Source organism: Massilia jejuensis, from assembly GCF_042656795.1.
In the GTDB taxonomy this organism is placed as follows: domain Bacteria; phylum Pseudomonadota; class Gammaproteobacteria; order Burkholderiales; family Burkholderiaceae_D; genus Telluria; species Telluria jejuensis.
Genome location: NZ_JBHSMS010000039.1, coordinates 150,393 through 206,654 on the forward strand (window position 1 = coordinate 150,393; position 56,262 = coordinate 206,654).

The window sequence follows — 56,262 nt, forward strand, 5'->3', positions numbered from 1 at the left end:
ATCCGGAAGCGGTCTCGCCCGACACGCCGACCTCGCGCGTGGGCGCCGCGCCCATCCCCGAGTTCAAACAGGTCACCCATGCGGTGCCGATGCTGTCGCTGAACAACGGCTTTGCCGACGAGGATGTCGAGAACTTCGATCGCCGCGTGCGCGAAGGCCTCGACGACGGCGAGGTCGCCTATGCGGCCGAGCTGAAGTTCGACGGCCTGGCGATGAGCCTGCGCTACGAGCACGGCGTGCTGGTGCAGGCCGCCACCCGCGGCGACGGCTATACCGGCGAAGACGTCACCGCCAACATCCGCACCGTGCGCGTGATTCCCTTGCGCCTGCACGGCGACGCGATTGGCCAGCCGATCCCGGCGGTGCTGGAGGTGCGCGGCGAAGTCCTGATGTTCAAGGAGGACTTCGCGCGCCTGAACCGGCGCCAGCGCGAGGCCGGGCTGAAGGAATTCGCCAACCCGAGGAATGCCGCCGCCGGCAGCCTGCGCCAGCTCGACGCCCGCGTCACGGCCCAGCGCAAGCTGCGCTTCTTCGCCTACGGGGTCGGCCTGCTCGAAGGCGCCGGGATGCCGGAATCGCATTCGCAGTTGCTCGACTGGCTCGACCACTTCGGCCTGCCGGTGTCGAAGGAACGCGCCGTCGTCCGGGGCCGCGAAGGCCTGCTTGGCTACTACCGCGAGATCGGCGCGCGCCGCGCCGTGCTGCCCTACGAGATCGACGGCGTCGTCTACAAGGTCGACCGCCTGGCCGACCAGCGCGCCCTGGGCTTCGTCTCGCGCGCGCCGCGTTTCGCGCTGGCCCATAAATTCCCGGCCGAGGAAGCGCTGACGGTGGTGTCGGCGATCGACGTGCAGGTCGGCCGCACCGGCGCGATCACGCCGGTGGCGCGCCTGGTGCCGGTGTCGGTGGGCGGCGTGACCGTCACCAACGCCACGCTGCATAACGAAGACGAGGTGCGCCGCAAGGACGTGCGCGTGGGCGACACGGTCGTCGTGCGCCGCGCCGGCGACGTCATTCCCGAAGTGCTGTCGGTCGTGCTCGAACGCCGGCCGACCCCGGCGCCCGCCGTCTACATGCTGCCGGGCGTGTGCCCGGTCTGCGGCTCGCACGTGGTGCGCGAAGAGGGCGAATCGGTGGCGCGCTGCTCGGGCGGCCTGAGCTGCGCGGCCCAGCGCAAGGAAGCGATCCGCCATTTCGCCGGACGCCGCATGATGGACATCGAAGGCCTGGGCGACCGCTACATCGACAGCCTGGTCGAGTGCAGCCTGATCCAGGGCGTGGCCGACCTGTACAAGTTGAACCAGGACGACCTGTTGCGCATGAAGCGCCTGGCCGACGAGCGCGAGGCCGGTGGAAGCAATGCCGCCCCGGAGACGCTCAAGCAGGGCAAGGTGCCGACCAGGTGGGCCGACAACCTGCTCGCGGCGATCGCCGCGAGCAAGCGGCCGCCGCTCGAACGCCTGCTGTTCGCGCTCGGCATCCGCCACGTGGGCGAGTCGACCGCGAAGACCCTGGCCGACTGGCTGGGCAGCCTGGCGCTGGTGCGCCGCGCGCCGGCGGCCTTGCTGCGCGTGCTGCCCGACATCGGTGGCACGGTGGCCGAATCGATCGCCGATTTCTTCGCCGAGGAAAAAAACCAGGTCGCGCTCGATGCGCTGCTCGCGGCGGGCGTGGCGCCGCAAGGCGAGCACGCGCCGAAAGCGGCGCTGCGCGAGCGCCTCGACGAGGTGGCCCTGCTGGCCGCGCTCGGCATTCCGAAACTGACCGAACCGCGCGCGCGCCAGCTGCTGGCCGGGCAAACGCTCGAGGACCTGGCGCACCTGCGCGTGTTCGGCGTCTTCGGCCTGCCCGCATCGGTGGTGGCCGCGCTCGAGGCCTGGATGGCCGTGCCCGCGAACCGCGCGGCCCTGTCCGCCTTGTCGACCCTGCGCCGCGCATTGCTGGAACAGCTGCCGCAGGAAGCCGAGCCGGACCAGGGCCCGCTCAGCGGCCAGACCTTCGTGCTGACCGGGACGCTGCCGACCATGTCGCGCGACGACGCCGGCGCGCTGATCGAGGCGGCCGGCGGCAAGGTGTCGAGCTCGGTATCGAAGAAGACTTCCTACGTCGTGGCCGGCGCGGAGGCCGGCGGCAAGCTGGCCAAGGCCGAGTCGCTCGGCGTGGCCGTGCTCGACGAAGCGGGCTTGCTGGCGCTGCTGGCGGACGCGCGATCCGGCCAGGAACGACAACAGGAGAGCAAGACATGACCATCATTCGCAAGGCCGTCTTTCCCGTGGCAGGCCTGGGCAGCCGCTTCCTTCCCGCCACCAAGGCGCAGCCGAAGGAAATGCTGCCGATCGTCGACAAGCCGCTGATCCAGTACGCGGTCGAGGAAGCCGTCGCCGCCGGCATCACCGAGATGATCTTCATCACCGGCCGCAACAAGCGCGCCATCGAGGACCATTTCGACAAGGCCTACGAGCTCGAGGCGGAGCTGGCAGCGGCCAACAAGCAGGCTCTGCTGGAGCTGGTGCGCGGCGTGATCCCGAAGAACGTCACCTGCATCTACATCCGCCAGTCGGCGCCGCTGGGCCTGGGCCACGCGGTGCTGTGCGCGCGTCCCGTGGTCGGCAACGAGCCCTTCGCCGTGCTGCTGGCCGACGACTTCATGGACACCGGACCCGGCATCACGCCGGTGCTGGCCCAGATGGCCGAGGTGTTCAGCTACGAGAAGTGCAGCCTGCTGGCGGTACAGGACGTGGCACGCGAACACACGCGCCAGTACGGCATCGTCAAGGCCGAGGCCTATCGCGACAATCTCGAGCTGGTCTCGAACATCGTCGAGAAGCCGCTGCCGGAAGAGGCGCCGTCGACGCTGGCCGTGGTCGGGCGCTACGTCCTGAGCGGCGCGATCTTCGAGCACCTGGAGCACCTCGGCGCCGGTTCGGGTGGCGAAATCCAGCTTACCGACGGCATCGCCGCGCTGATGCGCGCCGAACGCGTGCTCGCCTACCGCTACGCGGGACAGCGGTATGATTGCGGTTCGAAACTGGGCTACCTGCAGGCGACCGCCGCGATGGGACTGAAGCATCCTGAAACCGCCGCCGGTTTCAAGAGCTTCCTGGCCCGGCTGGCGAAGGAGAACGGATATGGCGGTACGTGAGATCCTGAAAATGGGCGACCCGCGCCTCTTGCGCGTGGCCGAACCCGTGCGCGAATTCGGCACGCCCGCACTGGCGGCGCTGGTGGCCGACATGTTCGACACCATGCACGCCGCCAACGGCGCGGGCCTGGCGGCGCCGCAGATCGGCGTCGACCTGCAACTGGTGATCTTCGGCTTCAAGCACAACGCGCGTTATCCGGACGCGCCGCAGGTGCCCGAGACGGTGCTGCTCAATCCGGTGCTGACGCCCTTGTCGAGCGAAATGGAAGAGGGCTTCGAGGGTTGCCTGTCGGTGCCGGGCATGCGCGGCAGCGTGCCGCGGTTCACGCGCCTGCGCTACGAAGGCGTCGACCAGCACGGCACGCCGGTCCGGGTCGACGCCGACGGCTTCCATGCGCGCGTGGTGCAGCATGAAGTCGACCATTTGCTGGGCATCCTGTATCCGATGCGGATCACCGATTTTTCGCGCTTCGGCTTTACCGAGGTGATGTTCCCGGACCTGGACCCGGCGGCGGACGATTGACGCCAGGGATCGCCGGCCTCGCCGCGCGCCAGGCATCGGCATCGGCCTTCACCTTCGCGCCGGAACTTAGCCTTCTTTCGGGTACGGGCTCTTTCCCCCTTCCGCGATGAAGCGCTCGATCCGTCCGGCCAGCACCGGCAAGGGCACCGACCCCAGCTGCAGGACCGTATCGTGGAACGCGCGAATGTCGAACTGCGCCCCGAGCGCCTGTTCCGCCCTGGCGCGCGCCTCCATGATCGCCATCTGGCCGAGGTAATACGACAGCGCCTGTCCCGGCCACGAGATATAGCGGTCCACTTCGGTCGTCACCTCATGCTCCGAGAGCGCCGTGTTCTCGCGCAGGTAGGCCTGCGCCTGGGCCCGGCTCCAGCCCTTGGCGTGAATGCCGGTGTCGACCACCAGGCGCGCGGCGCGCCAGGCCTGGTAGCTGAGCATGCCGAAGACTTCGTAGGGCGTCTCGTAGATGCCCATCTCGGTACCCAGGCGCTCGGCGTATAAGGCCCAGCCTTCGCCATAGGCGGAAATGTAGGCGCGGCGAAAGGGTGGCACGCCTTTTTGCTCCAGCGCGACCGGCATCTGGAAGGCGTGGCCCGGGGCCGACTCGTGCAGGGTCAGGGCCGGCAGGCTGTAGAGCGCGCGCGAGGGCAGGTCGTAGGTGTTGACCAGGTAGACGCCGGGGCCGCCGCGGCCGGCCGTGTAATAGGGCGCCTGGTCGGGCGGCACCGGACGGATCGCGAAGCGCCGGCGCGGCAGGTAGCCGAAATACTGGTCCGCCCTGGCGTCGAACTTCTTCGCGATCCAGGCCGCGCGCATCAGCAGTTCTTCGGCGCTCCTGGCGTAGAACTGCGGGTCGGTGCGCAGGAAATGCAGGAAGGCGGGCAGGTCGCCCGCGAAGCCGGTAGCGGCGATCGCCTGCAGCATCTCGGCGCGGATCTTCGCCATCTCGGCAAGCCCGGTCCGGTGGATCTCCTCGGCCGTCATGCCGGTCGTCGTGAATTCGGCGATCTTCGACTGGTAATAAGCCCTTCCGTCCGGAAGGCGCTCGGCGGCGAGGGTGTCGCGCGCCCCCGGAATATACTGTCCGCGCATGAAGGCCAGGGTCGCCGCATGCGCCGGCTGCACCTGCTCGCGGATGGCGGCGATTGCCTGCGCACGCAGCGCGGCCTGCTCGGCGGCGGGAATCGCGGCCGGCATGCTCTTGAAGGGCAGGTAGAACACGGTGTCCTCGGGCGCGGCGCCGGCCACCGAGGCCAGCGCCGCATCGCGCCCTTGCAGCGTGACGCGCGGCGGCGTGAAGCCGCGCGCGAGGCCGGCGCGCATGTTCCCGACCTGTTCGGCAAAGTAGCGCGGCATCCGGCCGAGGCGCGTCAGGTAGGCGCGGTAGTCCTCAATCGCGGCAAAGGGCTGGCGGGCGTCGTAGGCGGCGTCGGTCCAGAAGGCGCTGTCGGCATTGACCGGTTGCTCGTACTCGCGAAAACGCAGCGCTTCGACGAAGGCCGCGATCTGGGCGCGGTAGACCTGGTAGTTGACTTGTTCGGGCGCCGACAGGCGCGCCGCGTCGATGCCGTCGAGTTGGCCCATGACCTTTTGCCAGTGCTGCAGGCGCGTTCGCTGCGAGGCTGCGTCGACGCGGGGGAAATCGGGGTCGACCCGGCCACGTTCGGATTCGCCGCGGACCAGGCCCTGTTGCACGCGCCACCGCCATTCGGCACGGTGGATGGCGGCGAAGCGCGCCTCCGGCGCGCCCGCCCTGGGCGCGGCCAGGGCGGCGGGCGCGGCGGGCGCGGCGGGTACGGCGCCTGCCTGCCCCAGCATCAGGATGCCTGCCGCGCAGAGCGCGCCGGCCACGGTCGGTTTCATCATCTCGCTATCCCCGTATCGATTTTGCTGTCTGGCATTATGTCTCAGCGTGCATGCCGGCGCCAAAGATTTTGGCGCTGTCACCGCTACGTGTAGAAATTGAACTGCTGGGCGCTAGCGAGGTCGAACTGCCATTCGACCATCGAGCGGAGTCTGGCGTGCAGGCAAGACGCTTCACACTATGGCTAAGGCAATTGAGTACATTGACGAGGCGCCAGCGCGCGCACCTCGCGCAGGCGCTGCGGCCCTCGCTCGGGCTGGACCGGGTTTGCGAGGCGATCGACGGCGCAGCTTGCCGCGCCTGCGGCAAGACCTTCACACGCCTGTCCGGAACACCCCTTTCCCGGCTGCGCCAGCGCGACAAGTGGCTCGACTATCTGGGCCAGATGCTCGACGCGAAGAGCGTATGCAGGTCGGCAAGGCACGTCGACGTGCACCGCAACACCAGCTTTCGCTGGCGTCATCGCTTCCTTGATCTCGCACCAGTACGTGCACCTGCGCCTGGGCGAGCGGGTCCGCGGCGCCGTCCATGTGCAAAACGTGAACGCCTATCAGCGCCGATTCAGGCAATGGCTGGCACGCTTCCATGGCGTTGCTTCACGCTAGTTGCCGAATTACCTGAGCTGGCGCCGGGCGCTCGATGGCGAGCGCATTGCGTCACCGGAGCGCTTCCTGCGAGCGGCAATGGGACTCGTCCTTACGTAACGGTGACAGCGCCAAAACTTTCTCCAACGGGTGCGCTTGCGTAGGACTTCATGCCGTCTTCGCGTGGGATGGATAAAATTGTCAATTCACCCTCTATAATTGCGGTTCAGCCAGCCAGATGGCAACAAACCTATAACAAACAACGAACGACAGCCCAACAGCGAGCATGAACCACAACCACGGGCAGCGGCCCCTGTCGCCTGGCGAGGCGCACACGAGCAAGGATGGAGGCGCCGCGCTACTGGTGCAGCCCTGGCTGCGCCTGAGCGATCAGCTGACGCCCCTGATCGGTGAAAGTGGCTTTTGCGCCCTGTTCGGTCGCGCATTGCGCCTGTCGGCCCCACGCTTCGAGGGCCTGTCCACTTGCGACAGTGCCCGGCCGGTGGCCGATCTGTTTACGTCCCTGACCAGAACCCTGAACGAGATAGGACTCGAGCACGCGGAGGCCGCGAACGGCGCCCTGCTCGAGACATTCACCACGCTGCTGGGCACCTTGATCGGCGAAGCGCTAACGAAACAGCTGTTACACGTCGCACAGGTAGGCGGGGATGGGCAGACGCATGGACAGGAGCGGAAGTAAATGAGCGATAAAGTGGCCCTCGGGCTCTTGCAAACCGGTGTACCAGGACTGGATATCCTGCTGGGTGGCGGATTGCCCGAGTTTTCGTTCAACCTGGTAGCCGGCGCGCCGGGCAGCGGCAAGACGACGCTCGCGCACCAGATCATGTTTGCGCTTGCCAGCACCGAACGGCGCGCCCTGTTCTTCACCGTGCTCGGCGAGCCCCCGCTGAAAATGCTGCGCTACCAGCAGCAGTTCTCGTTCTTTGACATGAGCAAGATCGGCCCGGCAATCCGCTACGTCAACTTGAGCGAGAGCCTGCGCAGCGGCGATTTCAGTGGCGTGCTCGAACGCATCATGCGCGAAGTGGAAGCGTTTTCGCCGGCGCTGGTCTTCGTCGATTCCTTCCGCTCGGTGGTGCAGACTGCCAAGTCCGGCAACGAGGGTGTCTCCGACCTGCAATTCTTCATCCAGGAGCTGGGTACGCGCATGACCAGCTGGCAGGCGACAACCTTCCTGATCGGCGAATATGTCCATTCCGATCCGGAAGCCAATCCGATCGTGACGGTGGCCGACGGCATGCTTGCACTGACCCAGGTGCACGAGCACAGTACGATGGTGCGCAAGATGCGGGTCGTCAAGATGCGCGGCCGTGCCCACCTGGCTGGATCGCACAATTTCCGCATCACCGATGCCGGCCTGCGCGCCTACCCGCGCATCCTGCCGCCACTGGCGAGCGACCGCCTTCCGGGCACCCCGATCGACCGCGATCCGCGCCGCATCTCGACCGGCATACCTGGCCTGGACGGCATGCTGCTCGGCGGCATGCCCGAAGGTCATACGATGCTCATTTCCGGTCCCACCGGCTCGGGCAAGACGATCGTCGCCACCCGCTTCCTGCAGGAAGGCGTGCGCCAGGGCGAGAAAGGCGTGGCCGTCTACTTCGAAAAGGGGACGCCGCGCCTGCGCAATGCCGAGCTGGCGGAAATGATCCAGAGCGGCGACGTCGCCGTGATCGAAACCCGCCTGCTCGACCTCACCGTGGACGAACTGATCGACGAGCTGGCGCAGACCCTGGAGCGTACCGGCGCGCGCCGCCTGGTGATCGATTCGCTGTCCGAGTTCGACTTGTACATGGCGCCGGAATACCACGCCGACCTGCGCCTGGCCGTGTTCCGCCTGCTGTCGGAGGTGGCCAAGCAAGGTGTGAGCGCAATGGTCACGATCGGCTTGAACGATCTCTTCGGCGAACTGCGCTTCGGCGAAGCGAACATTCCGTTCCTGACCGATGCCATCGTCGCCTTGCGCTACGCCGAGGTCGACGGCAGGCTGGAAAAATTCATGTCAGTCGTGAAAGTGCGCGGCTCCGCGCACAGCAACGACTTGCGTGCCTACCGGATCACCGACGAAGGCCTGGTGGTGGACGAACTTCCGACCGAAGTCAGCGGCGTCTTCGGCGGCGGCTCGGCACGCGCCATTGCGACGGCATGAGGAGGACCGGGAATGTTTCACAAAGACGAAAGCGGCTCGATGCAACGTTCCCATGATTCCGGGGAAGGACAGGCTCCGCCCGACGCCTACACCGGCGCCCTGCTGCGCCACATCGGCAGCCTGGAGGAAGAGGTCGCGCGCCTGCGCACCGCCTTGCGCGGCAAGGAAGAACTCGAGACGAGCGTGGCCCGCCTGCGCGAAGCCAACCAAAACCTGGTGGTGGCGGCGATCAGCGCCCAGGGCCTGCGCGACGATGCCGAAGCGGCCAACCGGCGCCAGAACGAATTCCTGGCCATGCTGGCGCACGAATTGCGCAATCCGCTAGTGCCGATCAGCATGTCCTCGATGCTGCTGGAGCGCAACGCCAATGCCAACCCGCAGCTGCTCAATTTCACCAGGGTGATCCGGCGCCAGGTCGACCACATGGCCTGCCTGCTCGACGACCTGCTCGACGCCGCGCGCATCAGCAGCGGCAAGATCACCCTGAACCTGGAACCGCTGTCGCTCTCCGCCACCATCGAACAGGCCCTGGAAACCGTATTGCCGCGCATCGGCGAGCGCAACCAGACGCTCGACCTCGACCTGCCGGAGCAGGAACTTGCCACCCGCGGCGACCGCGTGCGCCTGACCCAGGTCCTGTCCAACCTGATCGGCAACGCCTCGAAATACACGGGCGACGGCGGACGCATCGCCCTGGCGGCCGCCCTCGAAGGCGAGGAGATCGTCATCACCGTCAGCGACAACGGCACCGGGATCGCGCCCGAAGTGCTGCCGCATATCTTCGACCTGTTCACCCAGGGACCGCGTTCGCTGGCGCGCTCCGAAGGCGGCCTGGGCATCGGCCTGAACGTGGTGCGCAACCTGGTCACCATGCACGGCGGCACCATCACGGCCGACAGTCCCGGCGTCAAGCAGGGCAGCCGCTTCACCCTGCGCCTGCCGGCCTGCGCGCTGCCGGACACGGCACCGCCGCAGCCGGTCCTGCAAGCCGCCGGCGCCAACAGCTGCCGCGTGCTGATCATCGAAGACAATCCCGACGCCTGCGAAACCCTGAAAGCCTTCCTCGACCTGGAAGGGCACGAGGTCAGCATGGCGCACGACGGCCAGGCCGGCCTGGACGCCCTGCTCGAAGGCGCCTTCGACGTCGTCGTCTGCGACATCGGCTTGCCGGGCATGGACGGGCTCGAAGTCATGACGCGCCTGCGCGCCTCGGGCGCGGCGCAGCCGGTCGCCATCGGCCTGTCGGGCTATGGCCAGGCCGAGGACCGCGCCCGCGCGGCGCTCGCCGGCTTCGACCACTACCTGGTCAAGCCGGTCGATCCGGATGCCTTGCTGGCGCTGGTGAGGGCACGCGTCTAAGACCTCGCCGCCCTGGAACGTATCCGGTTGCGTTCGCAAAAATCCACATCTATCTCCGGTCGAGGTCCGGGGCATCCTGGCGCGCCTGCCACTCGGCGCGCGTGATTTCCCAGGCCGCATGCGGCCGTTCGTACCACTGTTCCAGGCCGCGCCGGCGCATTCCCAGGCGCGCCATCACGCGCGCCGAATCCTCGTTCTCCGGCAGGCAGACCGCGGTCAGGATCGGCGCATGCAAGGTATCGAAGGCGAAGCGCGCCATTGCCCGCGCCGCTTCCGAGGCCAGGCCCCGGCCCCAGCGGTCGGGAACCAGGCGCCAGCCGATCTCCAGCGGGTTGGCCGGATCGCGCCCGAGGTACTGGATGCAGCCCGCGCCCACCAAGCGGCCGGTGTCGCGTTCGATGAAGGCCCACCACGAAAAGCCGTACTGGGCCCAGCGGCCTTTGACGACCTCGATCATCTTGCGGGTCTGCTCGGGTGCTTCCGGTTCGCCGCTGATGAATCGCATGACCTTGGGCAAGCGGTTCATGGCCTGCAAGCCGTCGAAGTGGCGCTCGTCGATCGGTTCGAGGCGCAGGCGGGCGGTGGTGAGCATCGTCATCGCCTTGCTCCTTCCTACTGAGACAGATTGTTACTGGTGCGCGTTGTGGGTCGCAGTCAACTTGCGCATCAGCGGCAGCACGCCGAGGGCGATCAGGGTGCAGGCCACGGCGGCGATGCCCAGCTTGTTGAACAGGCTGGTGTAGATCGGCAGCGTCTGCAGCGGATCGGTCATGCCTTGCGGGACGCTGGCGTAGTTCGCCACCACGCCGCCCAGGTATTGCGAGATACCGACCGCGACGAAATAGGCGCCCATCATGAAACCGCCCATGCGGGCCGGCACATAACGCGCCACCATCGCCAGGCCCAGGCCCGACACCAGCAGCTCCCCCAGCGAATACAGGCCGTAGCCGGCAATCATGATCCACGACGAGGTCAGGCCGTTGACGGCAAACGTCCCCGCGAACCCATAGGTGAAGAAGCCGGCGGCCACCACGGTGAAGCCGAGCGCGAACTTGCCGGCGATCGACAGGTCGTTGCCGGTGCGGCCGGCGCGGGTGTAGATCCAGGCCAGCACGGGGCTGAGCACCATGATCCAGATCGCGTTCAGGGCCTGGAACTGCGCCGGCGACCAGGTCCACAGGTGGGCGCCCAGCACGTTGAAGTCGAGGTCGACGTTACGCAGCGCGAACAGCGAGAGCGAGGTGCTCATCTGCTGGTAGAAGATAAAGAAGAACACCGTCTGCAGCGTCAGCACCAGGGCTGCGATCAGGCCGGCGCGTTCGCTCGGCGCGCTCTTGCGGATCAGGTGCACGAAGATGCCCAGCACCACGAAACCGGCCAGGTAGACGAACATGCGCGCCAGGCCCTGGTATTGCAGGATGACGGCCGACAGGCCGACCGCGACCACGCCGCCGGCCAGTACCATGGCCAGCTTGCGCTTGTCGAGCGGCAATTCGTCCGGCAGCGAGCCGACGTGGCTGATGGTGGCGCGCATCATCATCACCGTGAGCAGGCCGACGATCAGGCCGACGCTGCAGACGGCGAAGGCCACGTGCCAGCCGAGTTCGTTGCCATAGGCCGCGTTGATATGGTCCTTGATGGCGGGCGTGGCCAGCATCGAGAAGGTCGAGCCGACGTTGACGGCCATGTAGTAGATCGTGAAGGCGCTGTCGATCTTCGAATCGTCGCCCTCATAAATCTTGCGCACCAGGTTGGCGGTGTTCGGCTTGAACAGGCCGTTGCCGACGACGATCACGCCGAGGGCCGAGAACAGGAACCAGGTGTTGACGGTCGGGACCGCCATCAGCATGTAGCCGAGGGTCAGGATGATGGCGCCGAGCACCATGCAGCGGCGCGTGCCGAGCACCTTGTCGCCGATCCAGCCGCCGATGGCCGGTGCGACGTAGATCAGGGCGGCGGCGGCGCCCCAGACGAGGTTGGCGCGGCTGTCGTCGAAGCCCATGCGCTGGACCATGAAGTAGACGATCAGCGCCTGCATGCCGTAATAGCCGAAGCGCTCCCAGAGTTCGATCAGCGCGACGGTCATGAAGGACCGGGTCTGGCTGGTCGGCAGGATTTCCGTTTTCAATTTGTCTCCCTTGATATAGTGACTGTCGCCTTCAGCTCGTGACTGTCGGCAAGCCGTTGCATGCTACGCGACGGCAAAGGAAGATGCAATCCTGGCAGGAACGGGGGAGGGCGTTCCGTGGGAAGTCAAGCGTGCGCGGGGGAGCGGGCGGTTTCGGCACAGATCCCGACTCCCGCCGATCGGATGTGCTGGCTCGCCCGCGGCCGAAACGCAGGAGAGCAGGCGCTGCTCGTGTCCGGTTCCGGCCGAAGCAGCCGTTCAATGATTGTTCAGCTTGACTTCAACCTGGTCCAGGATGGCATTGCCGATGACCGCATTCCCACGGTTCTTCAAGGCCTCGGCGACGCCCTGCGCGTCACGAAGTTCCTTGTTTTGGCTCAGCTTTAACTTGCCGACAAGACGCGTAACGTCGATCTCGACGCCGACGATGGCCTTCAGCAGCCCGTCGATGAACTCGGGCGAACTATCGGTCATCTTCCATGGGACGGGTTGCGACGCTTCGTGGGTGCGGGTCAGGCGGCCGACAACCGCGCGGACGGAGCGCTCGTCGTCACGGATGGCAATCCGTCCGTAAGCATGCACTACCCGGTAGTTCCAGGTCGGGACCTGCGCGTGCGTTTCATGCTTGGACGGATACCAGTTGGGCGAGATATAAGCGTCACCGGCACGAAAGACGACCAGGACCTCGTCGCCATCGGCTACGTCCTGCCACACCGGGTTGGCCCGTGCCACATGCGCAATCAACCTCCCCATCGCGCCCTGCCTGGGGTCGAATTCAAACGGTATATGGTTGGCATCGAGTCCGCCGGGGCCATGCGTGACCAGCATTCCCAAGGGATACTGCTTGATGAGCTCATGCAGCACGTCGGTCTGCGTCTCATCGAAATGGGGCGGCACGTACATCTTGCTTCTCCTGTTGCAGGACCGCTGGCGGCCCGGAAAGCGACCTGCGCGATCTGGACCGTCGGTCCACGCGCGCGACCGCAGTCCGGCCACCGGCTGGGTCGCGAGCATGGCGCCTGTTCCCTCGGCCAGCATCGCGCTCAGGGAGAATATCAGGTTCCCACGGGTAATTGAAACATTTCGCGCCGCGTCAGAACTGCTCGTCCGCCCGCAGGTAACGCCACTGCCCGACCGGCAAGTCCCCCAGTTTTACCTTGCCGATGCGCACGCGCTTGAGGCCGATGACTTTCAGGCCGACCATGTCGCACATGCGGCGGATCTGGCGCTTCTTGCCTTCTTTCAAGGTAAAGCTGAGCTGGTCGTCGTTTTGCCAGCGCACCTTGGCCGGCAGCAGCGGCTTGCCGTCCATCCACAGGCCATGGTTCAGTTTTTTCAAGTCGCTCTCGGGCAGCTTGCCCGGTTTCGTGTATTCGACCCGCACCAGGTATTCCTTGTCGACCGACGTGGTTTCGCCGATCAGCTGCTTGGCCACGCGCCCGTCCTGGGTCAGCACCAGCAAGCCCACCGAGTCGATGTCGAGGCGCCCGGCCGGTACCAGCGAACGCAATTGCGTCGGGTGGAAGGTGTCCGGCGCCGGGTCGTCGGGCCAGCGGTTTTCGGGCTTGATCAGGGCCACCGCCGGCGTATAGCCGTCCTCGGCCTGGCCCGACACGTAGCCCATCGGCTTGTTGATCAGGATGGTGACGCGCTTGCTCTGTTCGGCCGCGGCCTGGCGCTCGACGGTGATGCGCTGGGTCGGGAGCACCTTGCTGCCCAGCTCCGCGACGACCTTGCCGTCGACCCGTACCCAGCCCCGCGCGATCCATTCGTCGGCTTCGCGGCGCGAGCACAGGCCCAGTTCGGACATTCGTTTGGAAAGGCGGAGCGGTTCGGTCATGTGTCGGTCGATAAGTGAGATAGGGTGGTTCAGATCGCCAGCGCGTCGAGCAGCTCGGTTTCGAGCTGCACCAGCACGCGCGGGTTGTTCAGGTTCGGGCCGTCGACGAGGAAGACGTCCTCGACGCGTTCGCCCAGGGTCATGATCTTGGCCGTGTGCACGTTGATGCGGTAGCGCGTGAGCACGTTCGCGATCGTGTACAGCAGGCCCGTACGGTCGTTGGCCGCCACCGAGAGCAGGTAGCACTGGCCGCGATCGTCCGGGCGCAGTTCGACGCTCGGCGCGATCGGGAAATGGCGCGACAGGCGCGACAGGCGCGGGCGCGTCGGCGGCGGCAGCGGTTCCGTCGAGGCCAGCAGCTCGCACAGTTCGTGTTCGAGCAGGCTGATGATGTCGCGGTAGTTCTTCGCGAAGTTTTCCTCGGTGACGAGAAAGGTGTCGAGCGCATAGCCATCGCGCGTGGTGTGGATCTTCGCGTCGAGGATGCTGAAGTTCTTGCGGTCGAAATAGCTGCAGATGCGCGCGAACAAATCCGGCTGGTCCTTCACGTACACGGCCACCTGCAAGCCCGCGCCGGCCGGCGCCAGGCGCGCCTTGACCACCGGCTTGACGCTCTTGATCTTGTCATGCAGGCAGCGCGTCTGCCAGGCGATGTCGGAAGCATCGTGGCGCAGGAAGTAGACGACGTCGAGCTGGTCCCACAAGGCTTCGTGCGCGTCGCTCGGCAAGCCGAACAGGCGCAGCGTGGCCATCGCTTCCTGCTGGCGCATCCGCAGTTCGCGGTCGGCCGAATGCGGCTCGCCGCCGAGCACGCGCAGCGTGATGCGGTACAGGTCTTCGAGCAGCTTGGCCTTCCAGGCGTTCCACACCTTGGGGCTGGTGCCGCGGATGTCGGCCACCGTCAGCAGGTACAGGGCCGTCAGGTGGCGCTCGTCCTTCACCAAGGCGGCAAAGGCCTGGACCACGTCCGGGTCCGACAGGTCCTGCTTCTGCGCGACCTGCGACATGGTGAGATGCTGCTCGACCAGGAAGACCACCAGTTCGGTATCGGCCTCGCCGATCCCGTGGTCGCGGCAGAATTCGAAGGCGTCGACCTTGCCCAGTTCCGAGTGGTCGCCCCCGCGCCCCTTGGCGATGTCGTGGAACAGGGCGGCCACGTACAGCAGCCAGCGGTCGCGGAAGTTGGCGATGAGCTGGCTGCAGAACGGGTATTCATGGGCGTGTTCGGCCATCGTGAAGCGGCGCAGGTTACGCACCACCATCATGATGTGCTGGTCCACGGTGTACACGTGGAACAGGTCGTGCTGCATCTGGCCGACGATGTTGCGGAAGTTCGGCAGGTAGCGGCCCAGCACGCCGAACTCGTTCATGCGCCGCAGCGCATGCACCAGGCCGACCGGGGCCTTCAGGATGCGCAGGAAGTTGGCGCGATTGCCCGGATCGGCGCGGTAGGCGTCGTCGATCAGCTTGCGCGCATGCCAGAGCGCGCGCGTGGTGCGCGCCGTCATGCCCTTGAGATCGGGGCGCTCGGTCATGGCGACGAAAATCTCGAGCACCGCCGACGGCGCGGTCTCGAAGGTATCGTCGCGGGCGATGTCGATGAAGCCGTTGACGTCGTTGAAGCGGTCGTCGATGCGCACCGGCTCGCAAGGCTGGGGGAACAGGCGCGCCTCGATGTTCTGCAGCAGGATGGTATTGAGCTGGGTGACGGTCTTGGCCGCCCAGTAGTAGCGCTGCATCAGGTATTCGCTGGCGCGGCGCGCGCCGGGGCCGGGCGGGTCCGATGCCAGTCCGAACGATTCGGCGATCGCCGTCTGCACGTCGAACAGCAGGCGGTCTTCGCGCCGCCCCGTATGCAGGTGCAGGCGCACGCGGATGTCCTTGAAGGCGCGCTCCTTTTCCATCAGCTGGCGCGCTTCGTCCTGCGTGATGAGTTCGCGCGCGGCGAGCTGGCTCCAGGAACTGGCGAGACCGGCCGCTTTCGCCACCCACAGGATGACCTGCAGGTCGCGCAGCGCGCCCGGGCTTTCCTTGCAATTGGGTTCGAGCGCGAAGGCCGTGTACTCGTGCTTGGCGTGGCGCAGGCGCATCTCGGCGGTCTTGGCCTGGAAGAAGGCTTGCGGGTCGAGCGCTTCCTGGTAACGCGCCTGCAGCTGCGCGAACAGCGCCGCGTCGCCCGTCACCAGGCGCGCTTCGAGCAGGCTGGTTTGCACCGTGATGTCGGCGCCCGATTCGCTCAGGCATTCGTCGACGGTGCGGATGCTGTGCCCGATCTCCAGCCCCAGGTCCCACAGCAGCTGCACCAGCGCTTCGAGCCGGGCCTGGGTGATCGCGTCGGCCGGCGCGCCCAGCAGGATCAGCAGGTCGACATCGGAGTGGGGAAACAGCTCGCCGCGGCCGTAGCCGCCCACGCCCACCAGGGCCGTGTGCTCGGGCAGGCGCGCGGCGACCCAGGCGTCGGCAAGGATGTCGTCGACCGCCTGGCGCAGGCCGCGCAGCAGCTTTTCGGGCTTTCCGTCCTCGCGGAATGCCGCGAACAGGGCCTGGCGTTCCGCTTTCAGCCGGCCCTTCAGTTCGGGCCTGGCGTCATCGAGGGCGGCGGACATGGCGCTTACGCCGGCACGGCGTCTTGGGCGCCCAGCACGATGGCCGGCGGCGGCGGGGTGCCGGCCGAGGTGGTCAGCACTTCGTAGCCGGTCTCGGTCACCAGGATCATGTGTTCCCACTGGGCCGACATGCTGCGGTCGCGCGTCTTGATGGTCCAGCCGTCCGGCATTTCCTTGATCTCGCGGCGGCCGGCATTGATCATCGGCTCGATCGTGAAGATCATGCCCGGTTCGAGCTTGTCGAGCGTGCCCGGCTTGCCATAGTGCAGCACCTGCGGTTCTTCGTGGAACACGCGGCCGATGCCGTGGCCGCAGAATTCGCGCACCACGCTGTAGCCGTGCTTTTCGGCATGCTGCTGGATTGCATGGCCGATATCGCCCAGGTAGGCGCCGGGTTTTACCTTGGCGATGCCGAGCCACATGCATTCGTAGGTCACTTCCGACAGGCGGCGCGCCAGGATCGACGGTTCGCCGATCAGGAACATGCGGCTGTTGTCTCCATGGAACCCGTCCCTGGTGATGACGGTGACGTCGATGTTCAGGGCGTCGCCGCTTTTCAGGACCTTGTCGCCCGGAATGCCGTGGCAGATGACGTCGTTGATCGAGGTGCAGACGGCTTTCGGGAAGGGCGGGTAGCCGGGCGGCGCGTAATTGAGCGGCGCCGGCACCGTGCCCTGGACGTCGGTCATGTAGGCGTGGCACAGGCGGTCGAGTTCGCCGGTGGTGACACCGGCCTTGACGAAGGGCGTGATGTAGTCGAGCACTTCGGCGCCGAGACGGCCGGCCAGGCGCATGCCTTCGATTTCGTCGGGAGTCTTGATGGAGATGGACATAAGGATCGGTATCGGTTCAATGAACGGCGTGGGGGGCGGGCGCGGCGGGTCTTGCCGCCAGGGCCTTGCCATGATCGCCTGATTATAAGGGATTGCGGGGCGCGCTGCCGAGGAGGCGGGGCGCCGGGCCGGGCCGGGCCCGGCCGCGCATGCATTGTTACGCTTGAAAAACCCGCCGAATCCGGCTAGAATCCCGGGTTGCTTGGCCTGAGGCCTTGCAATGTTGTCAAATCAGTTCAATTTATTTTATACAAATCGCGAAATCGGCCTCAAAGGGTGCCCTCGAGGTGACTGGCCGATGTTCAAGACTTAACCCTGGAGAATGACATGTCCGTTACTATGCGCGAAATGCTGGAAGCCGGTATCCACTTCGGCCACCAGACCCGTTTCTGGAACCCGAAGATGGCGCCGTTCATCTTTGGTCATCGCAACAAGATCCACATCATCAACCTGGAAAAGACCATGGCGATGTACCAGGATGCGATGAAGACCATCAAGCAGATCTCGGCCAACCGCGGCACCATCCTGATGGTCGGCACCAAGCGCCAGGCGCGTGACCTGATCGCCGCCGAAGCGCAGCGTGCGGGCGTGCCTTACGTCGACCAGCGCTGGCTCGGCGGCATGCTGACCAACTTCAAGACCATCAAGACCTCGATCAAGCGCCTGAAGGACATGGAAGCCCAGATCGAAGACGGTTCGGTCGAGAAGCTGTCGAAAAAGGAAGCGCTGATGTTCGAGCGCGAGATGGTCAAGCTGCAGAAGTCGATCGGCGGCATCAAGGACATGGGCGGCGTTCCCGACGCGATCTTCGTCGTCGATGTCGGCTACCACAAGGGCGCCATCACCGAAGCCGGCAAGCTGGGCATCCCGGTCATCGGCGTGGTCGATACCAACCACTCGCCGGAAGGCGTCACCCACGTGATCCCTGGTAACGACGACTCGTCGAAAGCCATCGCCCTGTACGCACGCGGCGTCGCCGATGCGATCCTGGAAGGCCGTGCCAACGCCACCAACGAAGTCGCCGAGATGGCCAAGGCCGGCGGCGACGACTTCGTCGAAGTCTCCGAGCAGGCATAAATTGCAGGCAGGCCGCGCGCCTGCCATTGCACAGAAGGGGTGCCGGGCCGTGGCTGCGCACCCCTTTTTTTAAGTACCGGATTCCAGTATTAAAGCTCGTGCAAATGCTGCGGCGTTTGTACCAATGAACACATTTAGGAGAAAGACATGGCAGCGATTACTGCAGCGATGGTTGGCGAACTGCGCGCCAAGACCGACGCACCGATGATGGAATGCAAGAAGGCCCTGACCGAAGCCGAAGGCGACATGGGTCGTGCCGAAGAGATCCTGCGCGTCAAGCTGGGCGGCAAGGCATCGAAGGCCTCGGCACGCGTCACCGCCGAAGGCGTGGTGGCAAGCTACATCGCCGGCAACATCGGCGCGCTGGTCGAGATCAACAGCGAAACCGACTTCGTCGCCAAGAACGACGACTTCCTGGCCATGGCCAACCTGGCGGCCAAGCTGGTCGCCGAGCAGAATCCGGCCGACGTCGCCGCCCTGGCTGCCCTGGACGTCGGCGGCCAGACCTTCGACCAGTTGCGTTCGGCACTGATCGGTAAAATCGGCGAGAATATGACCGTGCGCCGCTTCCAGCGTTTCGACACCACCGGCAAGCTCGCCTCCTACCTGCACGGCACCCGTATCGGCGTCATGGTCGACTACGAAGGCGCCGACGAGCAGGTCGGCAAGGACGTCGCGATGCACATCGCCGCGATGAAGCCGGTCGCCCTGTCGTCGGACGGCGTGCCGGCCGAACTGATCGAGAAAGAGCGTTCGGTCGCCCAGCTGAAGGCCCAGGAAGATGCCGACGCGGCCGCCGCCGCCGGCAAGCCTGCCCAGTCGCCGGAAATCCTGGCCAAGCGCCTCGAAGGTTCGGTCCAGAAGTACCTGAAGGAAGTCTCGCTGCTGAACCAGACGTTCGTGAAGAACGACAAGCAGTCGGTCGAGCAGATGCTCAAGGCCGCCAACACCACGGTGAAGGGCTTCACGATGTATGTCGTGGGCGAGGGCATCGAGAAGAAGGTCGACGACTTCGCAGCCGAAGTCGCGGCACAGATGGCTGCCAACAAGCAGTAATGCGAAAGCGGGCCGCAAGGCCCGTTTTTTTAACCTGGTCGTTTATTGGAAGGCAGTATTTTCGCTTCCACCGAGGCCGGGTTCGCAGGGCGCGCGCGCCCGTCCCGCATGGGCGGCGGCACGCACCTTCGCACCCGAGCGTGCGCGCCAGTTTCGCCGCCATCTGTACATTCGCAGATGAGGCGCCAGGCCACGAGCCTGGCGCCGGAACCGAATTCGAACCAACACATAGGAGAGCGCTTCATCATGACAAAACCAGCCTACCAACGAGTCCTCCTGAAACTGTCTGGCGAAGCACTGATGGGCGACGATCAGTTTGGCATCAATCGCGTCACCATCGATCGCATGGTCGCCGACATCGCGGAAGTGGCGAAGCTGGGTGTCGAGCTGGCGGTCGTGATTGGCGGCGGCAACATCTTCCGCGGCGTCGCTCCCGGCGCCCAGGGCATGGACCGGGCCACCGCCGACTACATGGGCATGCTGGCCACGGTCATGAACGCGCTGGCGCTGGCCGACGCGATGCGCCATGTCGGCATTACCGCGCGCGTCATGTCGGCCATCGGCATCGACCAGGTCGTCGAGCCCTACGTGCGGCCGAAGGCGCTGCAGTACCTGGAAGAAGGCAAGGTCGTCGTCTTCGCCGCCGGCACCGGCAACCCCTTCTTCACCACCGATACCGCGGCGGCCCTGCGCGGCGCCGAAGTGGGCGCGCAGATCGTGCTCAAGGCAACCAAGGTCGATGGCGTCTACACCGCCGATCCGCAGAAAGACCCGAGCGCCACCCGTTACGAGTCGATCTCGTTCGACGAGGCGATCTCGAAGCAGCTGCAAGTGATGGACGCCACCGCGTTCGCGCTGTGCCGTGACCAGAAACTCCCGATCAAGGTGTTTTCGATCGTCAAGCCGGGCGCCCTCCGACGGGTGATCATGGGCGAAGACGAAGGTACACTGGTGCATGTTTAACCATCGGCGAAACCAAGCTGAACCAACGAACAACAGGAGAGCAGCATGTCCTTAGCTGACGTAAAGAAGAACGCGCAGGAGCGCATGACGAAGTCGATCGAGACCCTGCGGTCCGATCTGGCCAAGGTCCGTACCGGCCGCGCGCACACCGGCATTCTCGACCACATCATGGTCGACTACTACGGTTCGCCGACCCCGCTGACGGGCGTGGCCAACCTGACCCTGATCGACGCGCGCACGATCGGCGTGCAGCCCTACGAAAAGAAGATGCTGAGCACCATCGAAAAGGCGATCCGCGATTCCGACCTGGGACTGAATCCGTCGACCTTCGGCGAACTGGTGCGTGTACCGACCCCGGCCCTGACCGAAGAGCGCCGCAAGGAAATGGTCAAGCTGGTCAAGTCGGAAGCGGAAGATGCGAAGATTGCCGTGCGCAACATTCGCCGCGACGCCAACGAACAGCTGAAAAAAATGGTCAAGGACAAGACGGCGTCCGAAGACGACGAGCGCCGCTCCTCGGACGAGATCCAGAAGCTGACCGACAAGTTCGTCGCCGACATCGACAAGATGGTGGCCGAAAAGGAAAAAGAAGTCCTGACCGTGTAAGATGGCGGGCCGCTCGCGCTCCGGACGCGGCAGGCAGGGGTGACTGACGCAGGATGCGGACCATGGCCGGGCAATTACGGGCAGGGTCCGCCTTTTTACCTTCTGCCCTTTTATCTTTTTATCGTACGCGCCGTGATGGCAATGGATTTATGATCTTTAAGAGTTCGACGACCGTAGTTCCCGATGTGCCGACCGTTCCGCGCCATATCGCCGTCATCATGGACGGCAATGGCCGCTGGGCGACCAAGCGCCTGCTGCCGCGCGTGGCCGGCCATGTCAAGGGCGTGGAAGCGGTGCGCGGCGTAGTCGAAGCCTGCGTGATGCGCGGGGTCGAATACCTGACCCTGTTCGCGTTTTCGTCCGAAAACTGGCGCCGGCCGCAGGAAGAAGTCTCGCTCCTGATGCGCCTGTTCGTCACCGCGCTCGAGCGTGAAGTCTCGAAGATGCACGCCAATAACATCCGCCTGAAGGTCGTGGGCGACCTGTCGCGCTTCGACGCCAAGCTGCGCGAGATGATCGCCAATGCCGAGCGCCGCACGGCCGGCAATTCGCGCCTGACCGTCACCGTCTGCGCCAACTACGGCGGGCGCTGGGACATCATGCAGGCCACCGGCAAGATGGTCGCCGCCAACCCCGGCGTGCTCGACTACACCGAAGAGATGCTGGCGCCGCACCTGGCCATGGCCTACGCGCCCGAGCCGGACCTGTTCATCCGTACCGGCGGGGAAGAGCGCATCTCGAACTTCCTGCTGTGGCAGCTGGCCTATTCCGAACTGTATTTCACCGACACCTACTGGCCCGATTTCTCGGTCGAGTCGCTGGACGCGGCGATCGCGTCCTATCAAAGCCGCGAGCGCCGTTTCGGCCGCACGGGCGAACAAGTAGCCAGCAAAACCTGATGCTCAAAACCCGGATCCTCACCGCGCTCGTGCTGCTGGCAGTGCTCCTGCCAGTACTGTATTCCAACAACTTCACGGCGTTCGCGGTGGTGGCGACCGCCTTCTTCGGCGCCGCGATCTGGGAAACCTTCCGCCTGTTCAATCCGAAGTCGAACAAGGGAGCGATCGTCGCGCTGGCCTGGACCGCGGCCTTCGCCTGGACCTTCTTCTTCAACACCCAGGGCGCGGCCCAGACCTTCTGGTTCGTCATCAGCGTGCTGGCCTGGGCGCTGCGCTTCGCGCCGAGCCTGAAGACCGGCTTGCCGCCACTGGACAGCGTCGGCAACACGCTGCTCAGCCTGACCTATGCGGTCGCGCTGGTCGGCTGCTTCGCGGCCATCGTCGCCCTGTACGCCTATTCGCCGCTCTACCTGCTGTCGGTGCTCGTCATCGTCTGGTGCGCCGACATCTTCGCCTACTTCTCGGGCAAGGCCTTCGGCAGGCGCAAGCTGGCGCCGTCGATCTCTCCGGGCAAGTCCTGGGAAGGCGCGATCGGCGGCGGCATCGCCGTGCTGGCACTGGCCACGCTGGCCATCGTGCTGGCCGGCGAGCAGCTGGCCGGCACCTTCCCGATCCGCGTCCACGCCCGCCTCGGCTGGGCTGCGACCTGGCTCGTGCTGATCCTGATCGTCGCCGCCAGCATCGTGGGCGACCTCTTCGAATCCCAGCTCAAGCGCCGCGCCGGCATGAAAGACAGCAGCAACCTGCTGCCCGGCCATGGTGGCGTGCTCGACCGGATCGACGCCCTGGTGCCGGTCCTGCCGCTGGCGGCACTGATCGGCGCCTGGCTGTAAGGAGTCCTGACATGCAACGCATTACCATCCTGGGCGCCACCGGCTCGATCGGCGTCTCGACCCTCGACGTGCTCGCACGCCATCCGCAGCAGTATGCGGTCTACGCGCTCTCCGCGCACAGCCGCGTCGAGGAACTGGCCGCCCAGTGCCGCCGCTTTCGTCCGCGCCGCGCCGTCGTCGGCACGGCCGAAGCGGCCGCGGAACTGACGCGCCGCATCGCAGGCCTCGGCATCGACGTCGCCTATGGCGAAGCGGCCTTGTGCGAGATCGCCTCCAGTCCCGACACCGATACCGTGATGGCGGCCATCGTCGGCGCCGCCGGCCTGGCCCCGAGCCTGGCCGCCGCGCGCGCCGGCAAGAAAATCCTGCTCGCCAACAAGGAAGCGCTCGTCATGTCGGGCCAGCTGTTCATGGATGCCGTGCGCGAGCACGAGGCGGTCCTGCTGCCGATCGACAGCGAGCACAATGCCATCTTCCAGTCGCTGCCCGGCGACTATGCGCGCGCGCCCGCGCATGCCGGCGTGGCCAGGATCCTGCTGACCGCTTCCGGCGGCCCGTTCCTCGGCCGCGCCGTCGACACCCTGGAAGCGGTGACGCCGCTCGAAGCCTGCAAGCACCCCAACTGGTCGATGGGCCGCAAGATCTCGGTCGACTCGGCCACGATGATGAACAAGGGCCTGGAAGTGATCGAGGCGCACTGGCTGTTCGGCGTCCCGGCCGACCTGATCGAGGTCGTGATCCACCCGCAAAGCGTGATCCACTCGATGGTGTCCTATGTCGACGGCTCCGTGCTGGCCCAGCTCGGCAATCCCGACATGCGCACCCCGATCGCGCACGCGCTGGCCTACCCGGAGCGCATCGATTCGGGCGTGGCCCAGCTCGACCTGACCGCCATGGGCGCGCTGCAGTTCCACAAGCCCGATTACGCACGCTTTCCCTGCCTGGCGCTGGCCTTCAACGCCCTGCGCGCCGGCGGCACGGCGCCGGCGCTGCTGAACGCGGCCAACGAAATCGCGGTCGAAGCCTTCCTCGACGAGCGCATCGGCTTTCGCGACATCGACCGCGTGGTGCGCCGCGTGATGGACGAGAACGAGCACGGCGCCGCCCACGACATCGATGCCGTCATGGCCCAGGATGCGCGCGCCCGCGCCGCCGCCGCCGACATCGTCGCCACCCTTTGCCGGAGCTGAACATGGGCTTCCTGTACACCGCCGTCGCCTTCCTGCTGGCGCTCGGCCCCTTGATCATCTTCCACGAGCTTGGCCACTACTGGGTGGCGCGCGCCTGCGGCGTCAAGGTGCTGCGTTTCTCGGTCGGCATGGGCAAGGTGGTCTGGTCGCGCCGCTTCGGTCCGGACCGGACCGAGTGGGCCGTCTCGGCGCTGCCGCTGGGCGGCTACGTGCAGTTCCTCGACAGCCGCGATCCGGCCACCGCCCCGGCCGACGAGAAGGACCTGGCGCGCGACTTCACGCGCCAGAGCGTCTGGAAACGGATCGCCATCGTCGCCGCCGGCCCGGTCGCCAACTTCCTGCTCGCCATCGCCCTGTTCGCCGCCCTGTTCATGCACGGCGCCGAAGAACCGGCCACCAAGCTGCGCCCGATGGCGGCCGACACGCCGGCGTATGTCGCCGGCCTGCGCGGCGGCGACAGCATCACGGCCGTCAACGGCGAGCCGGTCGCCGGCTGGTCCGACCTGCGCTGGCGGATGATGGGCGCTGCGGTCGACCGGCTCGACGCCCGCGTCGACGTGCGCGCCGCCAACGGCAGCCAGTACGCGGCCACGATTCCGGCGAGCGCCATGAAGGAGCCCGGGCCAGACGAGGATGTCATGGCGGCGCTCGGCATGGAAGTCTGGGTCGGCATGCCGCAGGTGGAAAAAGCGGTCGAGGGCGGGGCCGGCGCGCGCGCCGGCCTGCAGCCCGGCGACGTCGTGCTGGGCGCCGACGGCAAGCCCTTCGCGCACGCGGCCGATTTCGTGCAGGCGGTGCGCGCGGCGCCGGGACGGGCGATGCAGCTGCAGGTGCGGCGCGGCGGGCGCACCCTGGCGCTGGCGCTCACCCCGGAGAAGGACGCGCAAGGGCAGGGGCTGGCGAGCGTGCAGCTGGCGCCCGCCATCGAGCGCGTGACGGTGCAGGCCGGACCGGTGGAGGCCGTGGTGAAGGGCGCGCGCCGTACCTGGGAGATGACGGCGCTGACCTTCAAGATGATCGGCAAGATCGTCACGGGGCAGGCTTCGCTCAAGAACATCACCGGTCCGATCGCGATCGCCGACTACGCCGGACAGACCGCGCGCCTGGGCCTGGCGACCTTTTTGGGCTTCATCGCGGTCGTCAGCGTGAGCCTGGGCGTCATGAATCTGTTACCAATTCCGATGCTGGATGGGGGCCATTTGCTGTATTATTCGCTGGAAGTTTTGACCGGGCGTCCCCTGCCCGAGCGGGTCCACGCACTCGCACAGCGCGCGGGGGTGGCCCTGCTGTTCATGCTGATGGCGCTCGCCATCTTCAATGACCTGTCGCAGCGGCTCTAGTGCGCTAGCGGCAGCGCGCCACCGGCAAACAAGAATATGTACGTTGTCCAATGACTGATTAGCCAATGAAATCACAACCAGATCGTTTTGCCCTGCCGTTCATTCGCCGCAGCCTGATCGGCGCAGCCGTGCTGGCGCTGTGTGCCGGCCAGGCGTTCGCCGTCAATCCGTTCGTCGTCAAGGACATCCGCATCGAAGGCATCCAGCGTACCGAGGCCGGCACCGTGTTTTCGTACCTGCCGGTACGCGTGGGCGAGACCTTCGACGACAGCAAGAGCATCGCCGCGATCAAGGCGCTGTACGCGACCGGCTTCTTCAAGGACATCCGCCTCGAGGAAGAGAACGGCGTGCTGGTGGTGCTGGTCGAGGAACGTCCGGCCATCAACACGGTCGACTTCACCGGCACCAAGGAATTCGAGAAGGACATGCTGGTCAAGGCGCTCAAGGACATCGGCGTCGGCGAAGCGAAAATCTACGACAAGGCCGCGGTCGACCGCGCCGAGCAGGAACTCAAGCGCCAGTACCTGTCGCACGGCCTGTACGGCGTGAAGATCACGACCACGATCACCCCGATCGAACGCAATCGCGTCAACGTCATGTTCAACGTCGACGAAGGCGACATGGCGCGCATCCGCCAGATCAACATCGTCGGCAACAAGGCCTTCTCGGACAAGGAACTGCGCGAAGTGCTGCAGTTGTCCACCTCCGGCTGGTTCACCTGGTATTCGAAGGCCGACCAGTATTCGAAGACGAAACTGACGGGCGACCTGGAAGCGATCAAGTCGTTCTACCTCGACCGCGGCTACCTCGAGGCGACCGTCGAATCGACCCAGGTGTCGATCACGCCGGACAAGAAGGACATCTACCTCACGATCAACGTGACCGAAGGCGAGAAATACACCGTCTCGGGCGTCAAGCTCGAGGGCGAAACCTTCGGGCGCGAGGAAGAGCTGCGCAAGCTGATCGTCCTGCAGCCGGGCAAGCCGTATTCGGGCGCCCTGCAGGAAGCGTCGAGCAAGCGCATCGCCGCGCGCCTGGGCACCTTCGGCTATGCCTTCGCCAACGTCAGCGCCGATCCCCAGATCGACCGCGAGAAGCGCCAGGTGGCCTTCACCTTCGTCGTCGACCCGGGCAAGCGCGCCTACGTGCGCCACGTGAACATCGCCGGCAATACCGTCACCCGCGACGAAGTGATCCGCCGCGAATTCCGCCAGTTCGAGGGCGCCTGGTACGACGCCGACAAGGTCAAGCTCTCGCGCGACCGCGTCGACCGCCTCGGCTACTTCAAGGACGTGAAGGTCGACACGCCGGAGTCGCCGGGCACGAGCGACCAGGTCGACATCAACCTGACGGTCGAGGAAAAGCCGACCGGTAACTTCCAGATCGGCGGCTCGTTCTCGCAGGCCGAGAAATTCACCTTCACCGCGTCGATCCAGCAGGCCAACTTCGCCGGCAGCGGCCAGACCGTCGGCCTCGACCTGAACACCTCGAAGTACAGCCGCACGATCGCGTTCTCGAACACGAATCCGTATTTCACCGACGACGGCGTCTCGCGCTCCTTCCAGCTCTACCTGCGCACGACCCGTCCGCCGCTGTCGAACATCGGTTCCTACACGGTGCGCCAGACCGGCGGCAACATGACCTTCGGCGTGCCGTTTTCCGAGACCGACACCGTCTACTTCGGCGCCGGCCTCGAGCGCACCTCGCTCGAGACCGACAGCACCAGCCCGGCGCTGTACCGCAACTTCGTGGCCCAGAACGGCGGGCCGGCGAACGGTATCGGCACCGGCAAGAGCGTGTCGATCCCGCTGACCGCGGCCTGGGGCCGCGACAGCCGCGACAGCGCGGTGACCCCGAGCATCGGCCGCTACCAGCGCGCCAACTTCGAGATCGACGCCATCGGCGACTCGAAATACTTCCGCGTGGTCTACGAGCAGCAGTGGTACCGTCCGCTCACCTCGTGGATGACGCTGGCGCTGCGCGGCGAAATCGACTACGGCAAGGGCCTGGGCGGCAGTTCGTATCCGGTCTTCAAGAACTTCTATGCGGGCGGCATCGGTTCGGTGCGCGGCTACGAGAGCTCGACGCTGGGCGTGGTCGATCCGGTCTTCGGCGACGCCATCGGCGGCTCCAAGCGCGTCATCGGGAACGTCGAGCTGCAGTTCCCGTTCCCGGGCAATACCAAGGACCGCAGCCTGCGCTGGTTCACCTTCGCCGACGGCGGCCAGGTGTTCCAGGAAAAGTCGAAGATCTTCCTCGGCGAGCTGCGCTATTCGGCCGGTATCGGCCTGTCCTGGATTTCGCCGGTCGGTCCGCTGCGCTTGAGTTATGCTAAGCCCCTGAACGCGAAACCGGGCGACCAGCTCGAGCGTTTCCAGTTCCAGATGGGCACGGGCTTCTGACCACGCGCCTGTCGGCAACCATCCTTTCATCGCGGAGAACCATGTTGAAAAATCCGATAGCCTTGCTGCCACGCATCTTGCCCCCCGTGCTGCTGCTGGCGGCCCTATGCGCCGCTCCGCTGGCCGGGGCGCAGACGGCCCCGAGCCGGATCGGCTTCGTGACCACCGAGCGCCTGATGACCGAGTCGAAGATGGCCAAGGCGGCCGACGCTAAGATCCAGGCCGAGTTTTCGAAGCGCCAGAAGGCGAACGAAGAGCTGATGGCCAAGTTCAAGCAGATGAGCGAGAAGTTCGACGCCGACGCGCCGCGCCTGACCGACATCGAGCGCACCCGCCGCGCGCGCGAACTGTTCGACATGGAAAAAGACGTGCAGCGCATGAACCGCGAATTCACCGAAGACCTCATGCAACGCAAGAGCGAAGAGCGCGCGGCCATCGCCACCAGGGCCTACAAGCTGATCGAGCAGATCGCCGAGCAGGAAAAACTCGATGCCGTGCTCCAGGAAGCGGCATGGTCGAGTCCGCGCATCGACATCACCGACAGGATCCTGAAACTGCTGGACAAGTAACTTGGCACATAACGAACAAACACGGCCGGGCGTGCGCCTCGGCGACCTGGTCGAGCGTTTCGGCGGCCAGCTGGCAGGCGACCCCGCGCTCACGGTGGCGTCCATCGCCCCGCTCGACAGCGCCGGTCCCGGCCAGATCAGCTTTCTCTCCAACAGCAAGCTGCGCGCCCTGGCCGCCCAGAGCCAGGCGGCCGCGCTGATCCTCTCGCCGCTGGACGACCCGTCGGTGGCCGCCACGTTTGCCGGCGCGCGCATCGTCACGACCAACCCGTACGCCTATTTCGCCCGCGCCGCGCAGTATTTCGTGTCGCTCGAAGAAGCGCCGCCGAGCCCGGGCATCCACCCGAGCGCGGTCGTCGACGCCTCGGCCGAGGTCGACCCGTCGGCCCATGTCGGCCCGCACGTGACGATCGAAGCGGGCGCCGTCGTCAAGGCCGGCGCCGTCGTCGACCATGGCTGCTTCATCGGCCGCGGCGCCGTGGTGGGCGAGGGCACGCACTTCTTCGCCAACGTCACCTTCCACCGCGACTGCATCATCGGCGCGCGCGGCATCGTCCATTCGGGCGCGGTCATCGGCGGCGACGGCTTCGGCTTCGCCAGCGAGGCGGGCGTCTACATCAAGATCCCGCAGACCGGACGCGTGGTCATCGGCGACGACGTCGACATCGGCTCGAACACCTCGATCGACCGCGGCGCCCTGGCCGACACGGTCATCGAAGACGGCGTCAAGCTCGACAACCAGATCCAGATCGGCCATAACTGCCACATCGGCAAGCACACGGCCATGGCCGGCTGCGTCGGGGTGGCCGGCAGCGCCAGGATCGGCAGCCGCTGCACCTTCGGCGGCGCGGCGATGGTGCTGGGGCACCTGGAGATCGCGGACAATGTCCACATCTCCTCGGGCAGCATGGTCTCGCGCTCGGTGCTCGAACCGGGCCAGTACACGGGCTTCTACCCGCTGGCGAAGAACGCCGAGTGGGAAAAATCGGCGGCGATCGTGCGCAACCTGAACACCATGCGCGACAAGATCCGCGCCCTTGAAAAAACAATCAAAACGCTGGCGGAACCAACATGACGACAACTGAAAAACGCGCGATGGGCATCAACGAGATCAAGCAGTACCTGCCGCACCGCTATCCGCTGCTGCTGGTCGACCGCGTGCTCGACGTCGAGGTCGGCAAGCGCATCACCGCCATCAAGAACGTGACCGTCAACGAAGAATTCTTCAACGGCCACTTCCCGCACAAGCCGGTGATGCCGGGTGTCCTGATGATCGAAGCGATGGCGCAAACGGCCGCCATCCTGTCGTTCATGACGATGGACGTGAAGCCGGACGAGAACTCGGTCGTGTACTTCGTCGGCATCGACAACGCGCGCTTCAAGCGTCCGGTCGAGCCCGGCGACCAGCTGGTGATGGACGTCGAGATCCTGCGCATCTCGCGCGGCATCTGGAAGTACAAGGCCACCGCCAGCGTCGACGGCAAGGTCGCCGTCGAGGGCGAACTGATGTGCACCATCCGCGCCAACGACAGCGCCGGCGCCGATGCAAAGGCGCCGGCGGCAGCGGGGCAGTAATGAGCGCGAGGATCCACCCGACTGCGATCGTCGACCCGAAGGCCGAGCTGGACAGTTCGGTCGAGGTCGGCCCGTATTCGATCGTCGGTCCCGACGTGCGCATCGGCGCCGGCACCGTCGTCGGCCCGCACGTGGTCATCGAAGGCCACACGACGATCGGCCGCGACAACAAGTTCTTCCAGTTCTGCTCCATCGGCGCCGCACCCCAGGACAAGAAGTGGAACGGCGAGCCGACGCGCCTGGAAATCGGCAACGGTAATACCGTGCGCGAATTCGTCACCTTCAACCTGGGCACCGCGCAGGACGAGGGCGTCACGCGCCTGGGCGACGACAACTGGATCTCGGCCTACGTGCACCTGGCGCACGACTGCCAGGTCGGCAGCCACACCATCTTCTCGAACAACGCCCAGCTGGCCGGCCACGTGCACGTGGGCGACCATGCCATCCTGTCCGGCTATGCCGGCGTGCACCAGTTCTGCAAGATAGGCGCGCATGCCTTCATCGGCATGTACACCAGCCTGACGCAGGACGTGCCGCCTTTCGTGCTGGTGTCGGGCAACCCGGCCGGCGCGCGCGGCGTCAACATCGAGGGCCTCAAGCGGCGCGGTTTCAGCCGCCCCCGGATCGACGGCATCCGCGCCGCCTACAAGCACATCTACCGCGAAAACCTGACGCTCGAGGAAGCCAAGGCGGCGCTGGCGCGCGACGGCGAAACGATGCCCGAGGCCGCGGCCGACATCGGCGCCATGCGCGACTTCCTGGGCGCCGCCACCCGTGGCATCGTCCGCTGAAATTTCGCTGGCCCTGGTCGCCGGCGAGGTGTCCGGCGACATGCTCGCCGCACGCCTCCTGGCCGGCCTGCGCCCGGAGCTGCCGAACGCGCGCTTCCACGGCATCGGCGGCCCGCGCATGATCGCGCAGGGGCTCGTGTCGGACGTTCCGATCGAGACCCTCACCGTGCGCGGCCTCTTCGAGATCATCCCGCGCTACCGCGAGATCAAGGGTATCCAGAACCGCCTGCGCGAGCGCCTGCTGGCCGAGCGTCCGGCCGCGTTCATCGGGGCCGACTATCCCGGCTTCAATCTCGGCCTGGAAGAGCAGCTGCGGGCCGGCGGGATTCCGACCGTGCACTTCGTCGGGCCGCAGATCTGGGCCTGGCGCGGCGGGCGCATCAAGAAGATCCAGCGCGCGGTGTCGCACATGCTGGTGATCTTCCCGTTCGAAGAGCCGATCTACAAGGCGGCCGGCGTGCCGGTCACGTACATCGGCCATCCGCTGGCGGAAACGATTCCCCTGGCGCCGGACGTGGCGGCGGCGCGCGCGGCGCTCGGCCTGGCGCCGGATGCGCGCGTGGTGACCGTCATGCCGGGCAGCCGCATGGGCGAGCTGAAATACCTGGCCGAGCCCTTCGTGCGCGCGGCCGGCATCCTGGCCAGGCGCGATCCGGCCTTGCGCTTCGTGGTGCCGATGGCGGGCGAGCGGCAGCGCGCCTGGTTCAGCGAGAGCGTGGCGCAGGCGGGCCTGGGCCATGTCGAGCTGCAGCTGGTCGACGATTCGCACACGGCCATTGCCGCCGCCGACGCGGTGCTGGTGGCCTCGGGCACGGCGACGCTGGAAGTGGCGCTGTTCAAGAAGCCGATGGTCATCGCCTACAAGGTCATGCGCGCGTCCTGGGAAATCATGCGCCACATGGGCTACCAGCCCTGGATCGGCCTGCCCAACATCCTGGCGCGCGAATTCCTGGTGCCCGAGCTCCTGCAGCACGCGGCCACGCCCGAGGCGCTGGCGGACGCGCTCTGGCGCCAGTTGAACGACGGCGCGCAGCGCGATAAGCTGGCGGCGCGCTTCCTCGACATGCACCACAGCCTGCGGCGCGACAGCGCCCGGGAAAGCGCGCAGGCCGTCCTGCGCGTGATCGGCAGGTAAACAGAGACAGCATCATGAGCAGAAAACGCGTCAACTTCTATCCCGGCCTGCCGCCGCGGCTGCGGCCGTTCACCGACCTCGACATCGTCTGCGGCGTCGACGAGGCCGGCCGCGGCCCGCTGGCCGGGCCGGTGTTCGCCGCCGCCGTCATCCTCGATCCGAAGCGCCCGATCGAGGGCTTGCGCGATTCGAAGAAGCTGACCGCGGCGCGCCGCGACGAGCTGGCCCCGCAGATCCGCGCGCACGCGCTCGCCTGGGCCGTCTGCCAGGCCTCCTGCGAAGAGATCGACAACCTCAACATCCTGCACGCGACGATGCTGGCCATGCGCCGCGCGGTCGAGGCGCTGCGGACCGTTCCGACGCTGGCCCTGATCGACGGCAACCGCTGTCCGCCGATGGACATCCGCGCCCACGCCGTGATCGAAGGCGACGACAAATGCCACGCGATCTCGGCCGCCTCGATCCTCGCCAAGACCGCGCGCGACGCCGAACTGGTGCGCCTGCACGCCCAGTATCCGCAATACTGTTTCGACCAGCACAAGGGCTATTCGACCGCGCTGCATCTGGAGCGCCTGCGCCTGCACGGCCCCTCGCCGGTGCACCGCCGCTCGTTCGCGCCGGTGCGCACGCTGCTGCAGGTCGACCTGTTCGGGCCGGGCGCGGCGCAGGACGCCTTCGACGGGGCGCAGTGCGCATGAAGTCCGTCACCTCGCGCGACAATCCCTTCTACAAGGAACTCAAGAGCCTGGCCGCCAGCTCGCAGGCGCGCAGGAAAGCGGGGCGCACGCTGCTCGACGGCGTGCACCTGTGCCAGTCCTGGCTGGCGCTGCGCGGCGCCCCGGCGCATTGCGTGGTGTCTGAGGGCGCCCTGCGCAACCCGGAAGTGGCCGAGATCGTGGCCCGCTGCGAAAGCCTGCACGCCCACGTGACCGGCTTGCCGGACGCGCTGTTCGGCGTCCTCAGCCAGGTCGAGCACGGCGTCAACCTGCTGTTCCTGGTCGAGACGCCGGCGCCGCGCCAGCCGCAGTCCATGACGGTCTCCAGCGTGCTGCTCGACGGCGTGCAGGACCCCGGCAATGTCGGCTCGATCCTGAGAAGCGCCGGCGCCGCCGGCATCACCCAGGTGTTTTGCAGCGCCGGCACGGCTTTCTGCTGGTCGCCCAAGGTACTGCGCGCGGCGATGGGCGCGCACTTCGTGCTCGAGATCTTCGAGAACGTCGAGCTCGGCGCCCTGATCGACCGTTCCGGCATCGCCGTGCTGGCGATGAGCGGCCATGCCAGGCGCAAGCTGTACGAGGTCGACCTGCGCGCCCCCGTGGCCTGGCTGCTCGGGCATGAAGGGCAGGGCGTGGCCGACGACCTCATGGGCCGCGCCACGCACCAGGTGGTGATCCCGCACGCCGGCCAGGTCGAGTCGCTGAACGTGGCCGCGGCGGCTGCCGTCTGCTTCTTCGAGCAGCTGCGCCAGCGCGGGGCATAGACGGCCTCGGCCCTCGTAGGGTAAAGTCGCGCTAACAACCCGTGGAGCAGAGATGGACATCGCGCATTTGCCGCACTTGCATTTCCTGGTAGCCGAAGCCGACAACGCGCAGCGTGCCGCGCTGGTCGAGATGCTGGGGCGCCTCGGCGCCACCCGCGTCACCGACGTGCCCGACGGGCATATGGCGCTGCGCACCTTCCAGGCCGGCTTCACCCCGCGCGTGCACGTGGCCATCATCGACCTGGCGCTGCCCGGCATGGATGGGCTGGAACTGATCCGCAACCTGGCCGGGCTCGCATCGGGCATCAGCCTGATCGTCACCGGCGCCCAGCCGGCCAACCTGCTGTTCTCGGTCGAAACGCTGGCCCAGGTCTACGGCATCGACCTGCTCGGTTCGGTCTCCAAGCCGGTCACGGCCGCCAAGCTGAAACCCCTGATCGACAACTACGCACCCTGCGCCAAGCACGACGCGGTCGAGGCGACGCGGCGCTTTACCTTCGCCGAAATCGGCAGCGGCCTGCAAAAGCGCCAGTTCGAACCCTTCTTCCAGCCGAAGATCGAACTGGCCACCGGCCAGGTCAGGGGCCTGGAAAGTTTCGCGCGCTGGCGCCACCCGGAGTACGGCCTGCTCGGTCCCTCCGCCTTCATCGACGCCCTGGTGCAGAACAACCGCATCGATTTCCTCGACTGGAGCATGATCGAGCTGTCGGTCGAGCGCTGCCGCTGGCTGCACGACCAGGGCACGCCGGTCCCGATCTCGATCAACCTGGCGCCCGAGACGCTCGCGCACCCGGCCTTCCTGCGCCAGATGAGCGCCTGCCTCGACCGCCACGCGGTACTGCCGGACTACATCACCTTCGAGATGCCCGAGTCCTCGGTCCTGAACACGGACCCGAACTTCATCGAACGCCTGGTGCGCCTGCGCATGATGGGCTTCGGCCTGGCCATCGACGACTACGGCACCGGCCGCTCGAACCTGCAACTGCTGGCGCGCATTCCCTTTTCGGAGCTCAAGATCGACCGCGGTTTCGTCGACGGCGCCTCGAAGCGGCGTCCGCTGGGCACCGTGCTGCGCTCTTGCCTGAGCCTGGCGCACAGCCTGGACCGGATGTCGGTCGCGGTCGGCGTGGAAACGCGCCAGGATTGGGATTTCCTGCAGGGGCTGGGCTGCACCTATGCGCAGGGCTATCACATCGCCAACCCGATGGAGGCCGCGGCCTTCCCGGGCTGGCTGGAGGACTGGCGGCATTTCTTCTAAGGAGTGGTCATGGCGATACCGTTGCGCTGCCGGTGCGGCAAGCTGCAGGGCGAGCTCGATGTCAGCAAGGTGGCGGCACGCGCCGTATGCTATTGCAAGGACTGCCAGGCGTTTGCACGCTTCCTGAAGGCCGAGGACCTGGTGCTCGACGCCTCCGGCGGCACCGAGGTCGAGGCGGCGCTGCCGGCGGCGGTGCGTTTCACAAGTGGCCTGGAACACCTTGCCTGCATGTCGCTCAGCCCGAAGGGCATCTATCGCTGGTATGCGTCCTGCTGCAATACCCCGATCGGCAATACCCCGCGCAATCCGAAAATGCCGTATGTCGGCCTGGTGCGCGCTTGCCTGGCCGCCACGCCCGCAGAGCTGGACCTGCGGCTCGGACAGGGGCGCATGACGGCGAATGTGGGGTCGGCCTACGGGCCGGCGCAGGCGACGCCGCTGCGCAGCGTGCTGGCCGTGGCCGGGATCGGGGCCATGTTCGTCAAGGCGCGCCTGAGCGGCGAGTGGCGCGACAATCCCTTCTTCGATGCATCCGGCGCGCCGGTCAGGGCGCCGCAGGTGCTCACGCGCGCGGCGCGTGCCGCCATCACCCGCTGAGCCGCGGGCTCAAGCGGCGTCCGCGCAGCGCGCCAGGTCGACGATCCGGTAGCTCGCCTGGCTGCCGGCGGCGTCGACGGTGACGAAGTCGATGCCCTCGGCGCCGCGCGGGCCCATCCGGAACAGCCGCGCGCTCCCGGCCGGCACCAGCAGCTCGACGCGCGTGACGACGTAGCCGACCGTGGCCGCGCCATCGGTGGCCACCAGCACGTGCCCGGCGTCCGACTGGCGCTGCGCCGCGGGACGCAGATCGATCAGGCGGATCGGGTCCTTGCGCCACAACATCGTCGCTGCCGCGCCGGTCCATGCGGTCGCCGGCGGCAGCGGCAGGATGTGTTCGATGCCGGCAATCGGCGTCGCATGGAGCGAGCCGGCCGAGTAGACGACATACGCGGCATCGTTGCTGACGCCGGCCGCCCCCGCCTTGCGCGCGCCGGCGTTGTCCTGGGCCGGCGCGGCGCTCAGCGTCGCTTGCGTGAAGCGCGCGAACAGGGCGGCCGTGTCGAGCAGGAACAGCGCGGCGCCGTCGGCGTCGTAGGTCGTCGCGCCCACCGCGCCGCGCTCCTGCTCCACGCGCAGGCCGGCGCCGGCCAGCGCCTGCAGCGAGAGCGCGGCGCGGACCGGCAAGCCGAGCGCAAGGCCGGCCCGCTCGAGGACGGCCAGCAGCGGCGCCGCGTCGGCGTCGGGCAGGCCGGGCAGGGCCGACGCGGGCAGGACCGGCAGGTGGCGTCCGCGCCACAGGCAGTAGGCGCTGTCGATGCCGGCGCCGAAGCGCGCGACGGCCGGCATGGTGATCACCTCGACCAGGTCCTCCAGTGCCACGCCGAGCCTGCCGTTGCCGAGCTCCAGCAGTGCGCAGGGCAACTGCGGCGTGTGCGCGGTGCCGGCCAGCGCCTGCGCATGCCCGTCGCTTCGGGCGCCGGCCGCGGCGCCCGGGTCGGGCTGATGCCAGCTGGCCGCCAGGTCGGCAAGGCGCGCGACGTCCAGCAGACTGAGGATGCCGGCGCCGTCCGGCAGGTGCGCCGCGCTATGGAAGACTTCGTCGGCGTTGTCGTCATGGTGCAGGCGGGCGATCGCGCCCTGCGCGACGTCGGCCAGGCCGTCCACGGTATCGACCTTCAAGCCGATGCTGCGCCCGCCCGAGCGCAGGATCAGGATGCGGGCCTCGGCCAGCGCGCCGGGAGGGGAAGCCCCGGCATCGACCCAGCGCGCCAGGTCGACCACGGGCACCAGCACGCCCTCGTGTTCGACGATGCAGTACAGGGCGTTTTCGCGGCGCGGCAGCAGGGCGCGCACCGCGGGCAGCGGCATGGCCTGCACCACGGAGTCGACCGGGATGCCGAGCCGCACCGCGCCGATGCAGGCGGTGGCGAGGCGGACAGTGGCCTCGGAGGTGACAGCTTGCATCGATCAGCGCTCCATCGCAATGCGTTCGAGTTCGTCCAGCAGCGAGGAAGCATCGCGGGTGGCGTCGGCCTGGGTCGTCGCCGACGCGTGGATCTGCCCCACCGAGACGCCAGTCTCCGCGATGGAGGCGACGATGCGCGCGAACGCATCCTCGACCTCGCCCGACAGGCGCGAGCCGTCTTCGACGCGGCTGACGGTTTCGTTGATCAATTTCGAAATTTCCCGTGCCGCCAGCGCCGATTTTTCGGCCAGCTTGCGCACCTCGTTGGCGACGACCGAGAAGCCCCTGCCATGTTCGCCCGCGCGCGCCGCCTCGATCGCCGCATTGAAGGCGAGCAGATGGGTTTGGCCGGCAATGTCGCCGATGGTCTCGATGATCTCGTGGACGTTGCCCGATGCGGTCTGGATGGCCGCGATCGCCTCGCGCGAGCGCCCCAGCAGCTTGCTGCCGGCGGTGGCGTCGACCCCGGCGCGGCCGGCCATGTCGGACGATTTCTGCGAATCGTGGGCGATGCCGGAAATCGACTGGGCCAGCGAGGTCAGCACCGAGGAAATGGCGCTGACCTTGGCGCTGACCAGTTCCTCGCGCCGCACCTGTTCCGTTACGTCCATCGCGAACTTGACCACCTTGTAGGGCTTGCCATTGACGTCCAGGATCGGGTTGTAGGTCGCCACGATCCGGATGTCGGCGTCGTGCTTGCCACGGCGCTGGAAACGGCCGGACTGGTACTGGCCCTGCGCCAGGTTGGCCCAGAAATTGCGGTAAGCGGAACTCTTGACGTACTCGTCCTCGCAGAACTTGCTGTGATGGACACCGACGACTTCGTCCTCGGTGTACCCCATCGCGCGCAGGAAGTTCGGGTTCGCCGCCAGCACGTTGCCGCGCATGTCGAATTCGATCACCGCCTGCGAGCGGCCGAGGGCATCGAGCTTGCCCTTGATTTCGGTGTCCAGGCATTTCTGGGCGGTGATGTCGGTCGCAAACTTGACGATCTTGAACGGCTTGCCCTCGGCGTCGAAGATCGGATTGTACGAGGCCAGGATCCAGACTTGCTTGCCGGACTTGGTAATGCGGCAATATTCACCGGCATTGAATTCACCGCGCCCGAGACGCTCCCAGAATGCCACGTACTCCAGCGAATGGACGAAGGCCGTTTCGCAGAACATGCGGTGGTGCTGGCCCTGCACTTCGTCGAGCTCGTAACCCATCACCGCGAGGAAATTGTCGTTTGCGTGCAGCACCTTGCCCGAGAGGTCGAACTCGATCACGGCCTGGACCCGGGAGACGGCCTGGTTCTTGCCTTCGAAGTCGGCGTTGCGCATCTTTTCGGTGGTGATGTCGGTGGCAAACTTGACGACCTTGAGCGGCTTGCCGTCGGCGTCGACGATCGGGTTGTAGGTTGCCTGGATCCAGACCGCATTGCCCTGCTTGGTAATGCGCTTGAATTCGCCGCTGTGGAATTCGCCGGCGCCCAGCTCTTTCCAGAACATCCGGTATTCCGGCGAGTGGCGGTAGACGTCGTCGCAGAATATCGCATGGTGCTGGCCGACGACTTCCTCGAGCTTGTAGCCGAGGGTGCGCAGGAAGTTGTCGTTGGCGTGAATGATGCGTCCGTCGAGGTCGAACTCGATGATTGCCTGGGCGCGGTCGAGCGCCACCATGCGGCCTTCGAATTCGGCATTGCGCAGGGTCTGTTCGGTGACGTCGGTGGCATACTTGACCACCTTGACCGGCTTGCCGTCGGGGCCGAACACCGGGTTGTACGACGCATTGATCCACACGTCGCGGCCGCTCTTGTGGCGGCGCTTGTAGATGCCGGTGTGCAGGGCGCCCGTGCCGAGCTCGCGCCAGAAGGTCTCGTAGGCGGGCGAAGCGGCGTAGGCGGGATCGCAGAACATGCGGTGAGGCTGGCCGAGGATCTCGCTGAGCTCGTAGCCCAGGGCCTGCAGGAAGTTGTCGTTGGCATTGAGGATGTGGCCGTCGAGGTCGAATTCGATGACGGCCTGGACGCGATCGATGGCGTCCATCTTGGCTGCATTGTTGGCGCTTTGCAGCTTGGCGGCCGTGATGTCGGTGGCGAACTTGATCACCTTGACCGTCCGGCCTTCGGTATCGAATACCGGATTGTACGAGGCTTGCAGCCATACCGACTGGCCGCGCTTGTTCACGCGCATGTACTCGCCGCTATTCGGGCTGCCCTGCGCAAGCTCGCGCCAGAATGCGCGGTACCCATCCGTGGTGTGCGTGTCGGCGGCGCAGAACATGCTGTGGTGCTTTCCCTTGATCTCGTCGAGGTGATAACCCATGGCGTCGAGGAAATTCTGGTTGGCGTGCAGGATATGGCCTTCCAGGTCGAATTCCACCACCGCCTGCATGCGGTTGATGGCATCGAGGGCGGCCAGCGCCATGTCGAGACGGGTATCGGCCGAGGGTGCTGACGGGTATTTGGCAGGAGTTTGCATGGCGTCTTTCTGATAGAGGCGCGCCCTGGCGCCGGAAAATTCGGTGACGCCACTCCACTGAATGGCCTTCGCCGTGCTCGGTACTGGCTGATCGGCAGGTTTCCCGAACCCGCTCCGCATGGCTTGCATGCGGAATACAAGGATAGACACCCGTCAATATTTTCAACCAGAAATCAATTCTAGCAATTTAGAGTTTCCGGAACAACAAACTTCAGTAATTTCGTCAAATGTAGTTTCCTATCCACAAGCTTGCCTTTTTGCATCGACACGTTTGCTTACAGAGTGATGACCAGATCCGGGCGAAAATGCGCCTGTTCGCCCTTGCCGAGGTAGCCGAGCGGGTTGGCGACGACGCGGCACGACCATGCGCGCCCGTCGTGCACGCCTGCCGCGGTGTAGTCGTTCAGGCAGTGCAGATGGCCGTGCATCCATACGTGGGCCAGCGGGAGCAGGGCCTCGAGCGCGTTGCAAAAGCCCGCGGTGCCGGGCGTGACGCCGTAGCGCGGATCGGCGCTTTGCAGGCTCGGGGCAAAGTGGGTGACGGCGACCGTGACGCCGTCGAAGGGCACGCTCAGGGCCGCGTGCAGCCACTGCTGGGAGTCGAGCGACATGCGGCGCCAGCCGTCGGCCAGCACCGGCTCGCCGCCGCGCACGGTGGTGTTCTTGCCGAGATAGTAGTTGGCGGCGCGCATTGCCTTGTCGCGCAACTGCAGCTGCTTCGTCAGATCGTGGCCTGCAGCCAGCGCGTCGAAATCGGCCCACAGGGTGCTGCCGATGAATCGCACGTGATCGATGACAACCGTCTCGCGTTCGAGCCAGACGATGCCCAGGCGCGCGCAGGTCGCTTGCAGGCGGGCATAGGTCTCGTCGAAATCGAGGCCGTCGAATTCATGGTTTCCCGGGATGAACAATACCTGCGCGCGGGTCGCGCCGAGCGCCGGGGCGAAGCGTTCCAGGCCGAAGTCGCTGCCGCACAGGCGCGAGCCGCTCTGGTAGGAGCCGATGTCGCCGGCCAGGACGATCACGTCGGCGTCCGGCGCCAGCACGGGCTGGAAGGCCGGATAGCGTTCGAGATGGAGGTCGGAAAATAGCTGTATGCGCATGGCCGCAGTATAGCGGCAGCGGCAGCGGCGGCGGCAGCGGCGGCGGCAGCGGCACGGCACGCAGGCCGGCGGCGCGCCTTGAACCGCCTGTGACCCGCCGCGCCGGCTCCTTCGCGGCGGTGCGTGCGCAAGCGCACGGAAAGCCACGGCGCCGGGCGCTACTGTGCAAGATCGAATGGCGGGGGATGACATGAGCATGGATGGCGACAATTTGCGTATCAAACCGGCGACGATGCCGGCCGGCGGCTGGGGTTCGGTGAGCGAGGTGGCCCACGTCCTGCTCGACCAGCGCGCGGCGCTGAAAGACAGCGGCCTGCTGCTCAAGCAGAACAAGCCCGACGGCTTCGCCTGCGTCAGCTGCGCCTGGGCCAAGCCGGCCAACCCGCACCCTTTCGAATTCTGCGAAAGCGGCGCCAAGGCCACTGCCTGGGAAACCACGAGCAAGGCGATCGGCGCGGACTTTTTCGACCGCTATACCGTGACCCAGCTGGAAGCCTGGAGCGACCACCAGCTGGAAGACCAGGGCCGCCTGACGACGCCGCTGCGCTGGGACGCCGCCAGCGACAAGTACCGCCCGGTCGAATGGGAGAGCGCGTTCGCCGAGATCGGCGCGGCCTTGCGCACGCTCGACCGCGAGCAGGTCGTGTTCTACAGCTCGGGGCGCGCCTCGCTCGAAACCTCCTACATGTATGGCCTGTTCGCCCGCATGTACGGCAACAACAACCTGCCCGACAGTTCGAACATGTGCCACGAGAGTACTTCCGTGGCGCTGCAAAAGACGATCGGCGACGGCGTCGGCACGGTGGTGCTGGACGACTTCGAGCAGACCGACTGCATCTTCTTCTTCGGCCAGAACGTCGGCGTGAACAGCCCGCGCATGCTGCACCAGCTGCAGGCGGCGCGCAAACGCGGCGTCCCCATCATCACCTTCAACCCCTTGCGCGAACGGGGCCTGGTGAGCTTCACCAATCCGCAGTCGCCCGGCGAAATGCTGACCGGGCATGAAACGGCGATCAGCACCCAATACCTGCAAGTCAAGCCGGGCGGCGACACGGCGGCCATCATGGGCCTGTGCAAGGCGATCTTGGCGCTCGACGACGCCGCCGTCGCCGGCGGCGCCGCGCGCGTGCTCGACACCGCTTTCCTTGCCGAGCACACGCACGGCTTCGACGACTTCGCCGCCGCGGTGCGTGCCTGTCCCTGGGCCGACATCGAGCGCGAAGCGGGGCTCAAGCGCGGCGCGCTCGAGAGCGCGGCGTACGTCTACGCCAACGCGAAGGCCGTGATGGCCGTCTACGGCATGGGCCTGACCCAGCACCGCAACGGCGTGCAGAACGTGACCATGGTCGTCAACCTGCTGCTGCTGGGCGGGCATATCGGCCGGCCGGGGGCGGGCGTGTGCCCGGTGCGCGGGCACTCGAACGTGCAGGGCCAGCGCACGGTCGGGATCACCGAAAAGCCCGAGCTGGCGCCGCTCGACAAGCTCAGGCAACAGTACGGGTTCGAGCCGCCGACAAAGACCGGCATGAACACGGTGGAAGCCTGCGAGGCCATCCTGGCGCGCAAGGTGCCGGCCTTCATTGCCCTCGGCGGGAACTTCCTGCGCGCCGTACCCGAGACCGTGCTGATGGAAGCGGCCTGGCGCGAGCTGCCGCTCACGGTCCAGATTGCGACCAAGCTCAACCGCAATCACGTCATCCACGGCAAGACCTCGTACCTTCTTCCCTGCCTAGGGCGGATCGAAGTCGACCGCCAGCTCGGCGGGGAGCAGTCGGTCACGGTCGAGGACAGCACCGCCTGCATCCACGGTTCGCGCGGCATGGCCGAGCCGGCATCGGCGCAGCTGCTGTCGGAACCGGCCATCGTCGCCGGCCTGGCGCGCGCCACCCTCGACCCGAACCCGCGCGTCGACTGGGACGGCTGGGTGGCCGACTACGGCAGCATCCGCGACGCCATCGGCGAGACCTACCCCGACATCTTCCACGACTTCAACGCGCGCATGTGGACGCCGGGCGGCTTTCGCAAGCCGGTCGGCGCAGCGAAGCGCGAATGGAAGACCGAGAGCGGCAAGGCCACCTTCACGGTGCCGGAAGGCTTGCCGGGCAATCCGGACCTGCAGGGCGGTCCGGCCACGATGCGCCTGTTCACGGTGCGCAGCGACGGCCAGTTCAATACCACCATCTACAGCTTCGACGACCGCTTCCGCGGCGTCTACGGCAGCCGCATGGTGATCTTCATGGGCCGCGCCGACATGGCCAGGCGCGCGCTGGCGCAGGGCGACCTGGTCACGCTGCGCGGCGCCGCCGGCGACGGCGTCGAGCGCGAGGTCGCGGGCCTGGCGGTGGTGCCTTACGATATTCCGGAAGGGACGATCGCCGGCTACTTCCCCGAATGTAATCCGCTGATCCCGCTCTGGCACCACGCGAAGGAGAGCAAGGTGCCGGCCGCGAAGGCGATCGACGTGCTGGTCGAGCGCATGGGAGGCGCCCGATGAACGCGGCCGAGCCCTTCCTGGGCGGCGCGCCCGAGGGAACGCGCCGCCTGCCGGCCAGCCGCTGCAGCGGCAGCCTGGTCGAGGAGGGCAGCGAACTGGTGGCCGACGAGGTGCCGGTGGCGCTCGTCTACAACGGCATCACCCATGCGGTGATGCTGGCTTCGCCGCTCGACCTGGAAGACTTCGCGCTCGGCTTCACGCTGGGCGAGCGCATCGTGCGCCAGCGGCGCGATGTCTACGATATCGACGTCGAACACACGCCGCGCGGGATCGCGATCGCGATCGAGATCGCTTCCGGGGCGCTGGCCCGCATGAAGGGCGCCCGTATCGCGCGCACCGGCAAGACCGGATGCGGCCTGTGCGGCGTGGAGAGCCTGGATTATTTCGAGCGGGAGGCCTGCCTGCCCGATCCGCGCGACGCGCGGACGGCGCCGGCGATGGCGCCGATCGCCCCTGCCGCGCTGCAGCGCGCGATGGCCGAACTGGCCGCGCGCCAGCAACTGCACCGGGCCACCGGGGCCGTGCACGCCGCCGGCTGGGCCGGGTTGGATGGAGGACTCCTGTGCGTGCGCGAAGACGTCGGGCGCCACAATGCGCTCGACAAGCTGGTCGGGGCGCTGGCGAAACAGGATCTGGCGGCCGACGCCGGTTTTGCCGTCGTCACCAGCCGGGCGAGCTTCGAGATGGTGCAAAAGGCGGCGCGTGCCGGTTTCGGCTTGCTGGCGGCGATTTCGGCGCCGACCGCGCTGGCGGTGCGGATGGCCGAGGGCGCCGGACTGACCCTCGCCGGGTTCGTGCGCGGCAATCGCCATGTGGTGTACAGCCACCCGCAACGCCTGGCCGCCGGGTAACCGGTCGATGCGCCGTCAGGCCGGTCGGGCGCGCTGCGCGCCTTGCTCGGCCAATGCCTCGGTGGCCGCCGCGCCATCGAGCGGGCGGAAGTAGAAATACCCCTGCACGAAGTCGCTGCCGATCTCGCGCAGGATGTCGAGTTCGGCCAGCGTCTCCACGCCTTCGGCCACCACGTCCAGGCCTAGCGTGCGCGCCAGCATGACCACGACCTCGGCGATCTGGCGCTTGTCGCCGTGGCTGTCCATGGCGCTGACGAAGGAACGGTCGATCTTGAGGGTGTCGATCGGCAGGCGGCGCAGGTGACTGAGCGACGAGTAGCCGGTGCCGAAGTCGTCCAGGGACAGGCGCACGCCGAGCGCCTGGAGTTCCTTGAACACGGCCAGCGCGTGTTCGGCATCGGCCATCACGGCGCTCTCGGTCAGTTCCAGCTTCAGGCTGCCGTGGGCGATGCCCGATTCGGCCAGCACGCGCGTTACCGTGTCCACCAGGTCGCCGCCGGCGAGCTGGACAGCGGAGATGTTGACGCTCATGCTCAAGGGCAGGTCGCGGCCCTGCTGCCAGACGCATAGCTGGCGGCAGGCCTCCTCCAGCACCCAGCCGCCGATCCGGACGATCAGTCCCACTTCCTCGGCCACCGGAATGAACTCGACCGGCGAAATCATGCCCAGCACCGGATGGCGCCAGCGCAGCAGGGCTTCGAAGCCGCGGATCACGCCGTCCTGGGGCGTGATGATCGGCTGGTATTGCAGGTAGAGCTGGCCGGCGTCGACCGCCAGGCGCAGCTCGGCTTCCAGCGTCAGGCGGCGCAGCGCGCCTTCCTGCATGGTCTGGTCGAACATCATCCAGCGCGCGCGCCCGTTCTGCTTGGCGTGGTACATGGCGATGTCGGCGTCGCGCAGCATGTCCTGCACGTCCAGGTAGCCACTCGAACTGAGGGCGATGCCGATGCTCGCGGTGACATAGACCTGCTGCTGGCCGATCGTGAACGGCGTGGCGAGGGCCTTGAGCAGGCGTTCGGCGACGCGGATCGGGGCGGCTGCGGTGTTGACGTTGTCGAGCAGGATCGTGAATTCGTCGCCGCCCAGGCGCGAGACGACATAGTCGCGTTCCAGGGCTTCGCGCGCCACCAGGTCGGTCTGGCGCAGGCAGGCGCTCAGGCGCTCGGCGGTGGCGACGATCACCTGGTCGCCCGCCTGGTGGCCGAGGCCGTCGTTGATGGCCTTGAAGCGGTCGAGGTCGACGAACAGGACCGCGAACTGGTAGTCGGGAATGCGCTGCGAGCGCACCATGAAATGCTCGAGGCGGTCCAGGAAGAGCTTGCGGTTGCCGAGCTGGGTCAGCGGATCGTGCAGCGCGTCGTGCACCAGGCGGTCCTGCGCGCGCCGGCGTTCGATCACGCGTCCGAGCTGGGTGCCGACCTGCGCCATCAGGTGCAGCATCGATTCGTCCGGCGTTTGCCGCTCGCGGCTGAAGAACTCGAGTACCGCCACCACCTCGTTGCCGATCACGACCGGGAAGGCGAACAGCGAGGCCAGGCCGAGCTGCACCAGCACGGGCAGGCGCGGGTACTCCTCGACGCTGGCGGTGTCGGCATTGGCCCAGACAGGCAGCGCGCTGCGCACCACGCGCCCGGGCAGGCCGATATCGCTGCCGAAGACGATCGTTTCGGACAGCGCGCGCAGGGCATCGAAGCGGCCTTCGCTCTCGTCGTGCCAGACCGGCGTGGAATCGAGCGTCGCGCCGTCGCCGCCGCGCACCAGCAGCAGGTGGCCGAGCGGCCAGCCGGTATAGCGGCAGACGGCTTCGAGCGCGCGGCGCATGGCGTCGTCGACCCCGGCCGCTTCATTGGCGGCGACCGCGATGTTTTCAAGCAGCTTGAGTTGCTGCTGGCGCTGGAACAGGTCGCGCAGGCCGCGCTCGGCGATGGCCTCGGCTTCCTGGCGCGCCGCCGTTTCCCGCCGCAGGCGCCGCTGCAGGCGCGCAATCTCCGGGTCGGGCGTCGCGGCGGCGTCGATCAAGCTCACGGGCGGAACTGGACGTGGAAGCTGCACTTGCCGGCGCCATGGTGCATGCACTGCGGCTGGGTAATCTCGGCCTGTTCGCCGAAGTGCGCGGCCGCGCCCTGCATGAAGCCTTCGGCCAGCGCGCACAGGCGGCGCGCCGAGTTGTAGCCGATGACGAGCTGGTCGCCGGTGCCGGTGTCGAAGTCGAACACCGGCGGGCTCGCGCCCGGGTACAGCTTGCGCACTTCCGGATGGATGATGCTGTTCAGGGTGAGGAGGAAACTGCGCGTGTCCGGATGGCTGGCGAAGAAGCCGGGATAGCGCTTGGCCAGCAGCGGCATGGCGCGCTGGCCGAACCAGCGCAGCACGTCCGGCTCGGGAATGTTCAGGGCCTGCGAGGCCACGCCGACCAGGCGCACGATTTCGGCATCGTCGTAGCTGCCGAGTGAAGTGTAGGCACCGTCGAGCCCGGCGTCGTCGAGCAGGCGGTCCCAGGTCGCGTCGCCGAACTCGGTGCTGACCGCTTCTTCCAGCAGATTGAATACGATGCCCTTCATACAATTTCTCTCAGATAATTTCTAGTAAATAATGGAATTTTAATTTTACACTTGCCATCGATTGTATCCGTACGACATGAAGTTGGCGGCGCTAAGAACGGGAATGCGGCAACATAAGACGGTATTGTTGCCTATTCGCAACATTGGTGCCGAAGTGGCGCCTCAGCTGTCTTCATCGTCCCGCAGCTTCTCGAAGACGGCCAGCGCCGGTTCGCCCAGCCCGCCGGTGACGAAGGCATCGCCGGCGTCGAGTTCGGCCGCGTCGACCAGCATGCGCAGCCTGGCCAGGCGGCCGCCCAGGGCCAGGGCCTGCGCCAGCGGCGCGGCGCCGCTCTGGCCGGCTGCGCCGATCGCCTCGCATACCGGGGGCGGAAAGTCCCACAGGGCAGCGATCCGCGTCGACAGGACGCGCGCCTGCGCGAACAGGCCGCCGACGAACTGGTCCGAATACGGCAGCGCTCCGTCCGGGCACAGCTGGTCGACCAGGCGAAAGGCAACCACCAGGCCGACGTTTTCCATCAGTCCCGCCAGGTAGGCATCGAAAGGATTTGCACGCAGGCCCGGCGCGAGCAGGCTGGCGGCCAGCGCGCTCTTTTCGGACTGGCGCCAGATCAGGGGCGCGGCGCGTTTGGCCAGGCGTCCGCCCTGCATGCTGACGATGGGGCGGAACGCCACGCGCGCCAGCAGCATGCGCATGCCGTTCTGGCCGAGCAGCATGATGGCGGCGGCCATGCTGTTGACCGGCGGGCCGGAATGATAGCGCGGCAGGTAGGCGGGGCGGTTCGCCTCGCGGTAGACCTCGGCCACGAGCACCATGTCGGCGCTGAGCAGGCGCGACAGTTCGGCGGCGTTCATGTCGTCCGCCTGCAGGCTGCGCATCAGCTGTGGAATGATCTCGGGCACGCGCGGCACCAGCGCGGCGCCGGCGACGGGCGACTGGGCCAGGCGCGCCAGTTCGTCGAGGATGCGCAGTTCGACCGGCGCGGGCGCGCGCGGCGGACGCGCCGCGGCGAGCCAGCGGAAATAAGCGGCGTCGATCTCGGCGCCGGTGGCGGGCGCCTGGTCGCCTGCTGATTCGACTCCATGCGCGACTCCATGCGCGACTCCGGCCTGGCGCACAGGCTCGCCGTCAGCCGCGGCCTTGTCCGATTGCTGCGCGCCTAACAGTTTGTCCAGCCAACCCATGCCATGCCGCCCGTCGAAGTGTCCACCGGGGCGATTCTACCCGAGGCGGATGCGGCGCGACAGCCCGCGGCCCGGTCGCGGCGCCCGCACGCGGGCGCCGCGCGCGCGATGCGCGCCCGGACCCGATCAGAATTCGCGCCGGTCCGGCTTGATCTCCTGCAGCACCGTGGTGGCGATCTCCTCGATCGACTTGGTGGTCGAGGACAGCCAGCGGATCCCCTCGCGCTTCATCATCATTTCCGCTTCCGCCACTTCGTAGCGGCAGTTCAGGATCGAGGCGTATTTGCTGCCGGCGCGGCGCTCCTCGCGGATCTGGGCCAGGCGCTCGGGCGCGATCGTCAGGCCGAACAGCTTGTGCTTGAACGGCGGCAGCGAGGAAGGCAGCTTGCCGCGCTCGAAGTCGTCGGGAATGAGCGGGTAGTTCGCGGCCTTGATCCCGTACTGCATGGCGAGGTACAGGCTGGTCGGCGTCTTGCCGGAGCGCGATACCCCCACCAGGATGACGTCCGCCTCGGCCAGGTTCTTGTGCGACTGGCCGTCGTCGTGCGCCAGCGAGAAGTTGATCGCCTCGATGCGGTTCTTGTATTCCTCGGAGTCGACCACGTTGTGGATGCGGCCGATGGTGTGCGTCGATTTCACGCCCAGTTCCATCTCGAGCGGCGCCACGAAGGTCTGGAACAGGTCCATGTGCATGCCGTGCGAGGCGCGGATCACGCCCGACAGGTCGTGCTTGACCAGGGTCGAGAACACGATCGGGCGCTGATTGTCGCTGGCATAGACCTCGTTGATGCGGCGCGCCGCGTCGCGCGCCTTGTCGAGCGTGTCGATGAAAGGGATGCGGATCTGGCGAAAGCGCATCTCGAACTGGCTCAGGACCGCGTGGCCGAAGGTCTCGGCGGTAATGCCGGTACCGTCGGAAACGAAGAACACCGTACGGGCAGGCGGGGGGAGCGGCGGGCGGCCTTCAACTGTCATGGTATTTTTTAACTGATGCTGTCAGGTTTGCAGTGTTGTGCGATGTGAATTCATGGCACACGGGGTAGAATGCTCGGCAACGGATTTTTTGCATTGTGCTGCACGGCGCCAAGAATAACAAGAATACACGCCCGCAGCCGCAAGGACCACGGCCCGTTTGCCGCGCCCTGGCCCGGCCCGACGGTGCTTCGAGGTCTGAACGGTTTCTATCATCAAGTAAGGTGTTTTATCATGACCAACCTGTCCAATGCAGTACTGAAGCAATCCGAACAAGGCGCCAGCGTCTATGTCGCCGCGTTCGAAACCCTGCGCATGACCGATGTCGAATCGGTCGGCGGCAAGAACGCCTCGCTCGGCGAAATGATCAGCCAGCTCGCCGAAGCCGGCGTGCGCGTGCCGACCGGTTTCGCCACCACGGCCCAGGCCTTCCGCGACTTCCTCGAGCATTCGGTCGACGGCGCCGGTGCTACCATTGCTTCGCTGGCAGAGCGTATCGCCACCCGCCTGGAAGGCCTCGACACCGACGACGTGCGTGCGCTCGCCGCCGCCGGCGCCGAAATCCGCCAGTGGATCATCGACACCCCCTTCCAGCCGCGCCTGGAAAACGAAATCCGCAGCTATTACGAGCGCTTGGTCGCCGACTCCACCGCCGAGATGTCGTTCGCGGTGCGCTCCTCGGCCACCGCCGAAGACTTGCCGGACGCCTCCTTCGCGGGCCAGCAGGAAACTTTCCTGAACGTGGTCGGCATCGACAACGTGCTCGAAGCGATGAAGCACGTCTTTGCCTCGCTCTACAACGACCGCGCCATTTCCTATCGCGTGCACAAGGGCTTCACCCACGCCGAAGTGGCGCTGTCGGCCGGCGTGCAGCGCATGGTGCGCTCGGACCTGGGCGCCGCCGGCGTCATGTTCACGATCGATACCGAATCGGGCTTCAAGGACGTCGTCTTCATCACCTCCAGCTATGGCCTGGGCGAGACGGTGGTGCAGGGCGCGGTCAATCCGGACGAATTCTATGTCCACAAGCCGATGCTCGAGCAGGGCAAGTCGCCCGTCATCCGCCGCAACATCGGCTCGAAACTGATCAAGATGGAATTCACCAGCGAGGCCAAGGCCGGCCGCTCCGTGAAGACCGTCGACGTGCCGATCGAGCAGCGCAACCGTTATTCGCTGACCGACGCCGAAGTCGTCGAGCTGGCAAAATATGCCGTCATCATCGAAAACCACTACGGCCGTCCGATGGACATCGAGTGGGGCAAGGATGGCCGCGACGGTAAGCTCTTCATCCTGCAGGCGCGTCCGGAAACCGTCAAATCCCAACAGAAGTCGACCGATGCCCAGCAGCGCTTCAGCCTGAAAGGCACCGGCACCGTCCTGACGCAGGGCCGCGCGATCGGCCAGAAGATCGGCGCCGGTCCGGTGCGCGTGATCACCGACCCGGCCGACATGGAACGCGTCCAGCCGGGCGACGTGCTGGTGGCCGACATGACCGACCCGAACTGGGAACCGGTGATGAAGCGCGCCTCGGCCATCGTCACCAACCGCGGCGGGCGTACCTGCCACGCGGCGATCATCGCGCGCGAGCTGGGCGTGCCGGCGGTGGTCGGCTGCGGCGACGCGACCGAGATCCTGAAGGACGGCACGTTTGTTACCGTTTCCTGCGCCGAAGGCGACGAAGGCAAGATCTACGACGGCCTGCTGGAAACCGAGATCACCGAAGTCTCGCGCGGCGAACTGCCGCCGATCAAGACCAAGATCATGCTCAATGTCGGCAACCCGCAGCTGGCCTTCGACTTTCAGTCGGTGCCGAACAACGGGGTCGGCCTGGCCCGTCTCGAATTCATCATCAACAACAACATCGGCGTGCACCCGAAGGCCATCCTCGAGTACCCGAACATCGACGCCGACCTGAAAAAGGCGGTCGAATCGGTCGCCCGCGGCCACGCCTCGCCGAAGGCCTTCTATGTCGACAAGCTGGCCGAAGGCGTGGCGACGATCGCCGCCGCCTTCTGGCCCAAGCCCGTCATCGTGCGCCTGTCGGACTTCAAGTCGAACGAGTACAAGAAGCTGATCGGCGGTTCGCGCTACGAGCCGGACGAGGAAAACCCGATGCTGGGCTTCCGCGGCGCCGCGCGCTACCTGGCCGAGGACTTCGCCGAAGCCTTCGAGATGGAATGCATCGCCATGAAGCGCGTGCGCGAAGAAATGGGCCTGACCAACGTCGAGCTGATGATTCCCTTCGTGCGCACCCTGGGCCAGGCCGAGAAAGTCATCGGCCTGCTGGCGAAATATGGCCTCAAGCGCGGCGAAAACGGCCTGCGCGTGATCATGATGTGCGAAGTGCCGTCGAACGCCATCCTGGCCGAGCGCTTCCTGGAATTCTTCGACGGCTTCTCGATCGGTTCGAACGACCTGACCCAGCTCACCCTGGGCCTGGACCGCGATTCCGGCATGCCGCTGCTGGCCGCCGACTTCGACGAGAGCGATCCGGCCGTGAAAGCCATGCTGAGCCTGGCGATCAAGGCCTGCCTGGCACAGGGCAAGTACATCGGCATCTGCGGCCAGGGTCCATCGGACAACCCGCTGTTTGCGCAGTGGCTGGTGGAGCAGGGCATCGAATCGATGTCGCTGAACCCGGATTCGGTGATCGAGACATGGCAGAAGCTGGCGTCGATGTGAGCTCGGCATCCAGATAAGGGCTCAGGTTCCCGCGGCGGCGACGCCGCGGCGCGCCGCGCGATCGAGAAACAGCCCTCGCTGGCGTCTGCCGGCGGGGGTTTTTTTCTGGAGCGCGCACGCGCCGCAAGTTATCCCCCGTTCTACAGTAATATCTCGAAGGCAACAAAAAACTTGACTCCGGATGGGAACAGGTTACACTTTTGCACACCTTCGTCACCCTGCGGCGGCGGGTTTGTTCACATCGACTGGAGAATCGCATGCGCCCTTGGTCATTCACGCTCGCCCTGGCGGGTTTGCTGCTGTCGAGTGCCGCGCCGGCCGCCGAGCCGTCCTTTTGCAGCTCCGTCTGCGACAGCGAGCGGCGCGCCTGCAAGGTCAACGTCCAGCAACTGGCGGCCGAAGACGGCGACGGCCTGGTCAAGCTGGCCGAGCGCCACCGTAACGCCATGACCCCGGCCAAGCTGCCGGCGCCGTCGGCGGCGGCGATCGCCGGCGAGCGCTCGAGCATCCAGGCGCGCCGGATCCAGCGTACCGCGGATTGCGACGTCACCTACGGGCGTTGCACGCGTACGTGCAAGGCCGCCGCGGCAGCCGCGCCGGCGCCCACCCCGCGCAAGAGCGGTTGATCGCCGCACGCGCCTGCGCGTGCCGGCTCGTTGCAACGATTCGAGGAGCCCAAGATGTCGGACTGGATGAACTGGCTGGTGGGGGCGGGGATCCTGGTGGTCGCCGAAATGTTTACCGGTACCTTTTATTTGCTGATGATCGCCATCGGCCTGGCCTTTGGCGCCCTTGCCGCGCTGCTCGGCGTGAGCGGACCGGTCCAGACCCTGATCGCCGCCGGCGTCGGCCTGGTCGCCACCGCCGTCCTGCACCGCAGCCGCTTCGGCCGCCCCGCCAAGCGCAATCCGACGCGCGACCAGAACGTCAACCTCGACATCGGGGCACGTGTCGCCGTGCCGCTCTGGCAGGACGGCCGCGCGCGCGTGATGTACCGCGGCGCGTTATGGGATGTCGAACTCGGCCCGGGCGCGCTGGCCGAAGCGGGCGATTACCGTATCGTCGAAGTGCAGGGCAACCGGCTGATCGTGGCAAACGCCTGAGTCTGCGCGAAAAAAAACGCCAACCCTGGGGTTGGCGTTCCGGTCGCGGCGGCGCCCGATCGGGCCTGGAAGCCGTTCCTGCAGGCCGGCGGCTTCTTCCCGGCCTACAAGAATAATTTCTTAGTTCCACCCGCCCGCGTTCGTGCGGTGGTCTTCCGGCGCGCGCGCGGCCGCCTGGGTTTCCACCACCTGTTCGGCGCGCCGGCGCGCGGCCGCGGCCAGCAGTGCGGCCACTGCGTTCAACATCTGTTTCATCTCTGCTCCTGACTTTGCGAATTGGCGGCCGGCATGCACCGGACCGCCCTGGATACCCCATGCCTCCGTTATCGGGGCAACCCAGGGCGATTTCCAATTCTCATTTGCAATATCAGGTATTGATCGGGTGAATGGGGCAGAGCGCCCGGCGACGTGGCCGGGCTGACGAAGCGGCCATGGCGATGTTGCCGGGCGCGCTCAATCGGCCTGCCTGGCCAGCCAGCCCCTGACGCCGTCGAGCGAGCGGAAATCGGCGACCGAGCGGGTGGCGATTCCCGGATGGCGCGCCTGCAGCATGCGCGACAGGCCGGCGCCCGGGCCCAGTTCGAGCGCGACGGTGACGCCGCTTTCGACCAGGGCGTCCATGCATTCGCGCCACAGGACCGGTTCGGCGACCTGGCGCGACAGGTGCTCGACGGCCTTGTCGCGGCGGGTGATCCGTTCGCCCGAGATGCCGGACAGGACCGGCACCTGCGGATCGGACAAGGCCTGGCGCAGCGCGGCCGCGAGCGGCGCGACCGCCCCGGCCATGAAGGGCGTGTGCGAGGCGACGGCGACCGGCAGCAGGCTGCTGCGCGCGCCTGCCGCCGCCAGCGCGGCGGCCAGGCCCGCAGCGCGGTCGGCGCGTCCGCCGGCGATCAGGCTGTCGTCGCCGGTGACGATCGCGACATGAAAACCGTGTTGCCGCACGAGGGCCTCGATCGCGTCGAGGGGCAGGCCCGATACCGGCACCAGGGCCTGGTGCGGCGTCGCGCCCAGGCTGGCATCCATCAGTCCCGCGCGCACCCGCGCCAGCGCCACGGCCGCGCCCGGCGCCAGCGCACCCGCGACCGCGTAGGCCGCGACTTCGCCGATGCTGTAGCCGGCCACGATCGCCGGCGCGGGCAGGTCGCGCTCGAGCGCCTTCCAGTTCGCCAGCGTGGCGGCGACGACCAGCGGCTGGGCATGGCGGTTCGCGAACAGGAGGGTGTCGTCGGCCAGCACCGCATCGACGGGCGCGTCCAGGCCGGCCTGCGCGATCATCGTGTCGAGCAGGGCGCCGGCGGCGGAATCGGCACGCGCCAGTTCGAACATGGCGCGCCCCTGCGCGCCCTGGCCGGGGCAGAGCAGGGCAAGGCGCATCGTCACCAGGCGCCGCCGGTTGCCGCCTGGACCAGGCAGGCGGCGGCCAGCAGGTCGGCCGCGCCGCCCGGCGACAGGCGCCTGGCGACGAACACGGCGTGGCAGTGGCGCGCCCGCGCTTCCCAGTCCGGCGCCGCGCTGCCGCCGGCGGCGAGGAAGGCGCGCGCGCGGCGCCGCACGGTCTCGGCGCCGGCCGCTCCGCCGCGGTGGTAGACGTTGGTGTCGCTGATGTGGGCCATCAGCGCGAAGAGCGCGTCGACGCGCGCGCGGCGCGCCCCGCGTCCGGCCTCCAGGGCCTGGCGCAAGGCGGGCAGGGCGACGTCGAACACGGCGGGCATGCCCAGCGCCGCTTCCTGGCGCGCGCCGCCGACGGCGTAGCGCGCCGCGACCCGCGTGCCGTGCGAGTCGGCCGCCGACGGCCGCGCGTGGGCGGCCAGCGCCGCGCCCCAGCGCGCCACCAGCAGTGCGCGCAGGACGGGCGCGCTGGGGGCGGCGCCGGCGGCGTGGCAGGCGCCGAGTGCGGCGCACAACAGGCCCAGCCCGAAAATCGCGCCGCGGTGGGTGTTGATGCCGGCGGTCGCGCGCAGCATGCGGCGTTCGGCATCGACCCCGAGCGCGGCCAGGACCGAGAAGGGCGCGTTGTCCGCGCCGGCCGCGGTGATGCGGGCGAAATAGTGGCGCAGGGCGAACATGGAGCGCATGAAGGTGGCGGCCGTCATGTCCGCGTGGCTGCCGTTGTCGACCAGCGAGACCAGGCCGGGTTTTGGATACAGGCTCAGTTCGGCGTACAGGCTGCGCACGGCGAGGCGGGCGATGCGGGCGCGGAACTGGCGGGCCGTTTCCGGCCGCCGCACGGCGCCCGGGGCGGCAGCGCCGGCGCGCTCGCGCGGGTCGCGCGCGAAGCCGGCGCCCGCACCCGGCGCGGCGCCGCCGAGGCAGGCGTCGGCCGTCACCGGCGCGGCCTTCGCGGCGTCGATCACGCCGGGCATCGTTCCTCCGCGTCCAGCGTGGCCAGCAGGCTGCCGAGGGTGGCGAGCGTGACGCCGTCGACCGATTTGGCGAGCACCCGCGCGTCCTCGTGCGGGCACGCGGCCAGCTCCTTCCAGGCCACGGCGCGGCCGTCGCCGAAGACGCACTCGCCGTCCAGCGGCAGCAGGCGCGCGTGGCGGGCCAGCAGCGCGAGCGCGCCGCGCAGGGCGGCGGGCGTGGCCGGATGCAGCAGCAGGTCGATGTCGGAGCCGGGGCGCAGGCAGGCCTGGCCGGTGACGGCCTGGAAGCCCAGCGCGCCGTAGACGCGCAGCGCCAGCCGCGCGCCCCTGGCCTCGGCGTCGAGCGCCGCCAGGGGCGCCCGCCAGGCGCCTGGCGCGGCGATGGCGGCGTCGGCCAGTGCCAGCGCGGGCGTGGCGCGCACGACATGCGCGGCAGCCGCGGCGCCGTCGACGCTGAACGCGATGCGCGGCTTGGTCCCGTCGGGACGCGGCGGCAGCGCGATGCCCAGTGCTATCCGGCCCGGCGCCAGCCCGGCCGGCAGCCGCGTGACGACGGCCGGCCAGCCGCGTGCGCCCCAGGCCGCGATGGCGTCGCGTCCCGCGCCCGGCGCCTCCGCGCAGGCATGGTCCCAGCCGCGCGGCGACAGCCACACCAGATCATGCCGGGAGAACATGCGCCCCCGTGCCGACGGCCTGCGCCACCGGCGCGGCCAGCTTGCGTCCGCCACGCTCGAAACCGAGCGCGCGGCGCCGGTCGACCGGGTCGGCGTCGCGGATGGCCGCCGCCAGCCGCGCGCCGACATCGTCTTCCCAGATCGCCTGCAGGCCGCCCATGCGCAGGTAATTCGGCGCGCCCGGCGCGAACACGGGATCGACCTTCGCCAGTTCGGCCAGCCTTTCCTCGGGCACCTTGGTGATGCGCGCCATCGCGCTCAGGCCCATCACGCGGATCGTCGCGTCGGGCAGGGCGAAGCAGGCGTCGGCCATCAGCCCGCTGGTGATGAAGCCGCCCGAGAGCGCCTGGTCGTAGACCAGGCCGACGATGCGGTGGCCGCGCCGGCGTGCCAGGTCGATGCATTTGCCCAGGTGCGCCATGTAGCTGTTAATGCCAAGCATTTCGTCGCGATGGCGCAGGCGCTGGCCCTGGGTGTCGACCAGGATCAGGATCGGGCGCCCGGGGTGCTCGCGCACCGTCGCCAGTACCGCCTGGGCCTGGATCAGCGCGATCTCGATGCCGATCGGCGCGTGGTCGGTGGTGCCGATCACGGTCACCGTCTGGCCTTCCACGCTGCCGGTTCCGGACAGGAAGTGTTCGTGTTCGGTGACGGTATGGCCCTCGGGGAAGAGCTTGGTCGCCAGTGTTTGCCAGTCCATCAGCCTGCTCCTGCGCGGTAGTGGTCGGCGACGCCGACGAATGCCTCGGCGTCGAGCATGGGGATGCGCGCCGGGTCCGGCACGCCGAGCCGCTTCCAGACCTGGAGCGGTTCGGATTCGCCGCCGAATCGTTCCAGGCGGCGCGCCAGCATGGCCTGCTCGGCTTCGAGGTCGGCCAGCGTGAGGGCGGCGTGGCCCTGGGCATCGGCGATGGCCGCGAGCGCCGCGGCGCGGAAGGCGGCGACCGTGTCGGCCACCAGCCGCTGGCAGTCGCCCATCAGGTAGCGGTGCTTGCCGCCCGTGGTACGCCAGACCAGCGCCCGGTCGCGCGAATCGAACTCCTCGACGCCGTGCGCCGTCTCGATGACTTCCGGCCCGGACATCGCGAGCCGGCCTTCCTCGGACATGACGATCGCGTTCGCGCAGCGCGCGGCGATGCCCATGCCGCCGAAGCAGCCGTTGGCGCCGCCGATCAGCACCACCACCGGAATGCCGGCCTCGCGCACGCCGAGGATCGCGCGCATGACTTCGGACACCGCGATCAGGCCCGCGTTCGCCTCGTGCAGGCGCACGCCGCCCGATTCGAGCAGCAGCAGCACCGCATGCGCCTGTTCCGCCACCGCGCGCTCGAGCATGCCGACGAGCTTGGCGCCGTGCACTTCGCCGACCGCGCCGCCCATGAAGCCGCCTTCCTGGGCCGCGCCGAAGACGGTCTTGCCGTCCAGCCGCGCGCGGCCGACGATCACGCCGTCGTCGAACGATACCGGCGCATCGAGCTGGGCCAGGTGCGGGCTGACCACGCGCGCCGACGGCGGCAGGAATTCTTCGAAACTGCCGGCGTCGAACACGCGCGCGATGCGCTCGCGCGCGTTGCACTCGAGGTA

The 56,262-nt window shown here is 67.3% G+C and carries 49 protein-coding genes and 1 pseudogene (2 of these 50 running past the window's edge); 30 read left to right on the forward strand and 20 right to left on the reverse strand.

Going from position 1 to position 56,262, the window contains the following annotated elements:
• The 3 genes in view from ligA to def are tightly spaced (each overlapping or abutting the next) and all read left to right on the forward strand, a layout consistent with a single transcriptional unit that may run on beyond the window.
• Positions 1-2,246: the 3' portion of an NAD-dependent DNA ligase LigA gene (gene ligA / locus ACFPOU_RS12750; protein WP_379721680.1), read on the forward strand. The gene continues 166 nt to the left of window position 1, outside the view; 2,246 of the gene's 2,412 nt are visible here — the last part of the coding sequence; the start codon falls outside the window, past its left edge; it ends in the stop codon at positions 2,244-2,246.
• Positions 2,243-3,142 (forward strand): UTP--glucose-1-phosphate uridylyltransferase GalU, encoded by a 900-nt coding sequence (gene galU / locus ACFPOU_RS12755; protein WP_379721683.1) that lies wholly within the window; start codon positions 2,243-2,245, stop codon positions 3,140-3,142. Before ligA ends, galU begins: the two co-directional genes overlap by 4 nt.
• Positions 3,129-3,665: a peptide deformylase gene (gene def / locus ACFPOU_RS12760; RefSeq protein WP_379721686.1), complete on the forward strand. Its 537-nt coding sequence runs from the start codon at positions 3,129-3,131 to the stop codon at positions 3,663-3,665. The genes galU and def overlap by 14 nt, the downstream gene beginning before the upstream one ends.
• 66 nt (positions 3,666-3,731) lie before the next feature.
• Here def and ACFPOU_RS12765 read toward each other — a convergent pair whose 3' ends face one another.
• On the reverse strand, positions 3,732-5,528 hold the full coding sequence (locus ACFPOU_RS12765; protein ID WP_379721689.1) for a DUF885 domain-containing protein: 1,797 nt from the start codon (positions 5,526-5,528) through the stop codon (positions 3,732-3,734).
• A gap of 155 nt (positions 5,529-5,683) precedes the next feature.
• Between ACFPOU_RS12765 and ACFPOU_RS23850 the strand changes: the two are divergent.
• The 4 genes and pseudogenes from ACFPOU_RS23850 to ACFPOU_RS12785 all read left to right on the forward strand — a co-directional run bounded on the left by ACFPOU_RS23850 (position 5,684) and on the right by ACFPOU_RS12785 (position 9,639).
• Positions 5,684-6,230, forward strand: a pseudogene (locus ACFPOU_RS23850) (transposase).
• Positions 6,231-6,396: 166 nt separating this feature from the next.
• Complete coding sequence (locus ACFPOU_RS12775) at positions 6,397-6,810, forward strand: hypothetical protein (protein WP_379721692.1); 414 nt, start codon at positions 6,397-6,399, stop codon at positions 6,808-6,810.
• Positions 6,811-8,280 (forward strand): RAD55 family ATPase, encoded by a 1,470-nt coding sequence (locus tag ACFPOU_RS12780; RefSeq protein ID WP_379721695.1) that lies wholly within the window; start codon positions 6,811-6,813, stop codon positions 8,278-8,280.
• A gap of 39 nt (positions 8,281-8,319) precedes the next feature.
• On the forward strand, positions 8,320-9,639 hold the full coding sequence (locus ACFPOU_RS12785) for a hybrid sensor histidine kinase/response regulator (RefSeq protein WP_379721698.1): 1,320 nt from the start codon (positions 8,320-8,322) through the stop codon (positions 9,637-9,639).
• Positions 9,640-9,688: 49 nt separating this feature from the next.
• Here the strand turns inward: ACFPOU_RS12785 and ACFPOU_RS12790 are convergent, their stop codons facing one another.
• From ACFPOU_RS12790 to map, 6 genes are all read right to left on the reverse strand, one after another.
• Positions 9,689-10,237, reverse strand: coding sequence for a GNAT family N-acetyltransferase (locus ACFPOU_RS12790; protein ID WP_379721701.1), 549 nt, complete (start codon positions 10,235-10,237; stop codon positions 9,689-9,691).
• 30 nt (positions 10,238-10,267) lie between these two features.
• Positions 10,268-11,767: a peptide MFS transporter gene (locus tag ACFPOU_RS12795; RefSeq protein ID WP_379721704.1), complete on the reverse strand. Its 1,500-nt coding sequence runs from the start codon at positions 11,765-11,767 to the stop codon at positions 10,268-10,270.
• A gap of 258 nt (positions 11,768-12,025) precedes the next feature.
• Positions 12,026-12,670, reverse strand: coding sequence for an FMN-binding negative transcriptional regulator (locus ACFPOU_RS12800; RefSeq protein WP_379721707.1), 645 nt, complete (start codon positions 12,668-12,670; stop codon positions 12,026-12,028).
• A 190-nt stretch (positions 12,671-12,860) separates the two neighbouring features.
• Positions 12,861-13,607, reverse strand: coding sequence for a pseudouridine synthase (locus tag ACFPOU_RS12805; protein WP_379721710.1), 747 nt, complete (start codon positions 13,605-13,607; stop codon positions 12,861-12,863).
• A gap of 29 nt (positions 13,608-13,636) precedes the next feature.
• A complete protein-coding gene (locus tag ACFPOU_RS12810; RefSeq protein WP_379721713.1) occupies positions 13,637-16,213 on the reverse strand; it encodes a [protein-PII] uridylyltransferase in 2,577 nt (858 codons plus the stop codon).
• A gap of 5 nt (positions 16,214-16,218) precedes the next feature.
• Positions 16,219-17,046, reverse strand: a complete 828-nt coding sequence (gene map, locus ACFPOU_RS12815; protein ID WP_379721716.1) for a type I methionyl aminopeptidase — start codon at positions 17,044-17,046, stop codon at positions 16,219-16,221.
• Positions 17,047-17,373: 327 nt separating this feature from the next.
• Between map and rpsB the strand changes: the two genes are divergently transcribed.
• The 18 genes from rpsB to ACFPOU_RS12905 all read left to right on the forward strand — a co-directional run bounded on the left by rpsB (position 17,374) and on the right by ACFPOU_RS12905 (position 34,817).
• Positions 17,374-18,123: a 30S ribosomal protein S2 gene (gene rpsB / locus ACFPOU_RS12820; RefSeq protein ID WP_379721719.1), complete on the forward strand. Its 750-nt coding sequence runs from the start codon at positions 17,374-17,376 to the stop codon at positions 18,121-18,123.
• Positions 18,124-18,270: 147 nt separating this feature from the next.
• A complete protein-coding gene (gene tsf / locus ACFPOU_RS12825) occupies positions 18,271-19,179 on the forward strand; it encodes a translation elongation factor Ts (protein ID WP_379721722.1) in 909 nt (302 codons plus the stop codon).
• A 246-nt stretch (positions 19,180-19,425) separates the two neighbouring features.
• Positions 19,426-20,142 carry a UMP kinase gene (pyrH, locus tag ACFPOU_RS12830; RefSeq protein ID WP_379721725.1) on the forward strand — a complete coding sequence of 239 codons (717 nt, stop codon included), beginning with the start codon at positions 19,426-19,428 and terminating at the stop codon, positions 20,140-20,142.
• A gap of 45 nt (positions 20,143-20,187) precedes the next feature.
• Complete coding sequence (frr, locus tag ACFPOU_RS12835; protein ID WP_193685467.1) at positions 20,188-20,748, forward strand: ribosome recycling factor; 561 nt, start codon at positions 20,188-20,190, stop codon at positions 20,746-20,748.
• Positions 20,749-20,897: 149 nt separating this feature from the next.
• Positions 20,898-21,647 (forward strand): polyprenyl diphosphate synthase, encoded by a 750-nt coding sequence (gene uppS, locus ACFPOU_RS12840; protein ID WP_379721729.1) that lies wholly within the window; start codon positions 20,898-20,900, stop codon positions 21,645-21,647.
• Positions 21,647-22,480, forward strand: a complete 834-nt coding sequence (locus tag ACFPOU_RS12845) for a phosphatidate cytidylyltransferase (protein ID WP_379721732.1) — start codon at positions 21,647-21,649, stop codon at positions 22,478-22,480. The genes uppS and ACFPOU_RS12845 overlap by 1 nt, the downstream gene beginning before the upstream one ends.
• Before the next feature lie 11 nt (positions 22,481-22,491).
• Entirely contained in the window at positions 22,492-23,670 is a 1,179-nt protein-coding gene (ispC, locus tag ACFPOU_RS12850; protein ID WP_379721735.1) for a 1-deoxy-D-xylulose-5-phosphate reductoisomerase, read from the forward strand.
• 2 nt (positions 23,671-23,672) lie between these two features.
• Positions 23,673-25,010 (forward strand): RIP metalloprotease RseP, encoded by a 1,338-nt coding sequence (gene rseP / locus ACFPOU_RS12855; protein ID WP_379721738.1) that lies wholly within the window; start codon positions 23,673-23,675, stop codon positions 25,008-25,010.
• Between the two features lie 65 nt (positions 25,011-25,075).
• On the forward strand, positions 25,076-27,412 hold the full coding sequence (gene bamA / locus ACFPOU_RS12860; RefSeq protein WP_379721742.1) for an outer membrane protein assembly factor BamA: 2,337 nt from the start codon (positions 25,076-25,078) through the stop codon (positions 27,410-27,412).
• Between the two features lie 41 nt (positions 27,413-27,453).
• Complete coding sequence (locus ACFPOU_RS12865; protein ID WP_379721745.1) at positions 27,454-27,981, forward strand: OmpH/Skp family outer membrane protein; 528 nt, start codon at positions 27,454-27,456, stop codon at positions 27,979-27,981.
• Between the two features lies 1 nt (position 27,982).
• A complete protein-coding gene (gene lpxD, locus ACFPOU_RS12870; RefSeq protein WP_379721748.1) occupies positions 27,983-29,056 on the forward strand; it encodes a UDP-3-O-(3-hydroxymyristoyl)glucosamine N-acyltransferase in 1,074 nt (357 codons plus the stop codon).
• Positions 29,053-29,556, forward strand: coding sequence for a 3-hydroxyacyl-ACP dehydratase FabZ (fabZ, locus tag ACFPOU_RS12875; protein ID WP_379721752.1), 504 nt, complete (start codon positions 29,053-29,055; stop codon positions 29,554-29,556). The genes lpxD and fabZ overlap by 4 nt, the downstream gene beginning before the upstream one ends.
• Positions 29,556-30,347, forward strand: coding sequence for an acyl-ACP--UDP-N-acetylglucosamine O-acyltransferase (gene lpxA / locus ACFPOU_RS12880; protein WP_379721755.1), 792 nt, complete (start codon positions 29,556-29,558; stop codon positions 30,345-30,347). The genes fabZ and lpxA overlap by 1 nt, the downstream gene beginning before the upstream one ends.
• Positions 30,331-31,482 (forward strand): lipid-A-disaccharide synthase, encoded by a 1,152-nt coding sequence (gene lpxB / locus ACFPOU_RS12885; protein ID WP_379721758.1) that lies wholly within the window; start codon positions 30,331-30,333, stop codon positions 31,480-31,482. Before lpxA ends, lpxB begins: the two co-directional genes overlap by 17 nt.
• A gap of 14 nt (positions 31,483-31,496) precedes the next feature.
• Positions 31,497-32,180: a ribonuclease HII gene (gene rnhB / locus ACFPOU_RS12890; protein WP_379721761.1), complete on the forward strand. Its 684-nt coding sequence runs from the start codon at positions 31,497-31,499 to the stop codon at positions 32,178-32,180.
• A complete protein-coding gene (locus ACFPOU_RS12895) occupies positions 32,177-32,962 on the forward strand; it encodes a TrmH family RNA methyltransferase (protein WP_379721764.1) in 786 nt (261 codons plus the stop codon). Before rnhB ends, ACFPOU_RS12895 begins: the two co-directional genes overlap by 4 nt.
• Before the next feature lie 52 nt (positions 32,963-33,014).
• Positions 33,015-34,220 carry an EAL domain-containing response regulator gene (locus ACFPOU_RS12900; RefSeq protein WP_379721767.1) on the forward strand — a complete coding sequence of 402 codons (1,206 nt, stop codon included), beginning with the start codon at positions 33,015-33,017 and terminating at the stop codon, positions 34,218-34,220.
• Positions 34,221-34,229: 9 nt separating this feature from the next.
• Complete coding sequence (locus tag ACFPOU_RS12905) at positions 34,230-34,817, forward strand: DUF6151 family protein (RefSeq protein ID WP_379721770.1); 588 nt, start codon at positions 34,230-34,232, stop codon at positions 34,815-34,817.
• Positions 34,818-34,826: 9 nt separating this feature from the next.
• Here ACFPOU_RS12905 and ACFPOU_RS12910 read toward each other — a convergent pair whose 3' ends face one another.
• The 3 genes from ACFPOU_RS12910 to ACFPOU_RS12920 form a co-directional block, all read right to left on the reverse strand.
• A complete protein-coding gene (locus ACFPOU_RS12910; RefSeq protein ID WP_379721773.1) occupies positions 34,827-36,224 on the reverse strand; it encodes a chemotaxis protein CheW in 1,398 nt (465 codons plus the stop codon).
• Positions 36,225-36,227: 3 nt separating this feature from the next.
• On the reverse strand, positions 36,228-38,687 hold the full coding sequence (locus tag ACFPOU_RS12915) for a methyl-accepting chemotaxis protein (protein ID WP_379721776.1): 2,460 nt from the start codon (positions 38,685-38,687) through the stop codon (positions 36,228-36,230).
• A 275-nt stretch (positions 38,688-38,962) separates the two neighbouring features.
• Positions 38,963-39,790: a metallophosphoesterase gene (locus ACFPOU_RS12920; RefSeq protein WP_379721779.1), complete on the reverse strand. Its 828-nt coding sequence runs from the start codon at positions 39,788-39,790 to the stop codon at positions 38,963-38,965.
• Between the two features lie 196 nt (positions 39,791-39,986).
• Here ACFPOU_RS12920 and ACFPOU_RS12925 point away from each other — a divergent pair, with 196 nt between their 5' ends.
• Both ACFPOU_RS12925 and fdhD read left to right on the forward strand, forming a co-directional pair.
• On the forward strand, positions 39,987-42,284 hold the full coding sequence (locus tag ACFPOU_RS12925; protein WP_379721782.1) for an FdhF/YdeP family oxidoreductase: 2,298 nt from the start codon (positions 39,987-39,989) through the stop codon (positions 42,282-42,284).
• Positions 42,281-43,135, forward strand: coding sequence for a formate dehydrogenase accessory sulfurtransferase FdhD (gene fdhD, locus ACFPOU_RS12930; protein ID WP_379721785.1), 855 nt, complete (start codon positions 42,281-42,283; stop codon positions 43,133-43,135). The genes ACFPOU_RS12925 and fdhD overlap by 4 nt, the downstream gene beginning before the upstream one ends.
• A 15-nt stretch (positions 43,136-43,150) precedes the next feature.
• On the opposite strand, the gene ACFPOU_RS12935 is transcribed toward fdhD, so the two are convergent.
• The 4 genes from ACFPOU_RS12935 to ppsR form a co-directional block, all read right to left on the reverse strand.
• Positions 43,151-45,160 carry a putative bifunctional diguanylate cyclase/phosphodiesterase gene (locus tag ACFPOU_RS12935; protein ID WP_379721788.1) on the reverse strand — a complete coding sequence of 670 codons (2,010 nt, stop codon included), beginning with the start codon at positions 45,158-45,160 and terminating at the stop codon, positions 43,151-43,153.
• A complete protein-coding gene (locus ACFPOU_RS12940; protein WP_379721791.1) occupies positions 45,157-45,696 on the reverse strand; it encodes a heme NO-binding domain-containing protein in 540 nt (179 codons plus the stop codon). The genes ACFPOU_RS12935 and ACFPOU_RS12940 overlap by 4 nt, the downstream gene beginning before the upstream one ends.
• 162 nt (positions 45,697-45,858) lie before the next feature.
• Positions 45,859-46,881 (reverse strand): HDOD domain-containing protein, encoded by a 1,023-nt coding sequence (locus ACFPOU_RS12945; protein ID WP_379721794.1) that lies wholly within the window; start codon positions 46,879-46,881, stop codon positions 45,859-45,861.
• 126 nt (positions 46,882-47,007) lie between these two features.
• The gene (gene ppsR / locus ACFPOU_RS12950) at positions 47,008-47,856 is read right to left on the reverse strand and encodes a posphoenolpyruvate synthetase regulatory kinase/phosphorylase PpsR (protein WP_379721797.1); all 849 of its coding nucleotides are present in this window, start codon (positions 47,854-47,856) and stop codon (positions 47,008-47,010) included.
• A gap of 231 nt (positions 47,857-48,087) precedes the next feature.
• Between ppsR and ppsA the strand changes: the two genes are divergently transcribed.
• The 3 genes from ppsA to ACFPOU_RS12965 all read left to right on the forward strand — a co-directional run bounded on the left by ppsA (position 48,088) and on the right by ACFPOU_RS12965 (position 51,638).
• Positions 48,088-50,535 (forward strand): phosphoenolpyruvate synthase, encoded by a 2,448-nt coding sequence (gene ppsA, locus ACFPOU_RS12955; RefSeq protein ID WP_379721800.1) that lies wholly within the window; start codon positions 48,088-48,090, stop codon positions 50,533-50,535.
• Positions 50,536-50,792: 257 nt separating this feature from the next.
• On the forward strand, positions 50,793-51,161 hold the full coding sequence (locus ACFPOU_RS12960; protein ID WP_379721803.1) for a hypothetical protein: 369 nt from the start codon (positions 50,793-50,795) through the stop codon (positions 51,159-51,161).
• 54 nt (positions 51,162-51,215) lie between these two features.
• Positions 51,216-51,638 (forward strand): NfeD family protein, encoded by a 423-nt coding sequence (locus tag ACFPOU_RS12965; RefSeq protein WP_379721806.1) that lies wholly within the window; start codon positions 51,216-51,218, stop codon positions 51,636-51,638.
• Positions 51,639-51,758: 120 nt separating this feature from the next.
• On the opposite strand, the gene ACFPOU_RS12970 is transcribed toward ACFPOU_RS12965, so the two are convergent.
• From ACFPOU_RS12970 to ACFPOU_RS12995, 6 genes are all read right to left on the reverse strand, one after another.
• Complete coding sequence (locus ACFPOU_RS12970) at positions 51,759-51,893, reverse strand: hypothetical protein (protein ID WP_379721810.1); 135 nt, start codon at positions 51,891-51,893, stop codon at positions 51,759-51,761.
• 198 nt (positions 51,894-52,091) lie between these two features.
• Positions 52,092-53,015, reverse strand: a complete 924-nt coding sequence (locus ACFPOU_RS12975) for an ACP S-malonyltransferase (RefSeq protein WP_379721890.1) — start codon at positions 53,013-53,015, stop codon at positions 52,092-52,094.
• Between the two features lie 2 nt (positions 53,016-53,017).
• Positions 53,018-54,004 (reverse strand): triphosphoribosyl-dephospho-CoA synthase MdcB, encoded by a 987-nt coding sequence (gene mdcB / locus ACFPOU_RS12980; protein WP_379721813.1) that lies wholly within the window; start codon positions 54,002-54,004, stop codon positions 53,018-53,020.
• Positions 53,992-54,678: a malonate decarboxylase holo-[acyl-carrier-protein] synthase gene (gene mdcG, locus ACFPOU_RS12985; protein WP_379721816.1), complete on the reverse strand. Its 687-nt coding sequence runs from the start codon at positions 54,676-54,678 to the stop codon at positions 53,992-53,994. The genes mdcB and mdcG overlap by 13 nt, the downstream gene beginning before the upstream one ends.
• Positions 54,662-55,378, reverse strand: coding sequence for a biotin-independent malonate decarboxylase subunit gamma (gene mdcE / locus ACFPOU_RS12990; protein WP_379721819.1), 717 nt, complete (start codon positions 55,376-55,378; stop codon positions 54,662-54,664). Before mdcE ends, mdcG begins: the two co-directional genes overlap by 17 nt.
• Positions 55,378-56,262 carry the 3' portion of a biotin-independent malonate decarboxylase subunit beta gene (locus ACFPOU_RS12995; protein ID WP_379721822.1) on the reverse strand. Its footprint extends 9 nt past the window's final position, so only the last 885 of its 894 coding nucleotides appear in the window; its start codon lies beyond the right edge, outside the window; it ends in the stop codon at positions 55,378-55,380. Before ACFPOU_RS12995 ends, mdcE begins: the two co-directional genes overlap by 1 nt.

Excerpts from the sequence above, each read along its gene's own strand:
- galU (WP_379721683.1), top strand. The coding sequence starts at position 2,243 with ATGACCATCATTCGCAAGGCCGTCTTTCCCGTGGCAGGCCTGGGCAGC.
- def (WP_379721686.1), top strand. The coding sequence starts at position 3,129 with ATGGCGGTACGTGAGATCCTGAAAATGGGCGACCCGCGCCTCTTGCGC.
- ACFPOU_RS12765 (WP_379721689.1), bottom strand. The coding sequence starts at position 5,528 with ATGATGAAACCGACCGTGGCCGGCGCGCTCTGCGCGGCAGGCATCCTG.
- ACFPOU_RS12775 (WP_379721692.1), top strand. The coding sequence starts at position 6,397 with ATGAACCACAACCACGGGCAGCGGCCCCTGTCGCCTGGCGAGGCGCAC.
- ACFPOU_RS12780 (WP_379721695.1), top strand. The coding sequence starts at position 6,811 with ATGAGCGATAAAGTGGCCCTCGGGCTCTTGCAAACCGGTGTACCAGGA.
- ACFPOU_RS12785 (WP_379721698.1), top strand. The coding sequence starts at position 8,320 with ATGCAACGTTCCCATGATTCCGGGGAAGGACAGGCTCCGCCCGACGCC.
- ACFPOU_RS12790 (WP_379721701.1), bottom strand. The coding sequence starts at position 10,237 with ATGACGATGCTCACCACCGCCCGCCTGCGCCTCGAACCGATCGACGAG.
- ACFPOU_RS12800 (WP_379721707.1), bottom strand. The coding sequence starts at position 12,670 with ATGTACGTGCCGCCCCATTTCGATGAGACGCAGACCGACGTGCTGCAT.
- ACFPOU_RS12805 (WP_379721710.1), bottom strand. The coding sequence starts at position 13,607 with ATGACCGAACCGCTCCGCCTTTCCAAACGAATGTCCGAACTGGGCCTG.
- ACFPOU_RS12810 (WP_379721713.1), bottom strand. The coding sequence starts at position 16,213 with ATGTCCGCCGCCCTCGATGACGCCAGGCCCGAACTGAAGGGCCGGCTG.
- map (WP_379721716.1), bottom strand. The coding sequence starts at position 17,046 with ATGTCCATCTCCATCAAGACTCCCGACGAAATCGAAGGCATGCGCCTG.
- rpsB (WP_379721719.1), top strand. The coding sequence starts at position 17,374 with ATGTCCGTTACTATGCGCGAAATGCTGGAAGCCGGTATCCACTTCGGC.
- tsf (WP_379721722.1), top strand. The coding sequence starts at position 18,271 with ATGGCAGCGATTACTGCAGCGATGGTTGGCGAACTGCGCGCCAAGACC.
- pyrH (WP_379721725.1), top strand. The coding sequence starts at position 19,426 with ATGACAAAACCAGCCTACCAACGAGTCCTCCTGAAACTGTCTGGCGAA.
- frr (WP_193685467.1), top strand. The coding sequence starts at position 20,188 with ATGTCCTTAGCTGACGTAAAGAAGAACGCGCAGGAGCGCATGACGAAG.
- uppS (WP_379721729.1), top strand. The coding sequence starts at position 20,898 with ATGATCTTTAAGAGTTCGACGACCGTAGTTCCCGATGTGCCGACCGTT.
- ACFPOU_RS12845 (WP_379721732.1), top strand. The coding sequence starts at position 21,647 with ATGCTCAAAACCCGGATCCTCACCGCGCTCGTGCTGCTGGCAGTGCTC.
- ispC (WP_379721735.1), top strand. The coding sequence starts at position 22,492 with ATGCAACGCATTACCATCCTGGGCGCCACCGGCTCGATCGGCGTCTCG.
- rseP (WP_379721738.1), top strand. The coding sequence starts at position 23,673 with ATGGGCTTCCTGTACACCGCCGTCGCCTTCCTGCTGGCGCTCGGCCCC.
- bamA (WP_379721742.1), top strand. The coding sequence starts at position 25,076 with ATGAAATCACAACCAGATCGTTTTGCCCTGCCGTTCATTCGCCGCAGC.
- ACFPOU_RS12865 (WP_379721745.1), top strand. The coding sequence starts at position 27,454 with ATGTTGAAAAATCCGATAGCCTTGCTGCCACGCATCTTGCCCCCCGTG.
- fabZ (WP_379721752.1), top strand. The coding sequence starts at position 29,053 with ATGACGACAACTGAAAAACGCGCGATGGGCATCAACGAGATCAAGCAG.
- lpxA (WP_379721755.1), top strand. The coding sequence starts at position 29,556 with ATGAGCGCGAGGATCCACCCGACTGCGATCGTCGACCCGAAGGCCGAG.
- rnhB (WP_379721761.1), top strand. The coding sequence starts at position 31,497 with ATGAGCAGAAAACGCGTCAACTTCTATCCCGGCCTGCCGCCGCGGCTG.
- ACFPOU_RS12895 (WP_379721764.1), top strand. The coding sequence starts at position 32,177 with ATGAAGTCCGTCACCTCGCGCGACAATCCCTTCTACAAGGAACTCAAG.
- ACFPOU_RS12900 (WP_379721767.1), top strand. The coding sequence starts at position 33,015 with ATGGACATCGCGCATTTGCCGCACTTGCATTTCCTGGTAGCCGAAGCC.
- ACFPOU_RS12905 (WP_379721770.1), top strand. The coding sequence starts at position 34,230 with ATGGCGATACCGTTGCGCTGCCGGTGCGGCAAGCTGCAGGGCGAGCTC.
- ACFPOU_RS12910 (WP_379721773.1), bottom strand. The coding sequence starts at position 36,224 with ATGCAAGCTGTCACCTCCGAGGCCACTGTCCGCCTCGCCACCGCCTGC.
- ACFPOU_RS12915 (WP_379721776.1), bottom strand. The coding sequence starts at position 38,687 with ATGCAAACTCCTGCCAAATACCCGTCAGCACCCTCGGCCGATACCCGT.
- ACFPOU_RS12920 (WP_379721779.1), bottom strand. The coding sequence starts at position 39,790 with ATGCGCATACAGCTATTTTCCGACCTCCATCTCGAACGCTATCCGGCC.
- ACFPOU_RS12925 (WP_379721782.1), top strand. The coding sequence starts at position 39,987 with ATGGATGGCGACAATTTGCGTATCAAACCGGCGACGATGCCGGCCGGC.
- fdhD (WP_379721785.1), top strand. The coding sequence starts at position 42,281 with ATGAACGCGGCCGAGCCCTTCCTGGGCGGCGCGCCCGAGGGAACGCGC.
- ACFPOU_RS12940 (WP_379721791.1), bottom strand. The coding sequence starts at position 45,696 with ATGAAGGGCATCGTATTCAATCTGCTGGAAGAAGCGGTCAGCACCGAG.
- ACFPOU_RS12945 (WP_379721794.1), bottom strand. The coding sequence starts at position 46,881 with ATGGGTTGGCTGGACAAACTGTTAGGCGCGCAGCAATCGGACAAGGCC.
- ppsR (WP_379721797.1), bottom strand. The coding sequence starts at position 47,856 with ATGACAGTTGAAGGCCGCCCGCCGCTCCCCCCGCCTGCCCGTACGGTG.
- ppsA (WP_379721800.1), top strand. The coding sequence starts at position 48,088 with ATGACCAACCTGTCCAATGCAGTACTGAAGCAATCCGAACAAGGCGCC.
- ACFPOU_RS12960 (WP_379721803.1), top strand. The coding sequence starts at position 50,793 with ATGCGCCCTTGGTCATTCACGCTCGCCCTGGCGGGTTTGCTGCTGTCG.
- ACFPOU_RS12965 (WP_379721806.1), top strand. The coding sequence starts at position 51,216 with ATGTCGGACTGGATGAACTGGCTGGTGGGGGCGGGGATCCTGGTGGTC.
- ACFPOU_RS12970 (WP_379721810.1), bottom strand. The coding sequence starts at position 51,893 with ATGAAACAGATGTTGAACGCAGTGGCCGCACTGCTGGCCGCGGCCGCG.
- ACFPOU_RS12975 (WP_379721890.1), bottom strand. The coding sequence starts at position 53,015 with ATGCGCCTTGCCCTGCTCTGCCCCGGCCAGGGCGCGCAGGGGCGCGCC.
- mdcB (WP_379721813.1), bottom strand. The coding sequence starts at position 54,004 with ATGCCCGGCGTGATCGACGCCGCGAAGGCCGCGCCGGTGACGGCCGAC.
- mdcG (WP_379721816.1), bottom strand. The coding sequence starts at position 54,678 with ATGTTCTCCCGGCATGATCTGGTGTGGCTGTCGCCGCGCGGCTGGGAC.
- mdcE (WP_379721819.1), bottom strand. The coding sequence starts at position 55,378 with ATGGACTGGCAAACACTGGCGACCAAGCTCTTCCCCGAGGGCCATACC.